Here is a 53185-nt window from a genome sequence, read left to right as displayed (position 1 = left end):
CTTGAGCCGAAGGCCACCGCAGGTAAATATAGCCGATATTCCTTCACCTCGCCTCCTCGCACTGGCGGCTTTGGCCTCCAGCCGTGGCGCTGCGGAATTTGTCCACGCCGCCTAGACTCCATTCCAACCAGGACTCGCCGGCACCAATGCGCCAATCGCACCCAAGGTTGTGCACTCGTATCCAAGGGCCCCGTTCACGGGTATGGTAATGCGGAGTTGCAAACAGCGGTTGGCGCAAAAGCCGGTTGTCGTTCGTCTTGAGACCAAAAGGCACGGTCGGCCAATCGAACCAAACCGATACCGGCAACGACAGTCTCTCCCGGACTGGCCGAACAAACCACGCGCGAGATAGCACAATGACCGATGCACGCCCCCCTTTCCCGCCGTTCGATGCCGCCAGCGCCGCGCAAAAGGCGCGCGGCGCCGAAGACGGCTGGAATTCGCGCGATCCAGGTCGCGTATCGTTGGCATACAGCGTCGACAGCCGCTGGCGCAATCGCGCGACGTTCCTTGAAGGACGCGATCAGATTGTCGCGTTCCTCGCCGAAAAATGGCGCAGGGAACAGGAGTACCGGCTGATCAAGGAAGTCTGGGCATTTTCCGGCAACCGCATCGCCGTGCGGTTTGCCTACGAATGGCATGATGAGGCCGGATCGTGGTTTCGGTCCTATGGCAATGAAAACTGGCAATTCGACGAGAACGGTTTGATGACCCATCGCCACGCGTCAATCAATGACCTGCCGATCGATGCCGCCGAGCGTCTGTTCCATTGGCCGCTTGGCCGCAGGCCCGACGACCATCCCGGTCTCAGCGACCTCGGGCTCTGACGGCGAAGGGGTGGAGGTGGTCTTCTGCCATGCTTCGCTTGCCACAAAGCGCATCGACGCCATCGAGGGGGATGGCGGTCCTCGCGGGGTCAGGCCTGCTTTGGTCCGATGCTGGCCCCGAGGGGCGCGGAAAGCCGATGCCACGGCGCTGATACCTTCAGAGCCAGTCTATCCGGTGCCTTTGAAGCCACAGCCCGGCCCATGGACAGGGCCGCCACCGGTCAATTCCCGGAGCCCCACCGAGCCGATCGTGAAGTATGAATTTCCTTCAAATCCAACAACCAATAGATGGAATTGATCATGAACACGGAATTGGCATGCCTTGCCGCAAGCGGTGCACTTTGCCTGGCCTTGCCGCTTATCTACCTTCCGCTTTACCAGAAACAGGTCGGCACCGCTGGCTTGTCGAGCAATCGCGACGCGGTCGCTGAGCCCACCGGTGCGGCCGGTCGCGGCCTCAGGGCCCATCGCAACCTGGTTGAAAACCTCGTGCCGTTCGCAATCGCGGTGCTGGTTGCGCACGCTGTCGGTATCTCGAACGGCATGACCGCAGCAGGTGCCCTGGTCTTCTTCGTGGCAAGACTGGTTCATGCAGTCTCTTACTTGCTTGGAATAATCGGAATTCGCACGCTTGCCTATCTGGGCGGGCTCGTCGGTACGGCCTTGATCCTGTATCAACTCGTCTGATCGGTATTCCGTTGGCGATCGGCGGGCAAAGCAGCGCTTCCAACCCGCTGCTGTGCAAGTCAGGGCTTCATGGTTTCCCGCTGTTGCCTGATCCACATCGGTCGCGTGCCACCGCGATCGATGTCCAGGCCATCCCTTTGGGAAGTGCAGGTGGCTTTTCGACTCTGACTTCGACATAGCGATTGCGCGGTTCGCGCAGGCACGCCTGTGCCACGCGTGCCGCAAAGGTCTCGATCAAATCGCAGTGGCTGCGTGCAACCCGTTCGATGATCGACGCGATCTCGGCATAGTCGAAGGTGGCGGCCAACGTGTCCGCCTGCGGTGGATCGGTCTCGATCGCCACATCGACAACCAGACGCTGAACGCGCCCGTGCTCATGGTCATGCACACCGATAGCGGCGTCGACTTCATAGCGATTTACCCCAATGTGGCAGATCGACATGCGGCGCTGATGGCCTGGTGATGATTTGTGCGCCAGCGCTCGTCGCTGTTCCATGTCAAACCGGCGACTGTTGCTTTGCCGCCTTGACCGTGTTCAGCAGTAGGCAGGCTATTGTCATCGGGCCGACACCGCCGGGAACCGGGGTGATTGCCCCGGCATGATGAACCTGTTCAAACGCGACATCGCCAAGGATCGCGACCGTTCCATCGTCATGAACCTGCCGGTTGATGCCGACGTCGATCACGATGGCCCCGGGTTTGACCCAGTCGCCACGAACCAGACCGGGCGATCCGGCCGCCACCACTAGAATATCGGCGGTCCGGGCAATGTCCGGCAGGCCGCGTGTATGGATATGCGTAACGGTGACAGTGCATTCGCGTTCCAGCAGCAGGAGCGCAACCGGTTTGCCCACGATATTGGATTTGCCGATAACGACAGCCTGCAGCCCTTTGAAATCGGCAACCACGCTTTCCAGCAGCATCATGCAGCCCATTGGCGTGCAGGGCAGCAAGCCGCCCGTCCCGCTTGAAAGACGGCCGACATTGACCGGGTGAAAGCCATCGACATCTTTCGCGGGATCGATTGCGTCTAGAACTTTGTGACTGTCGATCTGTGCGGGCAACGGCAGTTGTACCAGAATGCCGTGCACCTGGGGATCGGCATTCAGGTCGGCAATGATGTCGAGCAGCACGCGTTCGGTGCATGTCGCGTCAAACCGGTGCTCGATCGAGCGGATGCCGACTTTTGCGCACTGCGCGATCTTGCGTCTGACATATATTGCACTGGCCGGGTCGGACCCGACGAGAACGACCGCCAGCGTCGGAGCAAAACCCTGGCGCGCGCTGAAGTGTGCGACCTCGGCTTCAAGCGAGGCGACCAGAGTGGCCGCCATCGCCGCGCCTGACATGATATCGGCCACAAACTCAGTCCCTGAACACGATAGTCTTGCCTGCATTGACCAGGATGCGGTCCTGAAGGTGGTAGAGCACTGCCCGCGCCAGTACGCGCTGTTCGATGTTGCGACCTTTGCGCACAAGATCATCGGGCGTGTCGGCATGGGTGATCGCTTCGACATCCTGCACGATGATTGGCCCTTCATCGAGATCGGCGGTCACGTAATGGGCCGTCGCGCCGATCATCTTGACACCGCGCGCATGCGCCTGGTGGTACGGTTTGGCGCCCTTGAATCCCGGCAGGAAACTGTGGTGGATATTGATGCAGCGCCCGCTCAGAAAACGGGCAAGATCGTCCGACAGAATCTGCATATAGCGTGCAAGCACGACGAGTTCGGCGCCTGTTTCGTTTACGATCTGTTTGATCCTGGCTTCCTGATGCGGCTTGGTGTCCCTGGTGATCGGCAGGTGGTGGAAGGGGATGTCGCCGATCAGCGAGATGTTCAGCGCGTCGCTGGGATGGTTGGATACGATGCCCACCACCTCCATATCAAGTTCGCCAATACGCGAACGATAGAGCAGATCGCCCAGGCAGTGGTCGAATTTCGAAACCAGGATCAGCACTTTCCGCCGCTGGTACAGCGGTCGGATCGACCATTCGATGCCCAGTTCGCGCGCGCTTGCATCAAAATCCCGGGCAAAGCCTTGCGCTTGTTCGCGGGTCAGATCGACAACCGTCCGCATGAAGAAATACCCGGTTTCGGGGTCATCGAACTGCTGCGCTTCGCGAATGTTCCCGCCAGCCGCGAACAAGGTGCCGCTGACTTTGGCAACCAGGCCGGGTTGATCGTGGCAGGACAACGTCAGGACATGGCTTTCAGACACGGAATTCGGCTCCACTTGTGCTTGGCTGAACGCCTGTTTTTGCGGCGTTGGTCTGGTGGTGTGGATCATCGGGTGGCGCCACGTGCGGTCTGCGCGAACTCTGCGACCCACTGGGCGGTACGGGTAAGGCCGCCGAACGGATAGAAGTGAAGCGCAACATCACCATGCAGGTCGGGCTGAAGGCCGTTCGCCAGTGCGTTGACAAAGCGATCGGGCCCCGCCGTGCCAAGCAGCCTGGTCACCGAAATCCCGTATTTCTTGAGCACGCTGGCCGATGCCCCCACGCCACAGCGGGTGGCAAACCGCAGCAGCGTCTTGATCGAGGTCGGGCCGGGCACGCCGACGCGAACCTGGCCATGCACCCCGTCCGCGCGGATCTGCGCCAACCAGTGCAGCACCGGTTGCGGGTCAAAGCCGAACTGGGTCATGATCGCATAGTCGATCGATTGGGCATGCAGTTCGGCCTGCTTGTCGAGCATCGCCTTGCGCAGCTTGTCATGGCCGATTTCGGGATGGCCCTCGGGGTAGCCCGAAATGCCGACATGACCGATCCCGTACCGGGCCAGCAGTCCGCTGCGGATCACCGCCAGTGCGTCCTCGAACGGGCCGAGCGGAGTGGGCGGATCGCCCGCGACGACAAACACTTCGTTGACCTGTGCCTGTGCGATCAGGGCTTCGAGATAGGCTTCGAGTTCGGCGGAACTGCCAAGGCGCCTTGCCGAGATGTGCGGCACTGGAACGAAGCCCAGCCGACGCACCATCGCCGCTGCCGCGATGCGCGCGTCCGGTTCTTCGCCCGGCAGAAAAGTGACCGAGATGCGTGTACCAGGCGCGATGAGCGGGGCCGCTTCCGCAAGGCTGGCGGTATCCTTCGCGGTCATCTCGAGCGAGTACTGGTCGGCCAGCCGACGGGTGGGCAAGATCGCGTTCAGGGCGGTTGCGGTGGCAGTCGTCATCGGCATCGTCCAATCTGTGCGGCAGGCACGCGCCCGCCCTGCCGGCCGTCGTGTCGAACCGCCGGGGTTGAAGGTCATCGAGGGGGAAGGCGCCGCAGCCGCGCGGCGCCTTCATCTCAGGGGCGTGGCCTCATGCCGGCACGGCGTGGCCGATCGCCTCGCGATACGCGCCCATCGCGGTGGCGTTGTACGGTGCTGGCGCGACAGTGGCGCGGATGGGCATCTGGACGTGGCGTTCGACCACGGGCTTTGATGATCCGCCGTCTTCCTCGCCCCAAATGAGCGTGACTTCAGTGCCCAGCGCTGCGTGCGCGTCGTCCACCATCGCCAGCGAAACCCATTCGGCAAGGTTCGCATTATAGCCGGAATAGGTCGACAGCCCGACCATATCGCCCTTTGCATCGAGCACCTTGTCGTAGGGCAGGGTCGCATAGTTCGAGGCCGGCCATTCCAGATATTTGCCCCGCTTGTCCCGGTTGAACTGCGACGCGAGCACCGCGATGACATCCTCGTTTTTCCACACGAGGGTCACCTTCTTGCGGTGCGGCTGCCCGGAAAGGCGCTCGAGCGCATCGCGACCGATGAAGTCATGATCGAACTTGACGAAATTGCCATAGCCGATGTCCCAGGGCGTTAGGTAATAATCCTCGATGCGGGACGAGACAAAGCTGCCGCCGAGCGAAGCCATCGCCTCAAAGCCCTTCGCCGGAAGGTATTCGCGATAGGGCTTCATTGCCTCGCCCGAGTAGATCGCCGGCATGGGTGAGGGGATCCAGCCGTTTTCCAGCATGCTGGTGGCATAGGCCCGTCCGCCGGCAGCCTTCAGGCCCAGATCCTTGCCGGCCTCCATCAGCGCCGCGTGGACTTCCGGGCCGAATTCGGCAGGCCCCCAGAGCTCCAGCCCCGGCTCACCCGACATGCCGTGCTTGAGCGCGCGGACAGGGTGACCGGCAATGGTAATCTCGCCCATGTGGAAGAATTTGATCAACGGCAGGGGGCCACCATGCACACGCTCGAGGATTTCGGCGGCGTTTGGCCCCTGGACCTGATAGCGAAAGGTCAGGCGACGACCGTTGTTTTCGACATTGCGAACATCTTTGAGCGTCGTCACGTCATATTTGCCGGTCTTGGCGTGAAATTCGACCCAGTTCTGTACCGTCGGGCGGCCGATCAGCAGGACCTTGTTTTCGGCAAGGTAGAAACAGATGCAATCGCCGATCATCTGCCCGTCATAATTGCAGGCGACATATTGCTTTGCGCGATTGGGTACAAAATTCTTGAAGCTGTTAACACCAATGTCCGACAACAGCCGAAGCGCATCGGGGCCTTCGACATAGAGATCTGTCATGTGGTGCGATTGGTCGAACAGAACGGCGGTTTCGCGCCAGGAGTGCTGTTCGTCGCGCCAGTTGGTGAATTCTCCGGGCAAGGGGAAGACGTAGGCTCCGATTTGGGATTGCCGCATCATTTCCAACGGATCGCCGCCTGCTGCAACGATCTTGTCTTCCAGGCTCCGCACGCTCATTCGACTCTCCTGTTACCCAAATTTTTTCTGATCTCGTCCAGCGCGGCGATCGTCGCGGTGTGGGGACAATCCGATGGCTTTGGGCCGCGACTGCTTCCAGAATGTCGCTGTCAAAACTCACCAGGATCTGCGTATGTCCTCATCCTGCTCACTCTCGTGGGGCGTTCGGCCAACGGCATCGATCATGCATCGCAGGGATAGACCGGGGGTGACCCGCGCTCCACAAAGCTTTGGGAATAGTGACTATCAGGGGTTATATAATTCAGAGCCCTTGGGGATGCGCCCAAAGGCTCAATAAGACGCAAGGCTGACAACAAGATCGGCTGCCGGGAGGCGAAAGGAAATAGCGTGGAGTTGCGTCGTCTCGATCTGAATCTGTTGTTCGTGCTGGATGCTTTGCTGGACGAGCCGACGATCACCCGTGCTGCGCAACGGCTGCAACTGAGCCAGCCAACTGTCAGCGCCTCTCTGGCGAAGCTTCGCGATGTGTTCAGTGACGAATTGTTCGTTCGATCGCATGGAACCATGAATGCGACGCCGCTGGCAATGTCGCTGCGCGAGCCTGTCAGCAACGTGTTGCGGTTGATCCGGCATGATATCCTGGCGCGATCGGGGTTCGATGCGGCAACCAGCCGCGATACCTTTACGATCGGTTTGTCCGATATCGGCGAACTCGAATTCCTGCCAAGCCTTATGCAACGCTTTGCCGAACTTGCCCCTTACGCACGCGTGAAAGCGGTCTCGTGCAATCCGGAGATCCTGGCCGACGCGATGGATGCGGGTGAAATCGACCTCGCAGTGGGGTATTTTCCCGATCTGACGACATCGGGGTTCAAGCAGCAGGTGCTGTTCGCACACGAAACCAGCGTGGTCGTTCGTGCCGGTCATCCACAATTCGCCGACGGGATCACGCTCGACCAATATCGCGGCGCCCGGCACATCGCGGTCGAGCAGCAGAGCCGCCATCACGACATTGTCGAATCAGCGCTCGCCCGGCAGGAGATCGAACGCAATGTTGTGCTGACCGTTTCTCATTATGTGAATGTTCCCGCACTGGTCGCCCAGTCGGACTTTGTTGCAACCATCGCCAAGCCGCTGGCCCGGCGTTTTGCCGAACACTACCCGCTGTGCCTGTTGCCGGTGCCGTTTGACATTCCGCCGCGGCAGATCAAACAGCTTTGGCATCGCCGTTTTGACAACGGCGAACGGCTGGTGTGGTTGCGGTCTCTGGTTGCATCGATGAGCCAGAACCGCCCGAATTTGTAAGAGTCTGACCCGAAACGCGCGAAAGAGCGCATTTCGAAGTCGACCCCGGCCGCTCGCCCCACCCGACCATCGTGCTTATGGGTGGACAGGTTGGGGGTCGGGCCGTTCCCAATTAAGACACTGAGAGTCTGTTTCGAAACAGCGCCTCGTGTAATCAGGCGCGCGCGCCGCTGGCCAGCAGCTTTGCAATGCCTTGCCGCAGCCAGCGGTGTCCGGGGTCGTGCTGGCACCGTTCGTGCCAGTATTGCTTGACCTGGAAACGCGGCAGATCGATTGGCGGAGGCATCGTCACGAGGTTCAATTGGACCTTGAACAATTCCGCGACGCGGCGCGGCACGGTGAGGACGTGATCACTGTCTCCAATCAGCATTGGGGCGAGCGAAAAGCTGTAGGACATCAGGCGGACATTGCCCGGCGGAACGATGGCCAGGATCTTTTCCTCCACCTGTTGGTGGACATGGCCTGCGTTGCGTGCGCTGATGACCACATGGCGCGCCTGCTGAAACCGCTCGATCGAGGTGGGGGTGGCCACCAGGGGATGCCCCTGGCGCATCGTGCAGACATATTCGTCGTCATAGAGTGTCTGTTCGATAATGCCTGCGGACAGGCCTGGAAAACCACCGACCGCCACGTCGATCTCGCCGGTTTCAAGGCCTTCGGGCAGGCTGTCCCGCCCGAGCGGGACGCCCGTAAACCGTGCCGACGGGGCCGTGTGCTCGGCCCAGGTGTCAAGGGCTGGCAGCACCGTCAATTGGCCAAAATCCGATGCCGCGATGGTAAAGTTGCGTTGGGTCGTCGATGGTTCGAAGGCGCGTTCCCCGATCAGGCGGTCGCGATAGATCTGCAGAATGTCGCGGACCGATCCAACCATCGCGTCTGCGGCTGTGGTTGGTTCCATCCCCGAGGAGGTGCGCACGAACAGCGGATCGCCAAAGTGCGCGCGCAGCTTGGCGAGCCAGCGGCTCACGGTTGGCTGGGGGATATCCAGGGCGCGGCTGGCCTCGATGACGCTGCGGAATCGGTAGACGGCATCGAACACCTGAAGCTCGGCCAGGCTTATGTCGGCCAATTTGATCAAGGGTGCCTCCTGCCCGGTCGACGTATGGACCGCAAGCAAGCGTAATCCGGAATTCGAATTGAGGCCATCTGTTTTGCGGTGTGGCATTCGCAGAAACTCTGGGCAAATCTCGAATCTGGCGGCGCTACGGGCGTCAAGTCATCGCCAAAATGAATTGGAGAGGCCAGTTGGGACTGCAGATTGAAAACCGCACCATTGTCGTCGGCGGCGGGCCGGTCGGACTGATCACCGCGCTTGCCCTTGTCCGCAAAGGTGTGCCGGTGCTCGTGCTTGAAGCCGAAACAAAGCCCATTCAGGATCCGCGCGGCGCGGCGTTCCATCCGCCGACGCTGGAAGTGCTTGAAGGGCTCGGCGTGCTGGATGACCTTATGGCGATCGGCCTCAAAATTCCGGTCTGGCAGATCCGCAATCGCGATGGTGGCATAATTGCCGAATTCGATCTGGGCATACTCAAGGATCATACCGCCTATCCGTACCGCTTTCACCTGGGTCAGCAGAAAGTCGTGCCGATCCTGCTGGCGGCGCTTGCGCGTGAACCCTTGGCGCAAGTGCGGTTCGGCGTGCGGGTTACCGGATATGCAGAGCATCAGGACGGCGTCGTGGTGACGTGCGAGGACGATGCCGGCGCCGCCGGGGAATTCAGCGGACGCTGGCTGGTCGGCGCCGATGGCGCGAGGAGCGCCGTTCGCAAGGCGGCGGAGATCGAATTCGAGGGCTTCACCTGGCCCGAGCGCTTCGTCGTGACCAATCTGGCCGATGATCTGGGGGCATACGGATTTGCGTTCACCAATTACGTGACCGATCCCGATCGCTGGGCGGTGGTCCTTCGCCTTGAGGACGAACAGGGTGCGCCCAACTGGCGCGTGACCTATCCCACGGATCCGGGCCTGACCGACGAACAAGTGCTCGATCCGGCCAGCGTTCAGGAACGGCTCGTGGATGTCATTTCGGGTGCCGAAACGCTGCACGTTCGCTATTGCGGGATCTACCGCGTGCACCAGCGCGTTGCGGCACAGTTCCGCAAAGGGCGGGTGATGCTGGTCGGCGATGCCGCGCATATCAACAATCCGCTGGGTGGTTTTGGTCTGAACAGCGGCGTTCAGGATGCTGCCAATCTTGCCGAGAAACTGGCGGAAGTCTGGCATGGCCGTGCCGATGACGGCCTGCTTGACCGCTATGATCGCCAGCGCCGTACCAGCAATATCGAATTCGTGCAGAAGGCCAGCATCCGCAACAAGAAAATGGTCGAAGAGCGCGATCCCGAGGTCCGGCAAAAATCCCAGGCGGAACTCGGTGCCATTGCGCGCGATCCGGTTCGGGCCTTGGGCCACTTGCTCGAATCCTCGATGATCAATTCGGCGCGGTCGGTGGCGGCGATCGAATAGCCGTTGCTGGCGGGCAGACGGACGGGCCGTCGCAGTTTGTCTGGCGTTTCGCGGGGAAATCAGGAATGACCGTGAAAGGGCTGTCTCTGTCGTTTTTGCACCTCACCGTGTTCGAGGCGATCATGCGTCTCAAAAGTGTGACGCAGGCCGGTGAGGCGCTGGACATGCCGCAGCCGACGATAAGTCGACACCTGCAACATCTTAGACGGCATTTCGACAATCCGCTGTTTGTGCGCACGCGCCACGGTCTGGAGCCAACGTCGGTTGCGCTGTCTGCCGCTTCGGGTGTTTCGGCGACTCTTGAAATTTATCGCACCCGGCTGGTTGCCAACCCGACTTTCGATCCCGCGGAATCGCGGCGGAATTTCCTCATCGCCGCGTCGGATGTCGGTCATTTGCTGACGATGCCGCGGCTGGAACAATGGGCGGCGCGGACTGCACCCAAAGTGCGGTTCACCGCCGTCTCGCTAGGGGGCAACCGGCTTGTTGCGCAGCTTGAAGCCGGTGAGGTGGATATTGCGATCGGCAGCTTTCCCACGCTCTTCACGGGGATTCGCGAGCAGGCCCTGTTTACCGAAAGCTATGTCTGTGTCGTGCCGCATGCCCTTATCGCGGACGGCGAACTCACGCTCGACGCGTACAAGCGCGCGCAGCATATCCTCGTTGACGGACGTAGATTGGGACACATCCACGAAGTCGTCGAAAAGACGATCCTCGGGATCATCGGCGAGAGCCAGGTTCGTGTCGTATCGGAAAATTTCCTGTTGAGTGCGCACATTGCCGAACGCGCGGACCTTATCCTGACCGTGCCGTCGCGGGTTGCCAGCATCGTCAATGCCGATGCGGCGCGGACCGTCAAGCCCCCCGTCCAACTGCCCGGTTTCACGGTAAAGCAATATTGGCACGAGCGGTATGACCGCGAGCCCGGAAATATCTGGCTTCGTTCGACGATCGCCCGTCTGCGCCAGATCGAAGGCTGAACCAGCCACTTGGAGGAAACATGGTGCTCAAGCTCTATTACAACCCGGGTTCATGCTCGTTGGCGGCCCATGCGGCGCTGCTTGAAGCTGGACTGGCTTTCGAGATTGAAAAAATAGACCTCGCCAGTGCAGCGAATGAAAGCGAGGCCTATCTTGCCAAAAATCGTTGGGGCCGCGTGCCGGCCTTGGTGATCGACGACCAGATCCTGACCGAGAATATCGCCATCTTGAGCTTTGTTGCGGATCTGGCGCCCGAACGCGGGTTGCTGCCACCGCCGGGCAGCTTTGCGCGGATCAGGGCGCTCGAATGGATGGCGCTGTTGTCCAGCACCGTTCACGTCGCATTTCGGCCCCTGTTCCGGCCCGGACGGCTGGCGTCCAGCGCGGCCGGGCAGGCGGATGTCGCGGCAATCGGGCTCACTTCACTGAACCGGACGCTGGGACTGCTCGACGCCCGGATCGGCCGGGGGCCTTACGCTTTGGGTGAAACCTTCAGCCTGGTCGATGTCTACCTGTTTGTGTTTCTGCTGTGGATGCGACGGCCGATGCTCGCCGGGAAACTCGACGCGAGGCCCAATCTCGACGCGATGCTGGCGCGCCTGGCGGAGCGCCCCGCGATCTCCAGCGCGATGGCGGCCGAGGGTTTGTCCATCACCATCGCCCAAGGTTGAATGCCTCGGGCATCATCCGGATTCCGAATACTCAATATTCGCCTTGTTGGATCGTCAAAATCTCTGCCGATGATAGATTGAAGGCCACTTGTTGAAAAATAGTCAGTTTGCATACGTCAAGCGGTATCCAGACATTTTTCGCCATTGCCGTCAATTTATCCATTCGATTTATACGAATAGGGAGAGATAAAATGAGCCATAAGCGCATTACCGGCCTTCATCACATCACGCTTTGTACAGGTACCGCACAAGGTGATATCGATTTTTTCGTGAAAGTGATGGGACAACGCTTCGTGAAGCGAACGCTGTTCTATGACGGCAGCATCCCGATCTATCATCTCTATTTTGCAGACCAGCTTGGAACGCCGGGAACCGTGATGACGACGTTCCCGACCCGGCGTACCGGCATAAAGGGTCGCCGGGGCGCGAACCAGTTTACCACCGTTTCCTATTCGATCCCCAAAGGTTCGGTCGGATGGTGGGTCAGGCATCTGGCGGCCCATGGCATCGCGACCACCGAGCCGCGCGAGCGATTTGGCCAGGCTTTTGTCGGTTTCGAACATCCCGATTGCGGTATCGCTTTCGAGGTGGTCGAGGATGGCCGTGACACGCGGGTGCCGTGGGTTTCGGACTATGTCCCGGCCGAGCATGCCGTGCGCGGCTTTCACAGTTGGACCGCCTCGGTCAACGAGATCGAGGACATGGACTGGTTCATGAACAACGCCTGGAATTTCGAGAAGATCGGCCAGGAAGGCGACATGTACCGCTATGCGGTACAAGGCGATGACGGCGCGGGAAAGCTGATCGACATTCTCCATGAGCCAGGCAAGCGCCAGGGTAGCTGGACCATCTCCGAAGGCATCATTCACCACGGGGCTTTTGCGGTGCCCGATATGGATGTGCAGGCCGAGCTCAAATTCGAGACCGAAGGCATGGGGTTCACCGATTTTTCCGATCGCAAAAATCGTGGTTATTTCGAATCGATCTATGTCCGCACGCCTGGCGGGGTGATGTTCGAGGCGACGCACAGCCTCGGTTTCACGCATGACGAACCGGAAGCCACGCTAGGCACCGACCTCAAGGTTTCTCCGCAGTTCGACGACAGGAAGGACCTCATTCAGCAGGCGATGGAAGACGACCCGATCGCGGTCTGATCGTCCGATGCGGGGCGTCGGCATCGGCGCCCCCTTCGACCGACAGCCGATCGACAAGCGGCCAATGAGGATCCCCTGACATGCATTTTCTGTACGCGCCACATCCCTATCGGATCATCTTTGGCGCAGGTTCGATCGCGAAAATCGCCGAAGAAGCAGGCAAAGTTGGCGCGCGGGCGCTGGTCCTTACCACGCCCGAACAGCGCGGCGAGGGGGAACGGCTGCTGGCGGCACTCGGGGCGGGGGCCGCCGGTCTGTTTGACAGGGCCGTCATGCATGTCCCGGTGGCGACCGCAGAGGCGGCGGCTGCGTTCGCCAGCCAATGCGATGCGGACTGTACCGTCGCAATCGGGGGCGGCTCGACGATCGGGCTCGCCAAGGCCCTGTCGTTGCGCAACGGGCTGCCGTCCGTGGTTATCCCGACGACCTATGCAGGATCGGAAGTTACCCCGATCTGGGGGCTGACCGAGGACGGCATCAAGACGACCGGCCGTGACAATCGTGTGCTGCCGCGCACCGTTATCTATGATCCCGATCTTACGCTTTCGCTGCCTCCGGCGCTGTCGGTGGCAAGCGGGCTCAACGCGATCGCGCATTGCGTGGAGGCTCTCTATGCATTTGACGGCAATCCGATCATCTCGCTGATGGCGGAAGAAGGGATCCGGGTGCTTGCCCGAAGCCTGCCGATCATCAAGTCGACACCCGACGATGCAGCCGCCCGATCCGATGCGCTCTATGGCTCTTGGCTGGCCGGAACCGTGCTCGGTGCGGCCAGCATCGCACTCCATCACAAGCTTTGTCACACCCTTGGCGGCACGTTCGACATGCCGCACGCGCAAACCCATACCGCTGTGTTGCCGCACGCAATCGCCTATAACGCGCCGGCTGCGCCTGAAGCGATGGAGCGTGCCCGTCGGGCGCTTGGCGGTGCCGATCCTGCCACCGCCATTTTCACCCTTGCCAAGGGGCTTGGTGCGGAAATGGCGCTGGCAAACCTCGGGCTGCCATTTGAAGGCATCGCCAGGGCGGCGGAGCTGGCGACCCGCAATCCCTACCCAAACCCCCGGCCGATCACTGTCGACGGCATCAAGCACCTTTTGCAACGCGCCTATGCGGGGCTGCCGCCACTGTCGCTTGTCGAAGCGGTTGCCGCTGCACCATCCTGAGTGCCCTGGCGCGTTCGCGGACTATCGCTCGTTTGGCAAAAAACCCTCCGCAGGCCGCGGAAAACACCCGATGGAGCAAATCTATGGAACCGAAAATCGCACAAAAGGCACCTGTTCCCGTCGCCCTTGAAGCGGGCAAGACGATCTACTGGTGTGCCTGTGGCCAAAGCGCCAATCAGCCATTTTGCGACGGCAGCCATGCGGGTTCGACTTTCGGCCCGAAGCCCTACACGCCGACGGTCAGCGCAACCGCCTATCTCTGCGCGTGCAAGCACAGCAAGAACGCGCCGCTTTGCGATGGGTCGCACCAGGCCCTATAACGGGTTTTCTGGCTGTTTGGCCATGCGCGACAAGGAAGGAACCGGTTTTGGGCGTGATGATTGAGGGCCAGTGGCACGATCGCTGGTACGATACCACGGCGTCCGGTGGCCGTTTTGTCCGGTCCGAAAGTCAATTCCGCAACTGGGTGACACCAGACGGGGAGGCGGGCCCGACCGGTGTCGGCGGCTTCAGGGCAGAACCTGGCCGCTATCACCTATATGTTTCGCTGGCCTGTCCCTGGGCGCACCGAACGCTGATTTTTCGCGCGCTGAAAGGCCTGACCGAGATCATCCCAGTTTCGGTCGTGCATTGGTACATGGGGTCGGAAGGCTGGACATTCGAAGACGGCCCCGGCGTCGTGGCCGATCCCGTCAACGGTGCCCGACGCCTGCACCAGATCTACAAGGCAGCCGTCGCCGACTATACCGGGCGCGTGACGGTGCCGGTGTTGTGGGACACGCACACCGCCGCCATCGTTTCGAACGAATCTGCGGACATAATCCGGATGATGAACGCAGCTTTCGACGCGTTGGGCACAAAGGACGGCGACTATTATCCGGTTCCGCTCAGGGCGGACATCGATCGGATCAACGCAGAGGTGTACGACAGCGTCAACAACGGCGTCTACAAGGCGGGGTTCGCCACGAGTCAGGCAGCCTATGAGGAGGCGGTTGCGCCCCTGTTCGCCACGCTCGATCGTCTCGAAAGCCTTCTGGGGGCGCAACGCTATCTGTGCGGCGATCGCATCACCGAGGCGGATTGGCGGCTGTTTACAACGCTCGTACGGTTTGACCCGGTATATGTCGGCCACTTCAAGTGCAACCTCAGGTGCCTATCGGACTATCCGAACCTGTGGGCCTATACGCGCGAGCTTTTTCAGTGGCCCGGCGTACGCGAGACGGTCAATTTTGATCACATCAAACGACACTATTACCAAAGCCATGAAAGCATAAATCCGACGCGCATCGTGCCGGTCGGGCCGCTGCTGGCATTCGACGCACCCCATGGTCGGGCCCACCGAACCGACCAGGGGGCCTGACCCGACGAGGTGGCCCGCGGGATAGCTGGCAGCACTATGGATGATCGCCGAACCTGCCGCTGACGCGTCGGCACAACGCATGGTCAGCCTGCTGCGATCAGATCCACTGCACGGTCCGCTACGGCCATGACGGTCGCGTTGGTGTTCGAAGAGATGATCGTCGGCATCATCGACGCATCGATGACCCGCAGGCCGTCAACGCCGCGCACTCTGAGCCTGGCATCGAGCACGGCACCCGGATCGCCATCGGGTCCCATCCGGCAGGTGCCGACAGGATGATAATTGCTCTCCGTCGTACGCCGGATGTAATCGAGCAGGTCTTCATCGGATTGCAGTTGGGCACCGGGCAGGCGTTCCTGCGCGACAATGGCGCTCAGCGGACGGGTGGCGGCGATTTCGCGCAGATAGCGCAAGGCACGCAACAGGCGTGCTCCATCGTCGGGATGGCTCAGCCAGTTGAGGTCGACCAGCGGATCATCGGCAGGATCGGCCGATCGCAACCGCACCGATCCGCGCGACCGCGGCCGCACCAGGTTGGCCATGAGCGTGATCCCGGCGCGCTGTTCCCTGATGTCGAGTGCAGGCCACATTACGCCGAGACAATAGAGCTGAATATCGGGATCCGCGTGCGGGTCGGCAAGGTTGACAAACGCCATTGTTTCCGCGCCGTTGGAGGCGATCGGGCCATCGCCGAAAAGAACGTAGCGCATTATGTTGCGCAGCATTTTTGCACCCTTGTCTTCACCGAAATAGCCGAACGACCCGCGCGTCGGCGCAGTGAGGAAGGTGATGTTGTGGTCTTGCAGATTTTGGCCGACGCCTGCCAGGTCGGCGATGACCGGAATGTCGAACTTGCGCAGATCTTCGCGGGGCCCGACGCCGGACAGCATCAGCAGCTTTGGCGTGGCGAACGTCCCTGCGGCCACGATGACTTCGGCGTTGGCGTTGGCGCGGCACAGTTTTCCGGCCACCAGATAGTCGACGCCGATCGCTCGGTTGCCTGCAAAGCGGATCCGCTGGGCGGTTGCGCCGGTTGCGATTGTAAGACGCAGGTCCTTTGCTACCGGACGCAGGAAAGCATCGGCCGCGCTGCAACGAACTTTGCCGTTGATCGTGGTCTGGATAAAACCGGCCCCGGCCAGTTCGCCCGCGTTGAAATCGTCGCGGAACGGCAGGCCAAGGCGCTGCATCGTGCGCAGGAACAGATGCGCGGCCGGTACGATATAGCCCGGATCGCGAACCTTGAGCGGACCGTCACCGCCGTGCGCCGCGTTGTCGAGCCGCTGGTTGCCTTCCTGGCGTCTGAAATAGGGCAGCAGCGAGTTCCAGTCCCAACCGCTGCCGCCACCCATCGTCCTGTCCCAGCCATCGTAGTCCGACCGGGCGCCACGGGTATAGGCCATCACATTGACCGAACTGCCACCGCCGATCACCGTGCCTTGCGGAACGTCGATCGAGCGGCCGCCGAGTGCGGGCTGATCAATCGATGCATAGCGTTTGATGAACGGGCTTTTGCTGAACAGGATCTTGAAGCTGCCGGCCGGCATGCGGATCAAGGGACTGTTGTCGGGCGGACCGGCTTCGAGCAGGAGGACTTTCGCACCGAGATCCTGGACCAGGCGAGCCGCGGCGACGCAACCGGAACTGCCGCCGCCGATCACGATATAGTCGAAGTATTGGATGTCGGTCATACGGCGTTCGCACCAGGCATGTAGATGGCTTTGGTTTCGAGAAATGCGGCCAGACCTTCGGGGCCGCCTTCTCGGCCAAGCCCCGATTGCTTGTAGCCGCCAAAGGGCACGTTCGGGGCCATTTGGAGTGCGTTGACCCCGATATTCCCGGTTCGGATGCGCCGGGCCAGTCGGTAGCCGCGTTCGGGATCGGCAGTCAGGATACTGCCGCTGAGGCCGAAATCGGAATGATTGGCGAGCGCCACGGCCTCGTCTTCGCTGTCATAGGCCTGCACAACCACCACCGGGCCGAACACTTCTTCGCGCGCGATGGCCATGTCGGGTGTGACATCGGCAAAGACGGTTGGCGCGATGAAATAGCCCGCGCCGAAATTGTCCAGACGCGTGCCACCCGTCACCAGACGCGCACCATCGACTTTTGCCTTGGCGATATGGGCCAGCGCCCGCGTCATCTGGGTTGCGCTCGATACCGGTCCCAACTGGGTGGTCGGTTCCCAGGGATCGCCGACCACCAGTGTCGCGATGGCCGCGCCATAGGCCGCAATGATCTCTTCGACGCGCGACCGGGGTGCGATGATGCGGGTCTGGGCAAAGCAGATCTGCCCGGAGAATGGCATGGTGAACGGTGCGATCGCAGGCAATGTCTGACCAAGATCAGCGTCATCGAGGAAGATCGCCGCCGATTTGCCGCCGAGTTCCAGGGTGAAGCGCGCCATGCGATCGAGGCAGGCGCGTCCGACCGCCTTGCCGCCAGCGGTGCTGCCGGTGAAGCTGACTTTGTCGATGTCGGGAGAGGCCACCAGATGGGCCCCGCCAGTACGATCGGCGGTTATCACATTGATGACGCCGGGCGGGAAACCTGCGGCATGGGCGCATTCGGCGACCACGAGCGCATCAAAGGGGGTTTCGGGGGAAGATTTGATCACCACCGTGCATCCGGCGGCAAGCGCGGCGGCAAGCTTGTAGAACAGGATGGGAAGGGTCGCATTCCATGGCGTGATGAGCGCGGCCGGACCAATGGGCTCGCGCATGACTCGCGCCTCGCCGCTCCAGGTTGGACGCCGGTCTTCAAATTGATAGGTTTCGAGCAGATCCGCATAATACCCGAGCATGGCGCGTGCCGTCGGCACAAACATGCCGGCAAAGCTGATCGGGGCGCCGACTTGCGCAGTCCACAGGCGCGCCAGCAAGGGTTCGCGGTGTTCGATTTCAACGGCAAACCGCCGCAACAGATGCGCGCGATCACTTGCAGACAATGTCGGCCATGGTCCTGTATCGAAGGCCTTGCGGGCCGCCGCGGTTGCGCGATCGATGTCGGCGTGGCTGGCCAGGGGCGCATCGATCCAGGCCTTGGCGTCGACCGGACAGACCAGTTCGGTCCGGTCATTGCCCAACGGCCGGGCCCAGTCCCCGTCTATGTAAAAACCGCCCCGCAAGGTGGCGCCAAGATCCGCGATCACGTCCCGGGATCGATCGGTCATGCAGATACCTCTGGATTAAGGGGGAAAGCAGGCAGCTTTCCCCGACAAGGGTGAACCAAGGGTTCGGGTAGTGATGGAATGATGCGCGCAATGCGTGCGCTGTGCGGCAATGATGGGCGGCAAAAAATCCTGATAATGACTATTTGGCTTCTTGCTGTTGCCGACCGGTCTGCCTGGTGGAGGCTGGTCGCGGCACAGTATAGACCTGCCAATATCACGTTGCCGCCAAGTGCAGTTGCACCTGAGTGCATAACATTGCGTGGGTCTGGCGCATCGATCGACGGTCCCACGGGGGAAGAGAGCCATGATAGCCGAGCACCATCGCTGGTCGAGCGGATCCAGCCTGATACCCCGGGCATTTTCGGATTGGGTCGAGGAGGCGAGGGCGCACATCGGCGATCTCGAATTTGGTCCTGTCGATGAAGCCGATTTCCATGCCCGCTTTGTTCAGCGCCGGATCGGTCCGGTCGAACTGACCGCAATCCACGCCAGCCAGTCCCGGGCCGAGCGCCGGGTATCGGGCAAGCGGCCGGCCGCGATGCGCTATGACCTCAAATATATCCGCGAGGGCACGTTGCGCATTGAACAGAACGGGCAGGTTGTGGAGGCTGGTCGTGGCGGCTTCGTGCTCGTCGACAACAACAGCGACTTCCGGTTTGAAACCTCGTCAAAGATCGATTGCATCTGTGTGTCGGTCGACGAGACCTGGCTGCGCACCAAACTGCTCGATCCGGCGGCGTGCGTGCTGCAGCCCGTGGACCGGAAATCGGCCTGGGCGCGGGCGCTTGGGCTGATGTTGAGCGAGCTGGCCGATCTTCCTCCCGGCGACCATGCCTTGCCAGCCGAAGTGATCGCCGAACAGCTTGCCGGATTTATGATGCTGATGTTTCAGGGATTCGAGGTTCAAACCACCAGTTACAAGCAGAAACTGATCCGATCGCTGGTGCGTTCGATCCAGGCCAATCACTACGACCCCGAAATCACACCGGCGATGATTGCGTCGCAACACCGCATATCCAAGCGCTATCTACACGCCTTGCTGGCGACTGCCGGCACGACATTCGGCCGCGAATTGCTGCACGCCCGGATCGAACGCGCGCGATCGATGCTTGAAGACGAACGGTACCGCTTCACCGCCGTGAACGAGATCGCGATGAAGTGCGGATTTCTTGATCCGGCGCATTTCACCCGGCGGTTTCGCACCTTGCAGGGTCGCACGCCAAGCGAATATCGCTCTGGCGCATTCACATGATCAGACCGCCCTGGCCCGAAACCAGCGCGACACTGCGGTGACGACATCGATCGTGACATCGTGCCCGCCGGGATAAGTGATCGCATCGAGCGCGGCCCGGCTATGGTCTGACAGGTAGGTCAGCGCCTGACGGAATTTTGTCGGCGGGATGACGGTGTCGTGGTCCCCCCGGCAAAACAGCACCGGCATCGCGCGCAGTCTGGCGGTCGGAAGCTGGTCGGTCGCAAAGCAGCCCCCGATCATCACCAGGCCTGCATAGGCGTCCGGTTCGGCCAGCGCGAGGCTTGCCGCCATCGCGGCGCCGTTGCTGAACCCGCACAGCCATGGCCGTTGCGCGCCGTTATCGGTCTTTATCCAGTCGCTGACCTTGGGAAGCTCTGCTGCCAGACTGTCGGTGCGGGCAATGCCGATGCCTTGATTTTCGAACCAGGCGTAGCCCGCACCTTCGCGCAACGGTGCCCGATAGGCTCTGACGCTTGCGCCGGAAAACGCCTGGACGATCCGCGTGACCTCGCGTTCCGAGCTGCCACGACCGTGCAGGTAAACGACCTGGGGTGCGTTCGTCTGCATCGGATTGTCGAGGCGCAATACGATGGAATTGGCTCTCGACGATGATCGCGGATGCTCGACAGCCATTCGCTCAGACCCGCTCGACCGCCAGGGCGAGGCCCATGCCGACACCGATGCACAGCGTCGCCAGGCCCAGGCGACCTCCGGTCTGTTCGAGTTGGTGCACCAGCGTCATGGCAAGCCGCGCCCCCGACATGCCCAGCGGATGGCCGAGTGCAATGGCCCCGCCATTGGCGTTGACGTGCGGTGCATCGTCGGCCAGGCCAAGCTCACGCAGGACCGCCAGGCTCTGGCTGGCAAACGCCTCGTTGAGCTCGATCGCGTCGAAGTCGGTGATCGAAAGGCCCAGCCGCGCCATCAGCTTGCGGGTCGCAGGGACCGGGCCCATGCCCATCACGCGAGGCGCGACGCCCGCCGATGCCATCCCGAGAACGCGTGCGCGCGGCGTCAGGCCATGCGCACGCACAGCAGTTTCACTGGCGACAATCATGGCCGCAGCGCCGTCGTTGATGCCCGACGCGTTGCCGGCCGTCACGGTGCCATCCGGTCCGAACAGGGCCTTGAGCTTTTGCAGCATGTCGATCGTCGTGTCGGCGCGCGGATGTTCGTCGATCGCAACGCAAAGCGTTTCCCCGCGTTTTTTGCCGGGCACATCGACCGGAACGATCTCGCGCGCGTGAAAGCCACCGGCTTGTGCGGCGCTGGTGCGCTGCTGGCTGCGCAGCGCAAAGGCATCCTGGTCGGCACGGCTGATACGATGGTCGGCGGCGACATTTTCACCGGTACGCGGCATCGTCTCTGTTCCGTAAAGCGCGTCGAGCGCCGGATTGACAAAGCGCCAGCCCATGGTGGTGTCTTCGATCTGCTGGTTGCGCCCGAATGGTGTGTCTGCCTTGCCCATGACGAAGGGCGCGCGCGTCATGCTTTCGACGCCGCCGGCGACGGCCAGGTCCATTTCGCCGGTGCGGATGGCGCGCGCGGCGCTGCCGACCGCTTCCAGGCCCGATGCGCAAAGCCGGTTGAGCGTGACGCCTGCCACCGTGTGTGGCAGCCCGGCGAGCAGCAGGCTCATGCGCGCGACATTGCGGTTGTCCTCGCCCGACTGGTTGGCGCAACCATAGAAGACTTCGTCGATCGCCGCAGGGTCGAGACCGGCATTGCGTGCCAGCAGGGCCTTCATCGGCACCGCGCCCAGGTCATCTGCACGGATACGGGCAAGCATTCCGCCATAGCGGCCGATCGGCGTGCGCACGGCATCGCAGATGTAGGCTTCGGTCATCGATGGCATCCTTCCTGATTGGGGGGCTCAGACGGCGGCGTCGAGCGGGAGACCGGTCAGCCTGCGCAATTCGTCGATCGACAGACCAGGCGTCATTTCAACGACCGCAGCGCCCGCCGGGCCGACGTCAAAGACGGCGAGATCGGTATAGACACGCGACACGCAGCCGAGCCCGGTGAGCGGATAGGTGCATGTTTCGACGAGTTTGCTGTCGCCCTGCCTGGTAAGCAGTTCCATCATAACCAACGTCTGCCTGGCCCCGATGGCAAGATCCATGGCGCCGCCGACCGCGGGGATCGCACCCGGCTCGCCGGTGTGCCAATTGGCGAGATCGCCGTTCACCGAGACCTGAAAAGCGCCGAGTACGCAGATGTCGAGATGGCCCCCGCGCATCATCGCAAAGCTGTCGGCATGGTGGAAGAAACAGCCGCCGCTGAGCAAGGTCACCGCCTGTTTGCCGGCGTTGATCAGTTCCCAGTCCTCGTCGCCGGGCGTGGGCGCCGGGCCCATGCCCAGCAATCCGTTCTCGCTTTGCAGGAACACGTCCCGATCGATCGGCAGATAGTCTGCGACTTTGGTGGGCAAGCCGATGCCGAGATTGACATAGGCGCCCTCCGGGATGTCGCGGGCGACGCGCTCGGCCATCTGGTCGCGGGTCAGTCGGTTCATGGATGGTCTCCCGATCAGGCCGCCACGGCCGGTGACTGGGCGCGTTCGACCTGCACGACGCGCTGTACAAAGATGCCTGGCGTCACCACAGCTTCGGGGTCGAGCACGCCCAGATCGACGATCTGCGCCACTTGCGCAATCGTGCAGCGGGCCGCCATGGCCATGATCGGGCCGAAATTGCGGGCCGTCTTGCGATAGACCAGATTGCCCCAGCGATCGCCACGCTGTGCCTTGATCAGCGCGAAATCGGCCTTGATCGGATATTCCAGAACATAGTCGCGACCGTCTATGTGGCGGGTTTCCTTGCCCTGCGCCAACAGCGTGCCAAATCCGGTTGGCGTGAAGATCGCGCCCAGACCCGCACCGCCCGCATGGATGCGCGCGGCCAGATTGCCCTGGGGGACCAGTTCCAGCTCGATTGTACCGGCGCGGTAGGCCGCATCGAAATGGTGGGAATCGGACTGGCGCGGGAACGAGCAGATGATCTTGCGCACTCGCCCGGCCTTGATCAGCGCGGCAACCCCCGCCTCGCCGTTGCCGGCGTTGTTGTTGATGATGGTCAGGTCGCCGACGCCGCGCGCGATCAGGGCATCGATAAGCTGATCCGGCATGCCCGCCGTCCCGAAACCACCGATCATCACCGATGCGCCATTTCCGATGTCGGCCACGGCCTCCAGCGCTGTCGCGAAAGTCTTGTCGATCATGACGGGTCCTCTCGTCGGAATTTCATCAGACATGTCGGTCGGCGGTATTGCGAGTCAACCGATAATCGATATATTGTTCGGTAATCGAACGAATGAGGCTTTATGGCGAGTGATCAGGAAGGTGCGCCGACCCAGGGTGATCCTGAATTCATGATGTCGCTGGCGCGCGGGCTCACGGTGCTTCGCTGCTTTGCCGAACACGAAGGGCCGATGACCATTGCGCAGGCCAGCCGGTCTGCCGGACTGAGCCGGGCGGCGGTGCGCCGCTGCCTGCATACCCTTGTACAGCTCGGCTATGCGGCCCAATCCGGCCAGGCCTATGTCCTGCGGCCAAAGGTGCTTTCGCTGGGGTACGCCTATTTGTCGTCCAGCACGCTGTCGATGCGCGCGCAGCCCCTGCTGGACCAATTGCGCGATGAACTCGGCGAATCCTGCTCGCTGGGCGTCATAGAGGAAGACGAGGTCTATTACGTCGCACGGGCCGAATCGCGGCGGATCATGGCGATTTCCCTGCGCGTCGGAAGCCGTCTGCCGCTCTATGCGACGTCGATGGGCCGGGTGCTGCTCGCCGCACAGCCGCGCCACGATCAGGAGGCCTATCTTGATCGAACCGAGCTCCGGCCGCTGACCCCGAAAACCACATGCGACCGCGCGGCATTGCTCGACATATTCGCGCAAGTTGCCGAACAGGGCTTTGCAGTGGTCGATCAGGAACTGGAGCCGGGATTGCGTTCGATCGCAATCCCCGTCGTGGGGCGATCCGGAAGCGTGGCCGCGCTCAACGTCGGCACGCAAGCCGCGCGCATTGCCACCGCCGATCTGCGCACCCGGTGCCTGCCCGCTTTGCGACGATTGGCGCAGCGGCTGCTCTATCTCGAAGCCTTGTGAACGGCCGCAGTGTGGCGCGTCAAGCCGTCCCGCCTGCGGCTTCGACAATCAATCCCGCAATAACGTCGGGTTTCGAGATCAGCGACAAGTGGCTTGCCTGCACTTCGATGGTTTTTGCCCCCATGCGCTTGGCCATGAAGCGTTCCAGATCGGGGTTGATGGTGCGGTCTTGGGTGGACACCGCGTAAAAGCTTGGCTTGATGCGCCAGGCCGCCTGGGTTGTCCGGCCTGTCAGCAAGGCCTTCTGGAAAGGCGACTGAACCGAATAGAGCAGTCTGGCCCTGGCCTCGGGAAGATCCCCGGCAAAATCGTGCACAAAGGCCGCTTCGCTCAAACGGCCCTCGTCACCGTCGAACACGATGCCCGCGCTCGCCGGTGGCGTGGGGTATTGCTTTGCCAGCGCGGCATAGTCCTCGTCTGCGTCAGGCGCCCGGGCCGCAACATAGACCAACGCCGAAACACGGGGGTGCACCCCCGCCTCGGTCACCAGCATGCCCGAGAACGAATGGCCGACCAGCACCGTCGGTCCGTCCTGACGGTCAAGCACCCGCCGCACCGAAGCCACCGCATCGGGGAGGGTGGTCAGCGGGTTTTGGACCGCCGTGCAATGGTAGCCCTGCGATTGCAGGCGCGAGATCACGTCGAGCCAGCATGAGCCGTCTGCAAACAGACCGTGTGCCAGCACAATGTTGCGCGCCCGAATGGTGGCTGGCGTGGCCGCGGTGGCGCGGCTGGCCGCGATCACCATGGCGCTGGCAGTGGCGCCCGAAACGAAGGTTCGTCTGTCGATCATGATGCTGGTCCTTGTTCCAAGGTTGTTGTGCGATTGTCTGCGCGAATGGTTCGGTTTGCGGTGATCATGACGAACCGATCCATTCGCGCAGGCCATCGATACTGCGGAAGGCGCTCGCCGCATGGCAGCGGGCCTGGGGCAGAGCCTCGCGCGCCATGTCTGCCAGGGCGTGGCCAGGGCCGAGGTCGAGTACGCGTGTCGTGCCAAGCTCGCCCAACGATTGCAGCGTGGCGGCCCAGTCAAGCGGTTGCGCAATGTGTGCGGCCAGCTCGCCGATGGCCGGGGATGTCTGATGGATCCAGCCTCCGTCGCCACCGGAAACCAGTTTGCGGCGCGGGTCGGGATCATGCCAGGTGGTGGCCACAAGCGCCTGCCGAAACGGCTCGACCGCGTTGGACAGGGTTGAGGTGTGGGAGGCTATGCGGACGTCGAGCAGACCTGCCCTGGTGGCCCCCGATGCCGCCGCTTCCTCGCAGGCCTGCGCAACCGCCGTCCGGTCACCGCCGATCACAAACAGCTTGCCGGGATTGATGATGGCGATCGCACAGCCGTTGCGCCGAACCAGATTTTCGACGGCGGCGCGCGCCAGGCCCCGAATATAGCCGAGTTGGCCCTCGCTTCCACCCGCTGCATCCATCGCTCTGGCCCGGCAATCGGTCAGGCGAAGCGCGTCTTGGCTGGTCCATACCCCGGCGATTGCCCAGGCCGCCATTTCGCCAACGCTGTAGCCGGCGACGGCCAGGTGATCGGGCAGCGCCGACACGATGCAGGCGTGGGTGGCCAGCGTCGCGCAGACGGCAAGGATCTGGTTGGTGCGGTTCGTCAACAGGCCAGCATGGTTGCCGCCACGAACCAGATCACGCGGGTCCTGGCCCAGCAGGTCTGCGGCCCTGGCGAAAATTGTCTCGGTTCCGGGCTGCCCGTCGGCCAGGTCGAACATGGTTTCCGACAGCAAGCCCTGGCCGCCGCACAGCAGTGCCAGCATGTCACCGCTCCATCCGGTCAACGAACAGCGCCATCGCCAAAAGATCGGCACAGCCGCCTGGGCTGAGATTGCGTTCGACAAAGGCCAGATGAATGCTCGTGGCATGCGCGCGCCAGTCGCGATGGCCAACGCCGCCCGTGGCCAGAAAGGTCTGCGCCTGTGCCTGGGCGAACGCCAGGCCGTCGTGCCCGCCGCGATGCAACAGGTTGGTATCGGTGACGTGGGCGATCAGGGTCATGCAGGCCTGCACGCGGGCGGCCTCCTCGTCGTTCGGCGCCAGACACCGGCCCGTGCGCAGCGCGGGCAAGGCGATGGTATAGACAGACGGCAGTCCCAGGCTGGCCTCCAGCCGTGCGCCGCCCGCCCCGTATCGGCGCCCCGCCATTGTGCCGTGGCTGTGAAGCGGGATCGGTCCAGCCAGGATCGCCGCGCCCCAGCGTTCGGCCACCAGTTCGCCCAGCGACCGCTTCAGCCCGAACGCGGCACGGGTGCCTGCCGCCGCGCAGAGCAGGCCCAGTCCGAAGATGGCCCCGCGATGGGTGTTGGTGCCGCTTGTGGCGTTCAGCATGGCGGCTTCGGCGGCCAGGCCAATGATGCGCAGACGATCCATCGCGGCACCGCGACTGCCAGCCACTGCCAGTGTGCCGAAATAGGGCGCCAGTGTGCGCGCGCTGCGAAACAGGAGTGCGCAATCCATGTCGCGGTGGGCGCCTGAATCGACATGGCTGACGAGGCCCGGCTTTGGGTATGTCATGGCTTCCTGCTCAAGGCAGGCCGATGCCACTTCGCCGATCCACGACAGATCGGTGTCGGGTTGCGCCAGCGATGTGGTGGGCAGTGCGGTCATGGCCGCACCAGCGCAAGGAATGCGTTGCGCGCGATCAGGCTGACGCCGGTGGTGTCCTTGACCAGCACCTCGCCGTTGGCGGTCAGCTCTGCCCAGTTGACGTCGCCGCCATGCGCCCTGATTTCCCCGTCGATGCGCATGGGCGCGCACCGGGCAATGGCGGCGATGCCTGCCAGCAGGTGATCCACCTGGTCGGGCGCGGGCAAATCCCATAGCAGGTCGAGGTCCGATGCCGTGGTCAGGTAGGCGAGACCGGTCAGATGTTCCCAGGCCAGGCTGCCGAACACCCGCACGCCGGGATCAAGCGTGATCAGCGCCGTGACGGTGGGGCGCCAGTCGTCCGGAACGACACGGGCCACGTCTTGCAGCAGGGGTGGCAGTGCAGCCTCGACAATCGCAGATGGGGGCAGGCAAATCGCGATGCGGCGTTTGCCAAAGGCTGGCGGCAGCGGCAGGCCGAGTGGCACGGCACCGGGCGGATCATTCGCAGCGGGGCGGCGCACCACCAGCGGCTGGGCCGCATCGGCCCAGCCGGATATCAGCGGTTCGACGGCAAGATTCGGGTGCGACGTCATCAGCGCCTGCCACGCTTGCGGCGCGACGGTCACCATCGTGTGTCTGGGCAGTCGTTCAGCCACGGCGCGCCTCTGCGATCACCCGTGCAGCGATCGCCGCGGCCTTTGGCCGTCCGCCGCGATCCAGACCAAGCTGCGCGCGGCAATCGTCACCGGCGGGGCTTGTCAGCAGCTCTGCCAGTTGGTCCGACAGCGGTCGCGCAGGGTCCCAGATCGCATGGATCGCCCCGGTCTTGGCCAGATTGTCCAGACCCGGCGCGAACACCGGGGTGGTTTCGGCTTTCGCCGTCAACACCTCGATGGGCAGCTTGGTCACCCGTGCCATCGACGCCAGGTCCATGACCGCCGGGTGCGCGCCGGGCAGCGCCGCCAGCATGCCGGTCGAAAGCGCCGTCGCGATGAAGGCCCCGGCGGCGCTGCCACCATAGAGCAGGCCGATGGTGCGATGACCCGATGTTTCCGCCAGCAGCAGCGCCTTGGCGAGGTGGGCCAGATATTCGCTGAGGCCCAGCAACTCGTCCCGTCGGCTCATCCGCTGGCTGGCGGAATCGATCACCACCAGGATCGGATCGCTGTTTGCGCTGGCGGCGATTTCAAGCACGCGGCCAGCCAGGGCAAGTGCGCCCTCGACGCCGAGCGCCGTCTGGTCGACGACACCCAGGATATGGATGGGATCACCGCCCGGCAGCGTGCCCCGGCCAAAGATCAGCCCGTCGCGCTCCTCGGCCACATGGCCCATAGGGAACAGCGAGATCAGGATATCAGCGAGCGTCATCGGCCACCTCTCTGCAGGCGTCCGCCAGATGGCGAAAATCGTCATCGGCAAGACCGGGGATCGCATCCGGGTCAGCGATGCCAAGCGTCGACCAGACATCCGTGCCGTCCCGCGCGTTGCCAAAACGCGCAAGGCGCCTGGTCAGTCGCTGGTGTTCTGCATGGAGCATCGACAGGTCCAGGCCGGGGGACCGGCCCAACGCGCTTTGCGTGGCCGCGCGAAAGGCGGCCGGGTCGTCTGCGACGTAGCCATCGGCCCCGCCGATCAGATAGCGGTGTTTGCCGCCCATCGTCCGCCAGACCAGCGCCCGATCGCGCGAATCGAATTCCTCGACCCCCTTGTTGGTCTCGATCACCTCGGGCCCGCTGACGCTGATGCGGCCCTGTTCCGAAACGATCAGCGCCGAGCAGCAACCGGCGATCAGGCCGCCGCCGCCATAACAGCCAGCCCGGCCACCGATCAGGCCGATCACCCGGTTTCCGGCCCGGCGCAAATCCACGATGGCGCGCATGATTTCGCTGATCGCCAGTTCGCCGGCATTGGCCTCTTGCAGGCGCACGCCGCCGGTGTCGAACAGAATCAGGACGTCACGGCCCAGCAGCGCGGCGGCGCGCAGCAGTCCGGTCAGCTTTGCACCGTGGACTTCGCCGAATGCGCCGCCCATGAAACGCCCCTCCTGCGCTGCGACCAGCACCGGGGTTCGGCACAAGGTTGCGCGGCCGACGATCATCCCGTCATCGAATTGTTCGGGAAGATCGAACAGGCGCAAGTGGGGGCTGCGCTCTCTTTGTTCGGGCCCGATGAACTCGGCAAAGCTGCCGGGATCGAGCAGGGCGGCCAGGCGCTGGCGCGCGCTGGCTTCCAGCCAGCTCAGGCCGGATGGCAGGGCGGTCATGCTTCGGGCTCCTCGATCAGGCGGACCACTTGGGCAAGCCGCAGCGCGACGGTGTCGGGGCGCGCGCCGCCGTCGTTGATCGACAGGCGCAGCCCTCCGGCGGCGCGCAGGGCGACGAAGTCGGCGATGACCGCCTGCCAGACCGGGGCGAACCCCCGCGCAGCGGTGGCGATGTCCACGGTGCACGTGTCTGTCGCCAGCACCCGTTCGGCCAGCACCTCCAGATTGCCCGATGCGACGACCCCGATGATGGCCTGACGGCGGGTTCCACCGGCGGCCCTTGGCGCTGTGACCGTATAACTCAGGTGTTCCATGGCCTGCCTCGCCTACCAGTTGCGGAACCGGCTGGGCGGCCGGTAGAGCCCGCCCGAGGCGAGCATGAGATCCTTGATCGAACGCGCCGCGAGCATGCTCCGGTCGGCATCGAGGGGGTCGATCGCGAGATCTTCGGGGCGACGGATGACGCCACGTTCACGCAGGCGCGCGACCATGGCGGGATCGCGGCCACGGCCGACTTCGGTATAGCCGGCCACGCCCCGGATCGCCTGTTCCCGCTCGTCCTTGTCACGGCAGAGCAACAAGTTGGCGATGCCCTCTTCGGTGACGATATGGGTGACATCGTCGCCATAGACCATCACTGGCGCCAGTTCGAGATCGAGCTTGTGCGCCAGGTCGAGCGCATCGAGCCGCTCGACGAACAGCGGGGCATTGCCCTCGCCAAACGTCTCGCCGATCTGCACGACCAGTTTGCGACCGCGACGCAATGCCGGACTGCCCAGCGGATCCGCCTCTACCCCCGCCTTGACCCAGGGATCGCTGGGATGGCGCCGTCCACGCGCGTCGGAACCCATGTTGGGCGCACCGCCAAAGCCGGCGATGCGGCTGGTGGTCACCGTGGAACTGTGGCCTTCCAGATCGATCTGCAGCGTAGAGCCGATGAACATGTCGCAGGCATAGAGCCCTGCGGTCTGGCACATCGCGCGGTTTGATCGCAGCGATCCGTCCGGGCCGGTGAAGAAGACATCCGGGCGCGCGGCGACATAGTCCTCCATGCCCACTTCCGACCCGAAACAGTGGATTTGCTCGACCCAGCCAGCCTCGATCGCGGGGATCAGCGTAGGGTGGGGATTCAGCGCAAAATGCGTACAGATCTTGCCCTTGAGGCCAAGCCGTTCACCCAGCGTCGGCAACAGCAGTTCGATTGCGGCCGTGCTGAAGCCGATGCCATGGTTCAGCCGACGCACACCATAAGGCGCATAGATGCCCTTGATCGCGAGCATGGCGGTAAGAATCTGTGTTTCGGTAATCGCCGCCGGGTCGCGTGTGAACAGCGGCTCGACATAAAAGGGGGTCCCGGTCTCGACCACGAAATGGACCAGGTCGCCGGGGATATCGACACGCGGAACTTTGTCGACAATCTTGGCCACCTGGGCGATCACCAGCCCGCTTTTATAGCTTGTGGCTTCAACCACCGTGGGCGTGTCTTCGGTGTTGGGCCCGGTATAGAGGTTGCCGTCGCGATCGGCGCTGACCGCAGCGATCAGCGCCACGTGCGGCGTCAGGTCGATGAAATAGCGCGCGAACAGTTCGAGGTAGGTATGTACCGCGCCCAAGGCGATCTTGCCGCCAAACAGCATCCGGGCAATGCGGGCGGCCTGCGGGCCGGAATATGAATAGTCCAGTCGCCGCGCGATGCCCTTTTCGAACACATCGAGGTGTTCCGGCAGCACGACGCCGGACTGGACCATGTGAAGATCGTGAACCCTGGCCGGATCGACTTGCGCAAGCGCGCGTGCCAGCGCCTCGGCCTGCTTTTGGTTGTCACCTTCCAGGCAGACGCGGTCACCCGGCCTCAGCACGGATTCGAGCAAGGCGGGCAGGCGATCGAGAGGTACCCGCTTGCCCGCGGCATGCGACTGGCCAGCCGCCAGACGCTGGTTCAGCGCGTCCCTCTGCTCACACCATTCGGCCATTTCCTGCGCTCCTCAACGGTGTGCCGCCGCTCGCGGTAACGATATGTATGCCCAAGGCTTTTTGTGCGCAATCGGGAGATTGCCAGCCATCGTTTGCCGCGCGTTGCAATCCCCCGCCAGGCGGCGTGGGATTGCAGCGCGGGCAAGCTGTGACAGCGCTTTGGATCAGTGCCCTTTGGCCGCCTCTTCGATGAGTTTGGCAACTTCTTTGGGGTGCGACACAGGCGACGCATGGCTTGATTGCAGCGTGACGGTCGTGGCGTTCATGCGTTTGGCGAAAAAGGCTTCCGCTTGCGGTGGAACCATCAGGTCATTGGCCGAAATCGCATAGTAGGTCGGCTTCACGGTCCAGGCCGCGACAGTGGCTACCGCGCCAAACGCCGCGGCACTGATCGGGCGCTGTCTGGCGGCCAATGCCTCGCCCTGCGCGGCCGGGATGTCGCCGACGAACACATGCGGGAACGCGGCGGGGTCAACCGACAGGAAACCATTGGCGTCCGGATGGACTGCCTTCAGGCCTTCGGTTGCAGGTCCGCTGGATGACAGCGCCTGAACGCTTTCACCCTTGTTCGGTGCGAAAGCCGCCACATAGACCAGCGCCTTGACCTTGGGGGCGTCGCCGGCTTCGCCGATCACCACGCCGCCCCAGGAATGGCCGACCAGAACCGTGGCGCCTTTCTGGGCATCGAGGACCTGCCGGGTCGCTTTGATGTCGGCGTCCAGCGAGGTCAACGGGATGTCGACTTCGGTGACCTTGAAGCCCTTTTTGCGCAGCAGGTGCGCCACCTGGTCCCAACTGGACTTATCGGTGAATGCACCGGGCACGAGCACCACGTTGCGGGCGGTGGCGGCGGAGGCTGCGAGGGGCGTACCCAGCGCAAGCGTGGCGGCGAAGGCGGCGGCGATGGATTGCAGTTTCATCAGAGTTTCCTTTTTGTGGCGCGAAAGCTCGGAAGATCGGCAAATTTCGATCTAGGCGAACAGATCGCGAAAATATGATTGTGATTGGATTATATGCTTTGAAATAACGAGGTAATGTTCTGCACCGTGCAAAGCGCTGATACGCGTGGAGGGGGCATTCGGCCATGATCGACCGACCGGAAAATTTGACCATTCTGCCGGAATCGGAATCAGTCACCGCGACGGCGGATGACCTGCTGTCGCATGTTCTGGCGCGCATCCGGTTGACGGGGGATGGTGTTTCGTCGCGCCGCATCGCGCCAGACGATCACATGGTGGTAGAGGCCGAAGCCGCGCATGTGTGCATTGTGACCGAAGGTGACCTGCACATCGAAGGCGTCGATGCCGCGCCCGTTGCAATTGCCACGGGTGACCTGGTGATGCTGCCCCACGGCGCCTGCATCTTGCGATCGGCCTCATCGGACGCGCCTGCGGGCATGGCTCTGTGCCGTTTCCGGTTTGATGCCGACAGCCTGAGAGGCATGGTATTCGCCCTTCCCGGATATATCCACATTCGCCGGGATGAGGGCGCCGATTGGCTTGATGGGATCGTGCATTTCATGATGATCGAGGCAGGCGATGTCCAGCCCGGCGCCGCCCTGATGGTGTCCCGGCTGATCGACCTGGTGGTCATCCGCACGTTGCGGAGCTGGATCCAGCAAGGGCCGGTGTCGGGATGGCTGGGTGGACTCGGCGATGTCCGCATCGCCAATGCGTTGAAGGCCATCCATGAACGGCCAGCACAACGGTGGAGCATCGAGGCCATGGCGACAGTTGCCGGCATGTCGCGTTCGAGTTTTTGCGATCGATTCACCGCTCTGGTTGGTCGATCACCGCTGCGGTACCACAATGAATTGCGGCTGGGCATGGCACGAGACCTGCTGGCCAAGGGTGGTGCGCGGGTCGGCGAAATCGGCTTTGCAATCGGTTATGAGTCAGAGGCGGCATTCAGCCGGGCCTACAAGATGGCGTTTGGTCGTTCTCCACGGGCCGATCATGGCCTGCAAGCACAGGGCATCGTGCAATAACAAAGACTTCTATAGCAAGTTGCGTTGCTGATTAAACGCCTCATGCCCGGGCGCAGGTGTGGATCAGGCCGGGGCCTCGTCCACAACGATCTTTCTGATCGCCAGTTCGGCCACGACGTGGAGCAAGGCGCCGACAACGCCGCCAAGCAGGACTTCCGCGCCGCGGTAATAGCCTGCCACGTACAACGGTGTAGCCGGGACTGCCGTCAGAAAGACAATCGGGCACGTCCACATGCAGACGCGTAGTGCAGGAAACCGTCGTGCGACAATCGCGCATAGCGCAACCGACACTGCGATCTGCACGGCAAGGCCTGCTCCAAGCGGGCCGGCCAACTCTCCCACAGATACCGCCATGGCGACACCGATGATGGTGCCGAGCAGGCGGCCAAGGGTTGCCTGGCCGGTTTCACCCAGGTGTTCCTGCCCGACGATGATGCCGGACATGGTCGCCCAGACCGGATGCGGCAGGTCGATTGCCTGGGCCAGCAAATAGGACAAGGCCGCTGCACCGGCGCAGCGCAGGACGAAGGCCGCATCGCGAACAATCTGTACACCCGTCGCCGTCATCTGCCGGTCGCTCCAGTAGTATGGTGCAGGCCAAATTTTCCCACCACCGCCTGCGTTCGCGGGTAATTCCTTGCCCATGGCGAGGCTGGACATCCCGTCGCGATCACGGTTCGCCAAGTCTGTCACAGTGTCAAGCCGACGCTTCGCCCGCAATTGACGTGCAACCAGGCCCGGCTTGTCCTGGTCAATCGCGGTCAAGGTGCCGTGCGCCGGGTGTGTCCGGCATATCGGGCTGGGGCACTGCGCGGTGCGGATCAGGTCCAGCCTCCGGAATGCTTCGGTCGCGGGCAATTATAGCATTGAAAGTAAAATATAAAATTGTTTCATCAGGGCTCGATTTGGCACTGTTTGAAAAGCGCAAATAGTGATTATCGAACATTCGCTATCGCACCCAACCTCGGCATCTGGGCTTATGGCTGCGACAGCCATCGCTGAAGTTGTCGGCTTCGTGAATGCAGGCACTCGTCTTGCCATTTCCGAATGTAGCGAACCGGATGTCCAGTGCCTTCATGCACACGGACCTGTTGTTCTGCACATCTTGGGCGCGCGCCGCAAGTAAAGTGCCGATGGTTGCCGTGTACGAAACAAAAAGACTGTTGGGGGATGATTTATGGCACGATGCAAAGACCTGGGATTTGCGGCTCTCCTGCTTGCCGGGACCAGCCTGGTCTTGCCCGAGATGGCGCAGGCCGACAGCGACGGGCCCCAGACCAGCGCGGATGCTCCCACGACGACAGGCATAAGCGATATTGTGGTCACCGCGCGCAAACGCGAGGAGTCGGCCCAGAAGACGCCGATATCGGTGCTTCTGGCTACGGGTACGGCGCTGCGCGACGCCGGTGCGGGCCATCTCGAGGATGTCACCAGCAAACTTCCGAGCATTCGTGTGACGGAAGGTGCGCTTGGTGACGAGATTTTCATCCGTGGCGTCGGTTCGGGCGCCAACAGCGGGTTCGAACAGTCGGTGGGCACTTTCATCGATGGTGTGTATTTTGGCCGTGGTCTGCAGTCGCGCAATTCGTTCCTGGATATCGAACGTGTTGAAGTCCTGCGCGGCCCGCAGAGCATCTATTTCGGCCAGAATACCGATGCCGGGGCGATCAACATTGCAACGGCCAAACCAAAGCTGGGCGAACTTAGCGGTTATGACCTGACCGCCTATGAATTCGGCACGCGCAAGGTCAGCAGCGAAGGGGCCATCAACGTTCCGGTCAGCACCGATCTGGCACTGCGTGTCGCCGGAACCATCGCGGATCAGCGCGGTTGGCAGTTGAACACCAGTCTGGGCGAACACGAACCGCGCGGTGTCCAGGGCGCCGGGCGTGTCAGTCTGCTGTGGGAACCGGATTCCACGTTGTCGGTGCTCACGCGGGTCCAATACGAGGCGTCGCATACGACGGGGCTGGCGGCGCAAGCTGTGGGATGCCCGCCGCCGGATGGTCAACCGCCTGCCGGATACTGCCTCGCCTATCTCAACACGCCTGGTGCAAACTTCAATTTCGGAACAACGCACAACGGCGGCAACGGTATTGGGCCGATCCCGTCGGATCAGGATGATTTCGACTATCTGCATAGCCTCAGCGCGAATATCACGGTCAAGAAGGACTTGCCGGGCGGCCAGCAAATCACGCTGCTGAGCGCTTACAGCGGATACAAGGATCGCCGCTCGGTGTCGGGGATGCTGCTTGCCGGGCCTTATCCCGCGCCGGGCGTGCCATTCGACAATGCCGAAAACGTGCACGAAACCTATGATCAGTTCAGCCAGGAAATACGGATCACGTCGCCATCCGGGCGGCCGGTGGAATATATTGCCGGCGCCTACTACCAGCACGACCGCCTTGACATCGTGGACGATTTTGGTGCCGCGCTGTTTGCCACCCGGCTTTCAGATCAGCTTCAGAAAGACGACACCATCTCCGGGTTTGCGTCGGTGACATGGCATGCCACCGACCGTCTGACGTTCACCAGCGGGTTGCGCTATACCAATGTGTCAAAGGGGGTGGAGCGCGATCAGATCCTGGCGGCCAATCAGGGCAACCTCGATCTTGCCCAGGCTATCCCGATGACGACGAGCAATCCGTTCTATGGCTTGTTCACGCAAGTGTTCGGGTGGAAAAATGGGACAATCATCGATCATCGCGATGATGGCGCCTGGCTTCCTTCAGTCAATGCACAATACAATCTTGCAAAGGGCGTGATGCTCTATGCGACATATTCAAAAGGTTTCAAGGCGGGCGGATTTGATGCCGAAAATGGCCAACTCAATCCCGCAACGTTCTCCTTCGCGCCCGAACATGTTGACAGCTATGAGGCCGGGGTGAAGATGGACCTGTTCGATCGCACGATGCGTTTGAACATTTCCGGATTTTTGAGCTCGTTGCACGACATCCAGGGCCAGTCGTTCGACGGTACGCTCAATTTTCTGGTAGAGAACACCGGCAAGGCCACCTCGCGCGGTTTCGAGGCGGAATGGATCTGGGAATTGACCCATTCCCTGCGTCTCGATTTCAACGGGTCCTATCTCGATGCGTACTACACCTACTTCCCGAATGCCCAGTGCACGACCGCACAGTTCGCAACGTTGACGGGTTCGCCAATCACGCATCCCGCTGCGGGCTGTTCTGAACAAAACGGCATCTTTGTCCAAAATCTGTCGGGGCATCCGCTGAATTTCTCTCCGAAATTCAGTGGGAATATTTCGCTTACGCATACCCTGGAAACGCAATCCGGGTGGAAGGTCGGCACCACGGTCGGGACGCATTTCGAAACGAGTTATTACGATACGCCCGATGACGACCCGTATTTGCTGAACGCCGGCTATGCAAAGCTGGATGCGTCGGTCCACGTTTTCACACCGGCCAGGAATATCGAACTGTCGGTCATCGGCCAAAACCTGACCAACAAGCTTACGTCGCATAGCGCCAACGATTTGCCGCTATCTGCGGGCAGCTATTACAAATTCCTGGACAAGCCGCGAACGGTGGCATTCCAGGTTCGGGTCGTGTTCTAATCCCGGTTGTCTTACCCATCGACGTCCCGGCCTATTCGCCGGGACGTTTGTTTTTGTGTGGGGGCCGGGCTTGGTGTCTAACGATCTGCGCCGTCGCCTCAAAACGGTTTGGTCGGCAGGTATTTGCCATCGAGCGTTATGATCGCACGTTGCCCGCCTTCGGGATCATCGACGACCTGAAAATCCAGTTTGAAATTGATCGCGCTGATGATGCCGTCACCGAGCTTTTCGTGAACCAGCGCTTTCAGCGTTGTACCGTAGACCAGGATCATTTCGTAAAATCGGTAAATGGTCGGATCGGTCGGCACGCCGCCCGGAATGCTGCCGCGCACTGGGACCGTCTGCAACTGGCGCACGCCATCTTCATCGAGTTCAAGCTTGTCCGCGACCACTTTCGCGGCGCTGGCCGGCAGCGGATGCTGGCCGAGCAGTGCCGCAGTAACGAAAGCGAGCGAAAGGCCTGTGCCTTCGGCAAGGGCCTCGAACGTAAGGTCTTTGCGGATTTTCGTGTCGATTATGCGGTCGGTGAGCGCTTCGCGCGCAACCTGGCTGTGCTGGGATTGAGTCATGAGTGTTCCTTCAGGGTTTGAGAGGCGAGAGAACTGGTTCAGAGTTTGACCCGAAACTCGCGAAAGTGCGAGTTTCGGGTCAAACACTCAGACGAACGCGTGCGTCGGGGACGATGTTGGGCAGGCGTGGTAGCGGTCGGCCAGTGGAATGAACTGGCTGCCAGTATCACCCAGAACATCGATCGAACCACTTGCGATATCATAGACCCAGCCGTGTAGAGACAGTCGGCCGGTTTCGAGCGCAAGGCGTACGCTTGGGTGTGTCTTGAGATTGGCGATCTGTGCGACCACATTTTCGCGGACCATCGATTCGATCTTGTCATGCAAGCTGCGGTGTTCGCGGGCCTCGTTGATGACTTTTGCGGAATCCGCGTGGCGCAGCCAGCTTGCGACAGCCGGCATACGATCAAGGCACTTGCAAGTTGCGATCGCCGTCATCGCGCCGCAGTCGGAATGGCCGCAGATCACGATATCGGTTACACCCAGTGCTGCGACAGCATACTCGATTGAGGCTGAAACGCCGCCCGGTTCGGGGCCGTAGGACGGCACGATGTTACCCGCGTTGCGGATGACGAACAGGTCACCCGGTTCCTGCTGGGTAACCAGTTCAGGGACCAGCCGGCTATCGGAACACGAGATGAACAGCGTGCCGGGGTGCTGGCTCATGGCAAGCTGTTTGTAGAGGCCGGAGCGCTGCGGAAAAGCCTCGCGGCGAAACTTGAAAAATCCGTCAATGATTGCCTGCATGGCCTCGCTCCATCTGCGATATGCACTCGATGGATGATGTATGGCCGGTCCAAGCCATAGCGTCCAAGACCGATTGGCTATAAGGTCCATTGGTATTGCCAATGGTTGGGGTTTCATGCTGCTACGCCACATTCGCTATTTTCTCGCGGTAGCCGAGCACGGCAACTTTACGCGGGCGGCTGAGACGCTGCATGTCTCGCAACCCACACTGTCGCAACAGATCAGGCAGTTGGAAGACACGCTGGGTGCGACGCTGTTTGACCGCTCTGGCCGCACGATTGTGCTCACCGATGCGGGCGTTGCGTATCTGGGCTATGCCCGTCGTGGTCTGCAGGACATTGAGGCTGGTCGCCGCGCGATCCACGACGTGCAGGACCTGTCCCGCGGCAGTCTGCGCGTTGCGGTTACGCCAACGTTTACACCCTACCTGGTCGGCAGGCTGATCGGGGCGTTCAACAGTCGTTTTCCCGGCATTGCCCTGACGGTCGACGAAGTGACGCAGGAACGCATGGAGATGCTGCTGAACGACGATGCGCTCGATGTGGGCATAGCGTTTGACGACGTGCGCTCTGCGGACATCGAAGGACAGCCGCTGCTTTGCGAAACGTTCGCGCTCATGGTGGGTAAGTCGCATCACCTCGCAAAACGCCGCGACCCAATTACGCTTGGGGACTTTGGCGAAGTAGTGCTGGTGCTGCTGAATACCGGGTTTGCGACCCGCATGCAGATCGATCGCCACTGCCGCAACCTGGGCGTTGCGCCGCGCATTGCGATCGAAGTGAACTCGGTCGGCGCGATTGTCGAGATCGTGCGCCGTGGTGGCCTGGCAACGATATTGCCGGCCGCGATTGCGCGTGCGCAGATCGGGCTGCTTACCGTCCCGCTCGATTTTGCCACGCCAACGCGAACTGCGGCGTTGTTGCAGCGAAGGGAGGCATACAGGACGGCGGCCGCACAGGCCTTTGTCGCGCTTGCACTCGAGACAGATTGGGATGCGTGAGCGTCGGCATGACGTGGCCCAATCGCCAATCTGCGCAGGCTGTCAGCCGGGCAGGGGGCTGGTAACCGGATAGACAGGCGGCCTTCCTGCCAGCACGCGAGCAACGTCGTCAAAGGCCTTGCCGACCAGCTCTGCGAACGATTGTGCCGAAAAATGCGCGGCGTGGGGCGACATGATCAGGTTTGGCGCATGCCGTAACGGGCTGTCCGCCGGCAACGGCTCTTGATCGAACGTGTCCAGACCTGCCCCGGCCAGGTGCCCATCAGTCAACGCTTGCGCCAGCGCCGTCTCATCGACGAGGCCCCCGCGCGCGACGTTGATCAGGATCGCGCCCGGTTTCATCCGGGCGATGGCCCGTGCATCGATGAGGTTGCGCGTTGCCGAAGTCAGGGGGATGTGAAGCGAGAGTATGTCGGAGCGTTCGATCAAAGTCGCGAGATCGAGGCGCTCCACCCCCTCCACCGTGACGGACGACGGTTCATGGGCCAGCACCTTGAAGCCCAGCGCCCGGGCGCGGCGCGCGACCAGCGATCCGATCCGCCCCAGCCCGATAACGCCGAAGCATTGTGCCGCAGGACGTTGAATGCCGCGCCCGCGCGCCAGGGTATCCCATTGCCCCGCTCTGACCCCGGCGTCATACCCGGGCAGGCGGCGCGAGAGCGACAGCGCCATGGCAATCGCGTGGATGCTGACTTCCTCGATGTTGGCATCGGGAACGTTGGTGACGATGATGCCCGCTGCCGCTGCGGCGGCCACATCGACGGTGTCCACGCCGATGCCAAAGCGGGTGATCACCCGGCAATTCGGCATTGCGGCGATCACGCGCGCCGTGACGGGTTCGCGCAACACCAACAGTGCATCTGCACCCGCACAATGTTCGATCATGGCCTCTTCGGTAAGGCAGGTCGGTTCGACGAGCCTGGCGCCGCTGGCCGCCAATGCGGCGATATGAGCCGGACCGGTCGGGATTATGCCATCGGTTTTGACAACGATCATGCTGCATCTCCCGACACGCGCGCTGCTGCCAGCATGGTTGCGGCTGCGCCGCCGATGAACAGCGTGTCGCTGCCGACCAGGAAAAAACGATAGCCGGCATGCGCCCAGCGACCAACATCGTCTGCGTTCTGGCGAAAGATGCCGAGCGCCTTGCCCGACCGTTTTGCCGCCTCGGCGACCCGTTCGATGGCCTGGTCGAGTTTTGCTGCACCGGCCGGACCGACCGCGCCAATCGACAGTGCAAGATCGAATGGGCCGACGAACAGCATGTCGATCCCGTCGACCGCAGCAATCTCGTCGACGCATGCCAGCCCTTCTGCGGTTTCGATCTGCACGGCCATCAGCAGGCGGTCGTTGGCCGCCGCAAGATAGGGCCCGATCGCATAGCCATAGCGACTGGCCCGCCCCGGACCCGCGCCCCGGATGCCGGCCGGTGGATACCGGCCATAGCTCGCGGCCGCACGCGCTTCCCGGGCGCTGGAAACGCGCGGAACGAGAATGGCCTCGGCCCCGGCGTCGAGCGCGGTCGCGATCCATTCGGGTTGATTGCCGGGCACGCGCACCATTGCGGCCACACGGCCGGCATCGCAGGCGCGTACCAGATCTTCGATGCGTTCGCGGTCGATCTGGCTGTGTTCGGCATCGATACACAGCACATCGAGGTGCTGGGCGGCGCATACCTCGATCGCGACCGGGTGGGGGATGGATGCAAAGCACCCGATTATCCGTTCGCCGGCCAGCAGCGTCGATTTGAGGGTCATGGCAGATACTCCGTGGCGAGTGTGGTTTGCGCGGCGGGAAGGTGGCGATCGATCAACAGAATGCCGGCCCCAAGGCCGCCAAGAACGACCATAATGACTGAAAACAGCGCTGCTGCGGGATGGTCGGCATGGGCAAGCAGCGCGCCGCTGCTCAGAATTGCAGCCACCCCGCCCAGCTTGGCGATCGTCAACGCGACACCAATTCCGGTGGCGCGGATCTCCACCGGATAGCGCAAGGCGACAAGCGCATAGAGCGATCCGGTCACAAGCCCCTGGGCGATGCCAAAGCCCGCAACCAAGGCATACAGACCTGGCCGAAACGATCTCGGCAGCACAGCGGCCTGGGTCAGAGTAATCGCCACGAACAGGCCCGAGGCGAGCAGTGCAAGGGCAAGAGCGGCCAAAGTCAGCCGCCGCGAACCGAATTGGGTGACCAGCCGCCCCGACGCAAGGGCGCCGAACAATGCCAAAGTCATATAGACCAGCAGCCCGCTCGACGCCTCTGTGAACGAGAAACCCAACCCGGTGAGGATCATCGGCAGCCAGTTGGCCAGGCCATAGGTGACGAACGACGCGGTTCCGAAACAAATTCCGACCGCGATATTGAAACGTCGCATCGCGGGTCCGCCAAGCCCTCCCCGAGACGGCGTCGGGTCTATATCTGCGACAGCCATCAGGCTGAAGCCATTGGCCCCCAGGACGGCATTGGCCAGCTTTTCCGCGCGGTCTGGCCGCTCACGGCGCACCAGAAAACGCGCGGATTCGGGAAGGCCGGCAAGCGCAACCATGCCAACCAGCAAAGTCAGCACCCCGAATGCCGCAAAGCAGCCCCTCCAGCCCAGCAACGGAAGCATCGCCGCCACGAGGACGCTGGCAAGGACGCTGCCCAGCGGTGTGCCGATGGACATCAGAGCCGCGACATTCGCACCGCGACGTGGCGGCAACCATTCCGTGCCGAGCGCAAGGGCGTTGGGCGTTGCGGCGCCAAAGCCGATCCCGCTGGCGAGGCGCAAGCACGCGAGTTCGGGCACATTCGACACCAGCGCCGACAGGCCGGTCGCCACCCCGAACAGGGCCAGGCTGGCCAGCAAGGCGGGTTTGCGGCCAATTCCGTCCCCCAGCCGGCCGCCTGCCCCGGAACCCAGCGCCATTCCTGCCAAAGCCGCCGACAGGGCGATGCCAAACGAAGCTGTGTCGATGTTCCACTGCTTGATGACGAGCGGTGAGACGATCGACAGGAACTGCAGGTCAACCCCGTCGATCATCAGGATCATCAGGATAATGGCGATGATCGTCATCTGCCGTCGCCCCGGTCGGGCAGGCACCGGCCGGGTTTCGCGCAATTCGATGCCCATTACAATTCCGCCTCTGCGCGGGCCTTGCCAGGCAGTGCGAATGTATCAGTGCAGAGTGGACGTGCCAGCAGCACCCGGAGATCCTCCATTGTCGGTGGAAGAGCCATCGCCCGGGCCGTGGTGCTAGACTGTCAGATTGCCGACAATTGCTAAAATAATCCTGACCACCAGTCGGTCAGTCGAGATAGGCGGAAAGTCCTTCGCGCTGGAGCACGCTCACGCGGGCATAGCCAATCGAGACCAGGCCTTTCGTTTCGAATTGCCGCAGGATCCGGTTTACGCTCTGGCGCGAAACACCCACGAGATCAGCGACATCCTCCTGGCACAGTCTGACCCCGGGCGGTCCATCGCCCCGATCCGGGCGATGGCTGGTAAGGTCCAGCAAAATCCGGGCCAGCCGACTTTCGGCCGAGCGCGTCATGAAGTCGTTGATATTGACGAGCACCGCGCGAATTCTCTGGCAGCTCAGGCGCGCCAGATCCTCGGTGAACGAAGGACTTGCACTGGCCAATCGGCGCCACGCCGACAAGGGAACACAGGCCAGCGCGGTTGGACCCATCGCAAGGGCATCATGGGGACGAGGGCCGCCATCGAGCACCGATATCTCGCCAAACCAGCGCCCCGTTCGGATGATCCCGTTCATCAATTGGCCACCGTCCACGGGATAGTTCAACATCCGGACCGCGCCCGAAATGATACCGTAAATTCCATCGGGATCGTCACCCAGCCGATATATGCTCTCGCCATCATGGAAATGCCTGAGGTGGGACGCACCGAGCAGCGCGCGCCGTCGCTCGGCCGGGAGTGAACCCAGCCACGGATCACCCGTAAACAGAGCTTCGATCTTGAGCTGGTCCAACACCATGGCTTTGCCTCTCGCGCGCCCGACAGCAATCGGACCAACGGCCAGAGAGGTCAAGGCGCCGTTGCCTGGGGGCATTGTTGTGCGCCGATACCCTGTGAGCTTGTGCGCTCTCGTCTGCGATGGGCCGCGGCACGCCTGCTATTTTATGAAATTATAAAGATATTTTTTGGGAGTATTGCGATGGCGAACGCGATCGATGGTGCAATCCACCGCGACAAAGCTCTCGTGCTCGGCGGTGGTGGGCCGGTTGGAAGGGCTTGGGAGGCAGGTCTTGTCAGTGGGCTCATGGCCCAGGGCGTTGCGCTGAATTCCGCCGATACCATCGTCGGTACGTCCGCTGGTGCCATCGTCGGCGCGCAGCTCGCACTCAGGCTCGACCTGACCGTTGTCGCACCGGCGGCGCCGCCTCCGCCGTTGCCCCCCGCCGCATCGAACGCATTGGCAGAGCTGGCCAAAATGACCTCTGCGGCTTGGCGTGCAGCGGACCCGGAGTCCCGGCGGCAGGCGATCGGGCAATTGGCTCTGACCGCGGCGACGCCAAGCGAAGAGCAATCCATGGCCCGGGTGGCGATCTTTTCCGGTCGGGCCTGGCCAGCCGGCCTTTGCGTGACAGCCGTCAACGCGCAGACCGGGGCGAGCGTCTTTTGGCAACAAGGTTCCGGCATCGCTCTGGATCTCGCGATCGCCGCAAGTTGTGCCCTTCCAGGCGTCTGGCCGCCGATTACGATCGGCGGCCAACGCTTCATGGACGGCGGCATCAGGAGCATGGTGAATGCCGATCTGGTGCCAGGCCATTGTGCCGTGATCGTCGTGTCATGCTTTCCGCTTGCTCCGCCCGAAGGCCTCGGCAGCGAAAGTCCGCAACCTGTGAATTCGGGCCCGATTTCTGAAATCGAGGCGCTTCGCGCAGCAGGCGCCAACGTTGACGTGATCGCGCCGGGTCCGGATTTGCTGGCGCTCACGGGCGGCGGAGCAAGGATGCTCGACCCGACCCTGGTTCCGCAAGCCTTTCAGATCGGCCTGCAACAGGCGATTGGTGAAGCAAGCCGCATTAATGCCGCGTGGATGGAAAAATAAATCACGCAGAGACGGATGACGCGCGTGGCAGTCAGGGCTTGCCGGCTATGGCGTCGTGCGGCAGAGCGCTCTCGATGATCACCGTGAAAGTCCGGATCGTCTCTTCCTCAAAACGATCGTCGGGCGGGTAGAACTGTTCCAGCCGGTTCAACCGCAGCGTGCGGTATGACAGCAGGCCATAGAGCCAGGTGAAGGCGAAGTGGATGGCCTGCTGGTCGTGGCTATCCAGCTTTCGCCCGCAGACGCGTGTGGTGCGTTCTATGAAGTGTTCGACGATCCGTGCCGCCATGTGATTGATCGGCGTCCAGCATGGATCGCCAATGATATGGCGGCGCATCGCCGAACGCAGCAGGCCGGAATGTTCGCGAAAATTGCGGATGGCACTGCGCGCCAGAACTTTGGCCAGATCGGTCATCGACAGCTCGGAATCGCGCAGATCGCGCATGGCGGTTTCCTCGCGCCGGGCCAGCATGTCTTCGACCAGAAAGGCAAAGAACCGCTCCTTGGTGCCAAAGCGGTGATAGAATGTGCCGTTGGACGTGCCGCCTTCCCTGCAGATATCGCGCACCGAAATGAGTTCGATGTCGCGTTCGTCAAGCAATCGCAGGGTCGCCTCGATCATCTTGCGCTGACTTTCGGCACTGCGATTCTGAAGCGGATGTTTACGCGGCGCCGGGCTGGGGATGCTGGTCATCGCGTTTTTAGGCCAGCATCTGCGCGCACCGTCAAGGTCGCACCTGATCGGTTGGCGCCAGATCGGCCCTGTTTCACGAGCGCTGAAAAAGCCGCTTGCGCAAAATTGGACCCGGTGATCTAATTTAAAAAAACAGACTAAATGGAGAGGGAAATGAAAACATCCGCCCACCGCGAATCGGTGCCCGAACCGGCATTTGCACCGGCAACGCCGACTGGCCGCATCGCTGGTGAATTGTTCGGCGCTGACGCACGTGGTCGCCTGAGGCTTGTGGCCCATGTCGCTGCGCTGGCGGTTGGCGTCGCCGGTGCTCCGTTGGCCTGGGCCCAGACCGCATCCCCCGCCGTGCCCTTGTCGGCGGCGTCCGCCGCAAGCCAGTCGGCGGCGTCCGCCGCAAGCCAGTCGGCGGCGTCCGCCGCATCTCCTTCGGCGGCGTCCGCCGCATCCGATGAACCGGGCAAGGGGCTGGCTGAAATCGTCGTCACTGCCGAGCGAAGGACCCAGAATCTCCAGACCGTGCCGATCGCCGCCACGGCGCTGTCGGGCGCCGCGCTGGAAAAGAAGGCGGTGCTGCGGATGGCCGATCTGCAATTTGCCTCGCCATCGCTCACGGTCAGCGACGCCGGGCTTTCCCAATCGATCAACATTCGCGGCATCGGCATCGCCAGTGGCGACCCTTCGGTTGCCAACGGTGTCGGCTATTACATCAATGGCGTGTTCCAGCCGCCGGTGCTGACGCAGGGAACGTTCTACGACATTGCCAATGTCGAAGTGCTGCGCGGGCCGCAGGGCACGCTCGTGGGTTCGAATTCCACCGGCGGCGCGGTGTTCGTAACTTCGGTCAAGCCCGAACTGGGCAAGCTGGGCGGCTATCTGCAAGGCAGCTACGGCAATTACAACGCCACCACCGATCAGGGCGCGCTCAATGTCCCGCTCACCAGCACGCTGGCCCTGCGTTTCGCGGGAAGCTACGCCCGCCACGACCCCTATCAGACCGATCTGGGGCCCTATCACAATCAGGTTGATCAGCTCGACGAACAGGAAGGTCGCATCTCGGCGCTGTGGAAGCCCGGTGACCTGCAGGTTCTGACTCACCTGGAATGGATCACGCGCAACACCGGCGGGTATGCCTATACCCCGGTTCCGGGCACGACTTATGCAACCGGATCAAACAGCAACCCCGATACGGTGGATTACAATACCCCGGTGTTCAATCACGAGAAGGGTTTCCTGGCCGACACGGAAGTGCGCTATACATTGCCCGATGGCATCGTTCTGCGCTCGCTGACCGGCTATTATAACAAACGCTTCGGCAACCAGTACGACATTACCGGCAGCGATGTGATAACAGACACCCAGAACCAGAAACTCAATTCACTGCAATACACCGAAGAATTCAATATTATTTCGCCGACCGGTGGAAACGTGAACTGGATCTTGGGCGGATACTATGCGCATAACAAGATCTCTCCCAGAATTCTGAATTACACCTCGGCGCCCACGAGTCCGACTTATATCTACGACTACAACGACAAGTTCACCACCGGGGTGTTCGGTCAGCTCAATGTCAAGCTGACCGACAAGCTTGAGCTGCAGAGCGGCCTGCGCTGGTCGCACTATACCGTCTATCAAACGGGCGAAGTCGCGATCGGCTATGGCGGGCTGTTTGGTCCCAATGGTCGCGAAGTCAGCAATCTCACCGGGTCTGAACACGATTCCAGAATGACCGGGAAAGTCGATCTCAACTATCAGATCGATCACGACAATCTGGTCTATGCCTTTGCCGCGCGCGGCTACAAGCCCGGTGGCGTCAGTTCGGCGGTGCTGACCTTCGCGCCCGAAACCGTGTGGGATTATGAAGCTGGCTGGAAATCCACCCTGCTGGATAACCACCTGCGTACGCAGGTGGGTGGTTTCTACATGAATTACAGCAATTTCCAGTTCGACTCCGTCGATCCGTCAGATGGCATCTCGGGCGTTTACAACGTTACGCATTCGACCATTTATGGCGTTGAAGGGCAGGTTCAGGCAAAAATCGACAGGTTCGATTTCGACAGTGGCTTTGCCTACGTTCATTCGCACCTGGCGCCGGTGACCATTGTCAATGAACGCTACTTGCCCGGTGGCGGGTCCTCGGCGCTGGGTCCGCAGTGCCCGGCCACACCCACCTGTTTCAACTATACGCCCTATATCGGCACGGCAGGCGGGGGGCCGAACCTCTACAGCCCGACCTGGACCTTCAATTTCGGTGCCGATTACCGTTTCAGGTTGCCGCACGACTCGGTCCTGACGCCGCGCGTAAACTATGCCTATGTCGGTTCGCAGTGGGCGAATTACTTCTATGTCACCACCACCGACTATCTGCGCGCGCATGGGGTATGGTCCGCCCTGCTGACTTATGATCTCGATCGCTGGTCGGTCGAAGGCTACGTCAACAACCTGACCAACAACCGCTATGTCACCGGGCAATGGGCCAGCAACGGAAACGATGAATTCTGGTCGGCGCCGCGCACTTATGGTGTGCGGGCGACGGTGCATTTCTGATGCTGCACAAGGGTCACGGCGGGGCAGGGGCGGTGTTTGCCGCACTTGCCCTGTCTGCAACGGCCAGCGCGAGTGCTGTGCCCTCGGCCACCTGTGGCGCACTGGCCGGGGGCGGCATCATCCCCTGGCGGGGCGATGCCGTGCGGATTGTCCAGGCGCGCTGGCTTGCGGCCGGACCGGATGGCACGATCCCGGCGCATTGCGAGATCATCGGCGTGATGCACGAACGGGTCGGGGTGGATGGTCAGCATTACGCGATCCGCATCCACTTGCGCCTGCCCGACCGCTGGAACGGGCGCTTCTTCTTTCAGGGCGGCGGGGGCAGCAACGGTGAACTCGGCGATGCACTGGGGCGCCTGGTCCCAGGTGCGCCTTCGGCCCTGAAGCAGGGCTATGCAGTGTTGTCGCAGGATTCGGGGCACGACAACGCCACCAATACGGTGCCCGACCGCGGTGGCGCGTCGGCGTTCGGTTTCGACCCCCAGGCCCGCGCCGACTATGGTGGAACGTCGTTGCCTGCGGCAACGGGGGCGGCGCTGGCGACGATCCGGCGCTATTACGGCCGCAAGCCCGCGTTCAGCTATTTCGTCGGCTGTTCAAAGGGCGGCCAGGAAGGGATGATGCTGGCACAGCGCTATCCGGCGCTGTTTGACGGCATCGTTGCGGCAGCGCCGGGCTTTGCCCTGCCGCGTGCGGCGGCGGCAAAGGCATGGGGTACGCAAGTGCTGGCCGATGTGGTGCGCCAGTCCGGCCACAGCGTGACGCCGGTGACCCTCGCCAATGCCTTTTCGGACGGCGATCTGGCGCTGCTGCAAAAGGCGGTGCTGGGTGCCTGCGACGGGCTCGATGGACTGGCAGACGGCATCATCGCCGATACCCGAGCCTGCACATCGGCACGCGTCTTGCCCGAACTTGCGCGCGTGACCTGTTCGGCGGCCAAACAGGACACCTGTTTGGCCAGTGCCCAGGTCAAGGCGCTGGTGCGGCTTCACGACGGTCCGGCCGATGGCCGGGGCCAGGTCTTTTATGCCGGATTGCCGTGGGATGCGGGCTGGGGAACGCCGGGCTGGCGGGCATGGCTGCTGGGTGATCGGGTGCATGGCATATCGGTCGGCCTGAAGATGGGCGCGCCTTCGCTGGGCGCGATCTTCACCACGCCGCCCACCGCGATCGACACGTCGACCGGCCTCGACGCTTCGCTCGCCTTCGTGCTGAATTTCGACATCGCCCGCGCCGATGCACAGATTACCGCCGTGGCCCCGCCGTTTGTGCGATCGAGTTGGCGCGATATCGGCGCGCAGTCCACCGATCTGTCCGCTTTCAGGGCGCGCGGCGGCAGGATGATCGTGCTGCACGGCGCCTCGGACCCGGCGTTTTCGCTTGCCGACACGCTGAACTGGGTCAAGGCGGTGGATGCGCGCATGCCTGGCGGGTCGCAAGGCGTGCTGCGCACATTTGCCGTGCCGGGCATGAACCACTGTGCCGGTGGCCCCGCAACCGACGAGATTCCGGCCTTTGCGGCCCTGGTCGATTGGGTCGAACATCATCGGGCCCCGCGCCGGATCATTGCGCGCGCCGGTGCGGCCAGCCCCTGGCCCGGACGCGAGCGACCGCTGTGCGTCTGGCCAGCGGCGGCGATCTATGATGGTCATGGAAATCCGGAAAAAAGCGCCAGCTTCCATTGCCGCTTGCGCACCGAATCATGATCGAAGGGGATGATGACATGACGAATTCCGTGCGCGTGGGCCATGGCGCCACACAGGCCGGGCGGCTGGTTGGCGTGGCGCTGGTCATGCTGACGCTGATGGTCGAAGGTTTCGATCTGCAGGCAGCCAATCTGGTCGGCCCCTCGATCGTCGCCGATTTCGGGATCAGCCGTTCACAATTGGGCCCGTTGCTGAGCGCCAGTCTGGTCGGCATCCTGCTGGGTTCCACCCAGGTGGCCCCGCTGGGCGACAGGTACGGACGCAAACCGGTGCTGATCGTGGCGAGCCTTGCCTATGGGCTGTTGTCGCTGGGTGCGGCCAGCGCCACGTCGATCACCCAGCTCGCCGTGCTGCGGTTCCTGATCGGGATCGGTCTGGGCGCGGTGATGCCCAACGGGCTGACCCTTGCCGGAGAGATGTTCGAAGAACACCGCCAGGCCAGCATGACCGGGCTGGTCGGCATCGGCATCACGATGGGCGGCGTGTTGGCCGGGGTCACTTCCGCCGAAATCCTGCCGCATTGGCATTGGCGCGGGGTCTTTGTGGTTGGCGGTGTGCTGCCTGTGGCAATCGCCCTGTTGCTGGCGCTGTGCTTGCGCGAGCCACCGCTTGCAGCCGATGATGTGCGGCACAAACGCGGCAGCGTGCGGGCCATTCTGGTGCCTTCGCTGCGCGCTTCGACGCTGACGGTCTGGGTGGTGTTCGCCAGCATGTCGCTGGCATTCCACCTGCTTTCAAGCTGGATCCCGCTGATGGTGGCGCGCGTCGGGCAATCGCCGGCATCGGCAGCCTGGACCACGACCGCCTTTCACGCAGGCGGCGTAAGCGGGGGGATCGTCGCCAGCCTGCTGTTGACACGCGGGCACTGGCAAACCGCTGCACTGTTCATGTCCGGGGCTTGCGTGACCATGCTGCTGCTGGGGGCATTTCCGGCCGGGCCATCCGTCAGTCTGGCGCTGTTTATCGTGGCGGGCTTTTTCGTGGCGGGCACGCTCAATGCCATCAACGGTGCGGCGGGCGGGCTCTATCCGATGGCGTCACGCGCCACGGGCCTTGGCTGGTCGCTTGGCATTGCGCGGGTGGGGTCGATCATGGGGCCGTTGGTTGGTTCGGTTGCGGCCACCGCCGGGATCGACCGCGACCATCGCTTTTTCTTTCTGCCGGTGCTGCCGCTGGCAATTGCCCTGGTGGCTTCGCTCGCGCTGGCAAGGGGCCGCCCCTCGCCCAAGGCATCGCAAGGGGGCCGGGCATGACCGCCGTACGTACCATAACGGTTCACGAAGCGGCTTTCGCGGTGTTCCGCCATTTCGGTGTCGACGCGCTGTTCGGCAATCCGGGCTCGACCGAATTGCCGATGCTTCAGGCGATGCCCGACGATATCGCTTATGTGCTTGGCCTGAACGAGGCTGTGGTGATCGCCATGGCCGATGGCTATGCGCAGGCCAGCCGACGCCCCGCGCTGGTCAACCTGCATTCCGCCGCCGGGACCGGCAACGCGCTGGGCAACTTGTTCACCAGTTTTCGCAATGGCACCCCGCTGGTGATCACCGCGGGACAACAGGCGCGCGCGCTCTTGCCGTTCGATCCATTCCTGGGGGCCGAGCGGGCCAGCGAGTTTCCGCGCCCTTATGTCAAATGGGCGCTCGAACCGGCCCGGCCCGAGGATGTTCCGGCAGCCCTTGTCCGGGCTTTTCACATGGCAATGACACCGCCCACCGGTCCGGTGTTCGTGTCGGTGCCGGTGGATGACTGGGATCGGCCTTGTGTCATGCCAACGCTTCCCGCGCTGACGCTCAGGACCGCGCCGCAAGCTGACGGCATCTCCGGGCTGGCCGCCATGCTGGATGGGTCAGGGCGACCAGCGCTGGTGCTGGGCGCCGGGGTGGCGCGCTGTGGCGGGTGGGATGATGCGATCAGGCTTGCCGAACGCATCGGTGCCGATGTGTGGACTGCACCCTTGTGCGGGCGCGAGTGTTTTCCCGAAGATCACCCGCGCTTTGCCGGATTTCTGCCCGGCTTTCGTGAACGGATCGTGGACTGCCTGGCCCCATATGACGGCATTCTCGTCGCCGGGGCGCCCGTCTTTACCTGGCACGCCGAAGGCGGGGGGCCACCATGGCCAGACCATGCGCGGCTGGGCCTGCTGAGCGACGATCCGGCGCATCTGTCGGCACTGCCGGGCGGGACGGGGGTACTCGGCGATGTCGCCTATGGGTTGTTTGCGCTGGCCGAGGTGACCACCGCGCGGGCGGCATACAGTCGCCGCGCCTTGCGGGCCCGCCCGGTGCCCGAACCGGGGATGACGCCAGCCCATATCCTGGCGCGGATTGCGCGGAACCGACCGCCCGATGCAATTCTGGTCGAAGAGGCACCGACCGCGCGCCAGGCCCTGCAGGCGGTCCTGCCGGTGATCCGGCAGGCAGGCTTTTACACGACGGCAGCGGGCGGTCTTGGCTATGCCTTGCCGGCCGCAGTCGGGGTGGCACGCGCCTGTCCCAAGACCAAGATCATCGCGCTGCTCGGCGACGGATCGGCAATGTACACCATCCAGGGCCTGTGGAGCGCCGCACAGGCCGGTGCCGATATCGCCTATGTCGTGCTCAACAACCGGCGTTATGCCGCGCTCGACAATTTTGCGGACCGCTTCGGGTTGGGCGACCTGCCGGGCACCGCCATCGAAGGCATCGATTTTGCGGCCATCGCCGCGGGCCTGGGTGTGGCGTCGCGCTGCGTTGCCGATGTGGACGGGATCGATCCGGCGTTGGCCTGGGCCTTTGCAACCACCGGCCCGACGCTGATCGAGTTCCGCATCTGACCATTCCGCTGTCGCGAAAAGGCCTGTCATGAGCGCTTATCCTTCCTTGTACATGCTGATCGACGGCAATCGCGTTGGTGCCAACGGGCGGCGCACCCATGCCGTGATCAATCCGGCTGACGGTGCCACGCTCGGCGAATTGCCGCTGGCCGATCCCGCCGATCTGGACACGGCGCTGGCCGCTGCCCAGCGCGGCTTTCGCACCTGGCGCGAGGCCCCGGCCGCCACCCGCGCCGCCGTGTTGCACGGCGCCGCCCGCCTGCTTGAAGAGCGCAAGGACGCGATTGCGCGCATTGCGACGCTCGAACAGGGCAAGCCGCTCGCCGAAACCCGGATCGAGGTCGGGATGGTCGCCAATCTGTTCGCGTTCTATGCCGGCGAATGTCAAAGGCTCTATGGGCGCGCGCTGGTGCGCCCGACGGGCACCCGCTCGACTGTCGTGCATGAACCGGTGGGTGTGGTGGCCGCATTTGCACCGTGGAATTTTCCGCTCGCCAATCCCGGGCGCAAGCTGGGCGCGCCAATCGCGGCGGGCTGTGCGGTGATCATGAAACCGGCCGAGGAAACCCCTGCTTCGGCCTTGGCGGTGGTGCAGGCGCTGCTCGACGCAGGCTTGCCCACCGATGTCGCGCAGATCGTGTTCGGCGTTCCTGACGAAGTCAGCAGGCACCTCCTGGCCAGCCCGATCGTGCGCAAGCTGTCGTTCACCGGATCGACCGCAGTGGGGCGGCATCTGGCGCGCCTGGCCACCGACAACATGCAGCGCACGACCATGGAACTGGGCGGACATGGGCCGGTTCTGGTGTTCGACGATGCCGATCTCGCACGCGCGCTCGACACGGTTGTGCCGCACAAGTTTCGCAACGCCGGACAGGTCTGTGTCAGTCCGACGCGCTTCATCGTCCAGGACGGGATTTTTGCCGCATTTTGCGACGGCTTTGTCGCGCGCGCCCGGGCGCTGCGGGTCGGTGACGGGCTGGACCATACGACCCAGATGGGCCCGATGGCCAATGCGCGCCGTCCCGAAGCGATGGACCGGTTGATCGGCGACGCAGTGGCGCGGGGCGGCCGGTTGCTGACCGGCGGAAGGCGACCTGCGGAGATGGGCGCAAACGCCGGCTTTTACTATGCCCCCTCGGTGCTGGCCGACGTCCCGATCGACGCGGCGATCATGCAGGAAGAGCCCTTTGGCCCGATCGCGATCCTCAACCGCTTTGCCGATGAGGATGCCATGATCGCCGAGGCCAATCGGCTGCCCTATGGCCTTGCCGCCTATGCCTGGACCGCCGATGCCAGGCGCCAACATCGTCTGGCCCGCGCGCTTGAGGCCGGCATGGTCGGGATCAACACGACGATGATCGCGGCAGCGGACTCGCCCTTTGGCGGGGTCAAGTGGTCGGGCCACGGCTCCGAAGACGGGATCGAAGGTGTGCTCGCCTGCATGGTGACCAAGGCCGTGCACGAAGGATAAGGGATTGAACCATGACTGATGACCTCAAGACCGGCGGTGGACAGGGCTATCTGCGGATTGCCACCGAGGAAGCGTTTGCCACGCGCGAACAGATCGACATCTATCTGCGCATGATCCGTGACGGCGTGGCCGACAAGGGCATGGTCAGCCTATGGGGGTTTTACGCCACCAGTCCCTCGCAGCGCACCACCGAGATTGTCGATCGGCTGCTGGATCTTGGCGCACAACGGATTGCCCACATGGATGCCACCGGCATCGACAAGGCCGTGCTTGCGCTCACGTCGCCCGGCGCGCAGCCGCTGACCGACCTTGGCGAAGCAAAGGGCCTGATCACCCGCGCCAACGACCATCTTGCCGATGCCTGCGCC

At 62.7% G+C, this 53185-nt stretch carries 52 protein-coding genes, 1 tRNA gene and 1 pseudogene (1 of these 54 only partly in view); 24 read left to right on the top strand and 30 right to left on the bottom strand.

Annotated features, from left to right (window positions below; translation table 11 throughout):
• Positions 1-356: 356 nt before the first annotated feature.
• Complete coding sequence (locus AQZ49_RS05365; RefSeq protein ID WP_067613738.1) at positions 357-827, top strand: nuclear transport factor 2 family protein; 471 nt, start codon at positions 357-359, stop codon at positions 825-827.
• A gap of 300 nt (positions 828-1127) precedes the next feature.
• Positions 1128-1514: an MAPEG family protein gene (locus AQZ49_RS05360; protein ID WP_067614241.1), complete on the top strand. Its 387-nt coding sequence runs from the start codon at positions 1128-1130 to the stop codon at positions 1512-1514.
• A 67-nt stretch (positions 1515-1581) separates the two neighbouring features.
• On the opposite strand, the gene folB is transcribed toward AQZ49_RS05360, so the two are convergent.
• From folB to AQZ49_RS05335, 5 genes are all read right to left on the bottom strand, one after another.
• Positions 1582-2010: a dihydroneopterin aldolase gene (folB, locus tag AQZ49_RS05355; RefSeq protein ID WP_197410935.1), complete on the bottom strand. Its 429-nt coding sequence runs from the start codon at positions 2008-2010 to the stop codon at positions 1582-1584.
• A gap of 1 nt (position 2011) precedes the next feature.
• Positions 2012-2863 carry a bifunctional 5,10-methylenetetrahydrofolate dehydrogenase/5,10-methenyltetrahydrofolate cyclohydrolase gene (locus tag AQZ49_RS05350; RefSeq protein WP_369819089.1) on the bottom strand — a complete coding sequence of 284 codons (852 nt, stop codon included), beginning with the start codon at positions 2861-2863 and terminating at the stop codon, positions 2012-2014.
• Positions 2864-2879: 16 nt separating this feature from the next.
• Positions 2880-3734, bottom strand: coding sequence for a formyltetrahydrofolate deformylase (purU, locus tag AQZ49_RS05345; RefSeq protein ID WP_067613734.1), 855 nt, complete (start codon positions 3732-3734; stop codon positions 2880-2882).
• Between the two features lie 65 nt (positions 3735-3799).
• A complete protein-coding gene (locus tag AQZ49_RS05340; protein ID WP_067614239.1) occupies positions 3800-4690 on the bottom strand; it encodes a methylenetetrahydrofolate reductase in 891 nt (296 codons plus the stop codon).
• 130 nt (positions 4691-4820) lie between these two features.
• Positions 4821-6215, bottom strand: coding sequence for a vanillate/3-O-methylgallate O-demethylase (locus AQZ49_RS05335; protein WP_067613732.1), 1395 nt, complete (start codon positions 6213-6215; stop codon positions 4821-4823).
• Positions 6216-6563: 348 nt separating this feature from the next.
• On the opposite strand from AQZ49_RS05335, the gene AQZ49_RS05325 reads away from it, so the two are divergent.
• Positions 6564-7481 carry a LysR family transcriptional regulator gene (locus tag AQZ49_RS05325; protein ID WP_082701529.1) on the top strand — a complete coding sequence of 306 codons (918 nt, stop codon included), beginning with the start codon at positions 6564-6566 and terminating at the stop codon, positions 7479-7481.
• Positions 7482-7635: 154 nt separating this feature from the next.
• On the opposite strand, the gene AQZ49_RS05320 is transcribed toward AQZ49_RS05325, so the two are convergent.
• Positions 7636-8559 (bottom strand): LysR family transcriptional regulator, encoded by a 924-nt coding sequence (locus AQZ49_RS05320; RefSeq protein WP_067613726.1) that lies wholly within the window; start codon positions 8557-8559, stop codon positions 7636-7638.
• 167 nt (positions 8560-8726) lie between these two features.
• Between AQZ49_RS05320 and AQZ49_RS05315 the strand changes: the two genes are divergently transcribed.
• The 7 genes from AQZ49_RS05315 (at position 8727) to AQZ49_RS05285 (ending at position 15275) form a co-directional block, all read left to right on the top strand.
• Positions 8727-9944, top strand: a complete 1218-nt coding sequence (locus AQZ49_RS05315; protein WP_067613724.1) for an FAD-dependent oxidoreductase — start codon at positions 8727-8729, stop codon at positions 9942-9944.
• Positions 9945-10009: 65 nt separating this feature from the next.
• Positions 10010-10924 carry a LysR family transcriptional regulator gene (locus tag AQZ49_RS05310; RefSeq protein ID WP_067613722.1) on the top strand — a complete coding sequence of 305 codons (915 nt, stop codon included), beginning with the start codon at positions 10010-10012 and terminating at the stop codon, positions 10922-10924.
• A gap of 20 nt (positions 10925-10944) precedes the next feature.
• Entirely contained in the window at positions 10945-11595 is a 651-nt protein-coding gene (locus AQZ49_RS05305) for a glutathione S-transferase C-terminal domain-containing protein (protein WP_231738881.1), read from the top strand.
• Positions 11596-11702: 107 nt separating this feature from the next.
• A complete protein-coding gene (locus AQZ49_RS05300; RefSeq protein WP_304438450.1) occupies positions 11703-12749 on the top strand; it encodes a ring-cleaving dioxygenase in 1047 nt (348 codons plus the stop codon).
• 80 nt (positions 12750-12829) lie between these two features.
• The gene (locus AQZ49_RS05295) at positions 12830-13915 is read left to right on the top strand and encodes a maleylacetate reductase (protein ID WP_067613718.1); all 1086 of its coding nucleotides are present in this window, start codon (positions 12830-12832) and stop codon (positions 13913-13915) included.
• Positions 13916-13998: 83 nt separating this feature from the next.
• Complete coding sequence (locus AQZ49_RS05290; protein WP_067613716.1) at positions 13999-14235, top strand: CDGSH iron-sulfur domain-containing protein; 237 nt, start codon at positions 13999-14001, stop codon at positions 14233-14235.
• Positions 14236-14282: 47 nt separating this feature from the next.
• A complete protein-coding gene (locus AQZ49_RS05285; RefSeq protein ID WP_067613714.1) occupies positions 14283-15275 on the top strand; it encodes a glutathione S-transferase family protein in 993 nt (330 codons plus the stop codon).
• Between the two features lie 83 nt (positions 15276-15358).
• Here AQZ49_RS05285 and AQZ49_RS05280 read toward each other — a convergent pair whose 3' ends face one another.
• Positions 15359-16966, bottom strand: a complete 1608-nt coding sequence (locus AQZ49_RS05280) for a GMC family oxidoreductase (RefSeq protein ID WP_067613712.1) — start codon at positions 16964-16966, stop codon at positions 15359-15361.
• Entirely contained in the window at positions 16963-18447 is a 1485-nt protein-coding gene (locus tag AQZ49_RS05275; RefSeq protein ID WP_067613710.1) for an aldehyde dehydrogenase, read from the bottom strand. Before AQZ49_RS05275 ends, AQZ49_RS05280 begins: the two co-directional genes overlap by 4 nt.
• 304 nt (positions 18448-18751) lie before the next feature.
• On the opposite strand from AQZ49_RS05275, the gene AQZ49_RS05270 reads away from it, so the two are divergent.
• The gene (locus AQZ49_RS05270) at positions 18752-19699 is read left to right on the top strand and encodes an AraC family transcriptional regulator (RefSeq protein WP_067613708.1); all 948 of its coding nucleotides are present in this window, start codon (positions 18752-18754) and stop codon (positions 19697-19699) included.
• Here AQZ49_RS05270 and AQZ49_RS05265 read toward each other — a convergent pair whose 3' ends face one another.
• The 4 genes from AQZ49_RS05265 to AQZ49_RS05250 form a co-directional block, all read right to left on the bottom strand.
• The gene (locus AQZ49_RS05265; RefSeq protein ID WP_231738877.1) at positions 19700-20269 is read right to left on the bottom strand and encodes an alpha/beta hydrolase; all 570 of its coding nucleotides are present in this window, start codon (positions 20267-20269) and stop codon (positions 19700-19702) included.
• Positions 20270-20339: 70 nt separating this feature from the next.
• Positions 20340-21548: a 3-oxoadipyl-CoA thiolase gene (pcaF, locus tag AQZ49_RS05260; protein WP_067613704.1), complete on the bottom strand. Its 1209-nt coding sequence runs from the start codon at positions 21546-21548 to the stop codon at positions 20340-20342.
• A gap of 27 nt (positions 21549-21575) precedes the next feature.
• A complete protein-coding gene (locus tag AQZ49_RS05255; protein WP_067613702.1) occupies positions 21576-22217 on the bottom strand; it encodes a 3-oxoacid CoA-transferase subunit B in 642 nt (213 codons plus the stop codon).
• A 14-nt stretch (positions 22218-22231) separates the two neighbouring features.
• The gene (locus tag AQZ49_RS05250; protein WP_067613700.1) at positions 22232-22921 is read right to left on the bottom strand and encodes a 3-oxoacid CoA-transferase subunit A; all 690 of its coding nucleotides are present in this window, start codon (positions 22919-22921) and stop codon (positions 22232-22234) included.
• 102 nt (positions 22922-23023) lie between these two features.
• Between AQZ49_RS05250 and AQZ49_RS05245 the strand changes: the two genes are divergently transcribed.
• Positions 23024-23809 (top strand): IclR family transcriptional regulator domain-containing protein, encoded by a 786-nt coding sequence (locus tag AQZ49_RS05245; protein ID WP_067613698.1) that lies wholly within the window; start codon positions 23024-23026, stop codon positions 23807-23809.
• A 19-nt stretch (positions 23810-23828) separates the two neighbouring features.
• On the opposite strand, the gene AQZ49_RS05240 is transcribed toward AQZ49_RS05245, so the two are convergent.
• From AQZ49_RS05240 to AQZ49_RS05200, 9 genes are all read right to left on the bottom strand, one after another.
• A complete protein-coding gene (locus tag AQZ49_RS05240) occupies positions 23829-24602 on the bottom strand; it encodes an alpha/beta fold hydrolase (protein WP_197410934.1) in 774 nt (257 codons plus the stop codon).
• 64 nt (positions 24603-24666) lie between these two features.
• On the bottom strand, positions 24667-25587 hold the full coding sequence (locus tag AQZ49_RS05235) for an acyltransferase domain-containing protein (RefSeq protein WP_067613696.1): 921 nt from the start codon (positions 25585-25587) through the stop codon (positions 24667-24669).
• Position 25588: 1 nt separating this feature from the next.
• Entirely contained in the window at positions 25589-26434 is an 846-nt protein-coding gene (mdcB, locus tag AQZ49_RS05230) for a triphosphoribosyl-dephospho-CoA synthase MdcB (protein ID WP_067613694.1), read from the bottom strand.
• The gene (mdcG, locus tag AQZ49_RS05225; protein WP_067613692.1) at positions 26431-27072 is read right to left on the bottom strand and encodes a malonate decarboxylase holo-[acyl-carrier-protein] synthase; all 642 of its coding nucleotides are present in this window, start codon (positions 27070-27072) and stop codon (positions 26431-26433) included. The genes mdcB and mdcG overlap by 4 nt, the downstream gene beginning before the upstream one ends.
• Positions 27065-27784, bottom strand: coding sequence for a biotin-independent malonate decarboxylase subunit gamma (locus tag AQZ49_RS05220; protein WP_067613690.1), 720 nt, complete (start codon positions 27782-27784; stop codon positions 27065-27067). The genes mdcG and AQZ49_RS05220 overlap by 8 nt, the downstream gene beginning before the upstream one ends.
• Complete coding sequence (locus tag AQZ49_RS05215) at positions 27771-28679, bottom strand: biotin-independent malonate decarboxylase subunit beta (protein WP_067613689.1); 909 nt, start codon at positions 28677-28679, stop codon at positions 27771-27773. Before AQZ49_RS05215 ends, AQZ49_RS05220 begins: the two co-directional genes overlap by 14 nt.
• A complete protein-coding gene (gene mdcC, locus AQZ49_RS05210) occupies positions 28676-28993 on the bottom strand; it encodes a malonate decarboxylase acyl carrier protein (RefSeq protein WP_067613687.1) in 318 nt (105 codons plus the stop codon). The genes AQZ49_RS05215 and mdcC overlap by 4 nt, the downstream gene beginning before the upstream one ends.
• Positions 28994-29005: 12 nt before the next feature.
• A complete protein-coding gene (gene mdcA, locus AQZ49_RS05205) occupies positions 29006-30652 on the bottom strand; it encodes a malonate decarboxylase subunit alpha (protein ID WP_067613685.1) in 1647 nt (548 codons plus the stop codon).
• A 165-nt stretch (positions 30653-30817) separates the two neighbouring features.
• Entirely contained in the window at positions 30818-31573 is a 756-nt protein-coding gene (locus tag AQZ49_RS05200; RefSeq protein WP_067613683.1) for an alpha/beta fold hydrolase, read from the bottom strand.
• A gap of 164 nt (positions 31574-31737) precedes the next feature.
• On the opposite strand from AQZ49_RS05200, the gene AQZ49_RS05195 reads away from it, so the two are divergent.
• On the top strand, positions 31738-32640 hold the full coding sequence (locus tag AQZ49_RS05195) for an AraC family transcriptional regulator (protein ID WP_067613681.1): 903 nt from the start codon (positions 31738-31740) through the stop codon (positions 32638-32640).
• Between the two features lie 63 nt (positions 32641-32703).
• Here the strand turns inward: AQZ49_RS05195 and AQZ49_RS05190 are convergent, their stop codons facing one another.
• A complete protein-coding gene (locus AQZ49_RS05190) occupies positions 32704-33405 on the bottom strand; it encodes an FUSC family protein (RefSeq protein WP_197410933.1) in 702 nt (233 codons plus the stop codon).
• Between the two features lie 412 nt (positions 33406-33817).
• Here AQZ49_RS05190 and AQZ49_RS05185 point away from each other — a divergent pair, with 412 nt between their 5' ends.
• The gene (locus AQZ49_RS05185; RefSeq protein WP_082701526.1) at positions 33818-36217 is read left to right on the top strand and encodes a TonB-dependent receptor; all 2400 of its coding nucleotides are present in this window, start codon (positions 33818-33820) and stop codon (positions 36215-36217) included.
• 98 nt (positions 36218-36315) lie between these two features.
• Here AQZ49_RS05185 and cynS read toward each other — a convergent pair whose 3' ends face one another.
• Together cynS and AQZ49_RS05175 are read right to left on the bottom strand one after the other, a co-directional pair.
• Positions 36316-36873, bottom strand: a complete 558-nt coding sequence (gene cynS / locus AQZ49_RS05180; protein WP_231738874.1) for a cyanase — start codon at positions 36871-36873, stop codon at positions 36316-36318.
• Positions 36874-37533 (bottom strand): carbonic anhydrase, encoded by a 660-nt coding sequence (locus tag AQZ49_RS05175; RefSeq protein ID WP_067613676.1) that lies wholly within the window; start codon positions 37531-37533, stop codon positions 36874-36876.
• Between the two features lie 115 nt (positions 37534-37648).
• Between AQZ49_RS05175 and cynR the strand changes: the two genes are divergently transcribed.
• Entirely contained in the window at positions 37649-38533 is an 885-nt protein-coding gene (cynR, locus tag AQZ49_RS05170; protein WP_067613674.1) for a transcriptional regulator CynR, read from the top strand.
• 42 nt (positions 38534-38575) lie between these two features.
• Here cynR and AQZ49_RS05165 read toward each other — a convergent pair whose 3' ends face one another.
• The 4 genes from AQZ49_RS05165 to AQZ49_RS05150 all read right to left on the bottom strand — a co-directional run bounded on the left by AQZ49_RS05165 (position 38576) and on the right by AQZ49_RS05150 (position 42510).
• A complete protein-coding gene (locus tag AQZ49_RS05165; RefSeq protein WP_082701525.1) occupies positions 38576-39529 on the bottom strand; it encodes a C-terminal binding protein in 954 nt (317 codons plus the stop codon).
• Entirely contained in the window at positions 39526-40290 is a 765-nt protein-coding gene (locus AQZ49_RS05160; RefSeq protein WP_067613672.1) for an HpcH/HpaI aldolase family protein, read from the bottom strand. The genes AQZ49_RS05165 and AQZ49_RS05160 overlap by 4 nt, the downstream gene beginning before the upstream one ends.
• Entirely contained in the window at positions 40287-41645 is a 1359-nt protein-coding gene (locus AQZ49_RS05155; RefSeq protein ID WP_067613670.1) for an MFS transporter, read from the bottom strand. The genes AQZ49_RS05160 and AQZ49_RS05155 overlap by 4 nt, the downstream gene beginning before the upstream one ends.
• Before the next feature lie 175 nt (positions 41646-41820).
• Positions 41821-42510 carry a Crp/Fnr family transcriptional regulator gene (locus AQZ49_RS05150; RefSeq protein ID WP_067613668.1) on the bottom strand — a complete coding sequence of 230 codons (690 nt, stop codon included), beginning with the start codon at positions 42508-42510 and terminating at the stop codon, positions 41821-41823.
• A gap of 180 nt (positions 42511-42690) precedes the next feature.
• Here AQZ49_RS05150 and AQZ49_RS05145 point away from each other — a divergent pair, with 180 nt between their 5' ends.
• Positions 42691-43587 carry a patatin-like phospholipase family protein gene (locus AQZ49_RS05145; protein WP_067613667.1) on the top strand — a complete coding sequence of 299 codons (897 nt, stop codon included), beginning with the start codon at positions 42691-42693 and terminating at the stop codon, positions 43585-43587.
• A 31-nt stretch (positions 43588-43618) separates the two neighbouring features.
• On the opposite strand, the gene AQZ49_RS22510 is transcribed toward AQZ49_RS05145, so the two are convergent.
• Positions 43619-44281, bottom strand: a complete 663-nt coding sequence (locus AQZ49_RS22510; protein ID WP_067613665.1) for a TetR/AcrR family transcriptional regulator — start codon at positions 44279-44281, stop codon at positions 43619-43621.
• Positions 44282-44418: 137 nt separating this feature from the next.
• The gene (locus tag AQZ49_RS22720) at positions 44419-44943 is read right to left on the bottom strand and encodes a hypothetical protein (RefSeq protein ID WP_231738870.1); all 525 of its coding nucleotides are present in this window, start codon (positions 44941-44943) and stop codon (positions 44419-44421) included.
• On the opposite strand from AQZ49_RS22720, the pseudogene AQZ49_RS22960 reads away from it, so the two are divergent.
• From AQZ49_RS22960 to AQZ49_RS05110, 8 genes and pseudogenes are all read left to right on the top strand, one after another.
• Positions 44849-45046: pseudogene (locus AQZ49_RS22960) on the top strand (hypothetical protein); the annotation flags it as partial. The gene AQZ49_RS22720 and the pseudogene AQZ49_RS22960 overlap by 95 nt on opposite strands.
• A tRNA-Gly gene (locus AQZ49_RS22135) sits at positions 45004-45104 on the top strand. The pseudogene AQZ49_RS22960 and the gene AQZ49_RS22135, both read left to right, overlap by 43 nt.
• Positions 45080-46825 (top strand): TonB-dependent receptor, encoded by a 1746-nt coding sequence (locus AQZ49_RS05135; RefSeq protein WP_197410931.1) that lies wholly within the window; start codon positions 45080-45082, stop codon positions 46823-46825. Before AQZ49_RS22135 ends, AQZ49_RS05135 begins: the two co-directional genes overlap by 25 nt.
• On the top strand, positions 46825-48531 hold the full coding sequence (locus AQZ49_RS05130) for a tannase/feruloyl esterase family alpha/beta hydrolase (protein ID WP_067613661.1): 1707 nt from the start codon (positions 46825-46827) through the stop codon (positions 48529-48531). Before AQZ49_RS05135 ends, AQZ49_RS05130 begins: the two co-directional genes overlap by 1 nt.
• 17 nt (positions 48532-48548) lie before the next feature.
• On the top strand, positions 48549-49784 hold the full coding sequence (locus AQZ49_RS05125; protein WP_197410930.1) for an MFS transporter: 1236 nt from the start codon (positions 48549-48551) through the stop codon (positions 49782-49784).
• Positions 49781-51346 carry a benzoylformate decarboxylase gene (mdlC, locus tag AQZ49_RS05120; protein WP_067613657.1) on the top strand — a complete coding sequence of 522 codons (1566 nt, stop codon included), beginning with the start codon at positions 49781-49783 and terminating at the stop codon, positions 51344-51346. The genes AQZ49_RS05125 and mdlC overlap by 4 nt, the downstream gene beginning before the upstream one ends.
• Before the next feature lie 28 nt (positions 51347-51374).
• Complete coding sequence (locus AQZ49_RS05115) at positions 51375-52817, top strand: NAD-dependent succinate-semialdehyde dehydrogenase (RefSeq protein WP_067613655.1); 1443 nt, start codon at positions 51375-51377, stop codon at positions 52815-52817.
• A gap of 11 nt (positions 52818-52828) precedes the next feature.
• Positions 52829-53185, top strand: the start of a protein-coding gene (locus tag AQZ49_RS05110; protein ID WP_067613653.1) for an amidohydrolase family protein. The gene runs 705 nt beyond the window's last position; only the first 357 of its 1062 coding nucleotides appear in the window; its start codon is at positions 52829-52831; its stop codon lies off the right edge, out of view.

The organism is Novosphingobium sp. FSW06-99, assembly GCF_001519065.1.
Classification (GTDB): Bacteria; Pseudomonadota; Alphaproteobacteria; order Sphingomonadales; family Sphingomonadaceae; genus Novosphingobium.
The sequence above is the reverse complement of the archived record's forward strand: the minus strand, read 5'-3'. Positions and strand labels throughout refer to the sequence as shown.

What these genes read in the sequence shown, in the direction of transcription:
- AQZ49_RS05335 (WP_067613732.1), bottom strand. Translation starts at nt 6,215, where the DNA reads ATGAGCGTGCGGAGCCTGGAAGACAAGATCGTTGCAGCAGGCGGCGAT.
- AQZ49_RS05200 (WP_067613683.1), bottom strand. Translation starts at nt 31,573, where the DNA reads ATGAAACTGCAATCCATCGCCGCCGCCTTCGCCGCCACGCTTGCGCTG.
- AQZ49_RS05360 (WP_067614241.1), top strand. Translation starts at nt 1,128, where the DNA reads ATGAACACGGAATTGGCATGCCTTGCCGCAAGCGGTGCACTTTGCCTG.
- AQZ49_RS05305 (WP_231738881.1), top strand. Translation starts at nt 10,945, where the DNA reads ATGGTGCTCAAGCTCTATTACAACCCGGGTTCATGCTCGTTGGCGGCC.
- AQZ49_RS05240 (WP_197410934.1), bottom strand. Translation starts at nt 24,602, where the DNA reads ATGATCGACAGACGAACCTTCGTTTCGGGCGCCACTGCCAGCGCCATG.
- AQZ49_RS05130 (WP_067613661.1), top strand. Translation starts at nt 46,825, where the DNA reads ATGCTGCACAAGGGTCACGGCGGGGCAGGGGCGGTGTTTGCCGCACTT.
- AQZ49_RS05115 (WP_067613655.1), top strand. Translation starts at nt 51,375, where the DNA reads ATGAGCGCTTATCCTTCCTTGTACATGCTGATCGACGGCAATCGCGTT.
- AQZ49_RS05150 (WP_067613668.1), bottom strand. Translation starts at nt 42,510, where the DNA reads ATGGTGTTGGACCAGCTCAAGATCGAAGCTCTGTTTACGGGTGATCCG.
- AQZ49_RS05265 (WP_231738877.1), bottom strand. Translation starts at nt 20,269, where the DNA reads ATGCAGACGAACGCACCCCAGGTCGTTTACCTGCACGGTCGTGGCAGC.
- AQZ49_RS05155 (WP_067613670.1), bottom strand. Translation starts at nt 41,645, where the DNA reads ATGGGCATCGAATTGCGCGAAACCCGGCCGGTGCCTGCCCGACCGGGG.
- mdlC (WP_067613657.1), top strand. Translation starts at nt 49,781, where the DNA reads ATGACCGCCGTACGTACCATAACGGTTCACGAAGCGGCTTTCGCGGTG.
- AQZ49_RS22510 (WP_067613665.1), bottom strand. Translation starts at nt 44,281, where the DNA reads ATGACCAGCATCCCCAGCCCGGCGCCGCGTAAACATCCGCTTCAGAAT.
- AQZ49_RS05165 (WP_082701525.1), bottom strand. Translation starts at nt 39,529, where the DNA reads ATGATCGTTGTCAAAACCGATGGCATAATCCCGACCGGTCCGGCTCAT.
- AQZ49_RS05340 (WP_067614239.1), bottom strand. Translation starts at nt 4,690, where the DNA reads ATGACGACTGCCACCGCAACCGCCCTGAACGCGATCTTGCCCACCCGT.
- AQZ49_RS05160 (WP_067613672.1), bottom strand. Translation starts at nt 40,290, where the DNA reads ATGACCCTCAAATCGACGCTGCTGGCCGGCGAACGGATAATCGGGTGC.
- AQZ49_RS05270 (WP_067613708.1), top strand. Translation starts at nt 18,752, where the DNA reads ATGATAGCCGAGCACCATCGCTGGTCGAGCGGATCCAGCCTGATACCC.
- mdcC (WP_067613687.1), bottom strand. Translation starts at nt 28,993, where the DNA reads ATGGAACACCTGAGTTATACGGTCACAGCGCCAAGGGCCGCCGGTGGA.
- AQZ49_RS05255 (WP_067613702.1), bottom strand. Translation starts at nt 22,217, where the DNA reads ATGAACCGACTGACCCGCGACCAGATGGCCGAGCGCGTCGCCCGCGAC.
- AQZ49_RS22720 (WP_231738870.1), bottom strand. Translation starts at nt 44,943, where the DNA reads ATGCCGATGCCGCGAATGTTGATCGATTGGGAAAGCCCGGCGTCGCTG.
- AQZ49_RS05220 (WP_067613690.1), bottom strand. Translation starts at nt 27,784, where the DNA reads ATGACGCTCGCTGATATCCTGATCTCGCTGTTCCCTATGGGCCATGTG.
- AQZ49_RS05215 (WP_067613689.1), bottom strand. Translation starts at nt 28,679, where the DNA reads ATGACCGCCCTGCCATCCGGCCTGAGCTGGCTGGAAGCCAGCGCGCGC.
- AQZ49_RS05195 (WP_067613681.1), top strand. Translation starts at nt 31,738, where the DNA reads ATGATCGACCGACCGGAAAATTTGACCATTCTGCCGGAATCGGAATCA.
- AQZ49_RS05365 (WP_067613738.1), top strand. Translation starts at nt 357, where the DNA reads ATGACCGATGCACGCCCCCCTTTCCCGCCGTTCGATGCCGCCAGCGCC.
- AQZ49_RS05295 (WP_067613718.1), top strand. Translation starts at nt 12,830, where the DNA reads ATGCATTTTCTGTACGCGCCACATCCCTATCGGATCATCTTTGGCGCA.
- folB (WP_197410935.1), bottom strand. Translation starts at nt 2,010, where the DNA reads ATGGAACAGCGACGAGCGCTGGCGCACAAATCATCACCAGGCCATCAG.
- AQZ49_RS05185 (WP_082701526.1), top strand. Translation starts at nt 33,818, where the DNA reads ATGGCACGATGCAAAGACCTGGGATTTGCGGCTCTCCTGCTTGCCGGG.
- AQZ49_RS05125 (WP_197410930.1), top strand. Translation starts at nt 48,549, where the DNA reads ATGACGAATTCCGTGCGCGTGGGCCATGGCGCCACACAGGCCGGGCGG.
- AQZ49_RS05175 (WP_067613676.1), bottom strand. Translation starts at nt 37,533, where the DNA reads ATGCAGGCAATCATTGACGGATTTTTCAAGTTTCGCCGCGAGGCTTTT.
- AQZ49_RS05275 (WP_067613710.1), bottom strand. Translation starts at nt 18,447, where the DNA reads ATGACCGATCGATCCCGGGACGTGATCGCGGATCTTGGCGCCACCTTG.
- pcaF (WP_067613704.1), bottom strand. Translation starts at nt 21,548, where the DNA reads ATGACCGAAGCCTACATCTGCGATGCCGTGCGCACGCCGATCGGCCGC.
- AQZ49_RS05245 (WP_067613698.1), top strand. Translation starts at nt 23,024, where the DNA reads ATGGCGAGTGATCAGGAAGGTGCGCCGACCCAGGGTGATCCTGAATTC.
- mdcA (WP_067613685.1), bottom strand. Translation starts at nt 30,652, where the DNA reads ATGGCCGAATGGTGTGAGCAGAGGGACGCGCTGAACCAGCGTCTGGCG.
- AQZ49_RS05235 (WP_067613696.1), bottom strand. Translation starts at nt 25,587, where the DNA reads ATGCTGGCACTGCTGTGCGGCGGCCAGGGCTTGCTGTCGGAAACCATG.
- AQZ49_RS05280 (WP_067613712.1), bottom strand. Translation starts at nt 16,966, where the DNA reads ATGACCGACATCCAATACTTCGACTATATCGTGATCGGCGGCGGCAGT.
- AQZ49_RS05250 (WP_067613700.1), bottom strand. Translation starts at nt 22,921, where the DNA reads ATGATCGACAAGACTTTCGCGACAGCGCTGGAGGCCGTGGCCGACATC.
- mdcB (WP_067613694.1), bottom strand. Translation starts at nt 26,434, where the DNA reads ATGACCGCACTGCCCACCACATCGCTGGCGCAACCCGACACCGATCTG.
- AQZ49_RS05290 (WP_067613716.1), top strand. Translation starts at nt 13,999, where the DNA reads ATGGAACCGAAAATCGCACAAAAGGCACCTGTTCCCGTCGCCCTTGAA.
- cynR (WP_067613674.1), top strand. Translation starts at nt 37,649, where the DNA reads ATGCTGCTACGCCACATTCGCTATTTTCTCGCGGTAGCCGAGCACGGC.
- AQZ49_RS05350 (WP_369819089.1), bottom strand. Translation starts at nt 2,863, where the DNA reads ATGTCAGGCGCGGCGATGGCGGCCACTCTGGTCGCCTCGCTTGAAGCC.
- AQZ49_RS05310 (WP_067613722.1), top strand. Translation starts at nt 10,010, where the DNA reads ATGACCGTGAAAGGGCTGTCTCTGTCGTTTTTGCACCTCACCGTGTTC.
- AQZ49_RS05145 (WP_067613667.1), top strand. Translation starts at nt 42,691, where the DNA reads ATGGCGAACGCGATCGATGGTGCAATCCACCGCGACAAAGCTCTCGTG.